This window comes from Pseudomonas sp. GYB4201 (assembly GCF_056312595.1).
The window spans coordinates 1-57671 of the sequence record NZ_JBWGIG010000015.1; the positions used below are offsets into that span (position 1 = coordinate 1).

General features: G+C 61.7%; 50 protein-coding genes and 2 pseudogenes (1 of these 52 running past the window's edge). 25 read left to right on the forward strand and 27 right to left on the reverse strand.

What is annotated here, in order from left to right:
* Positions 1–93: 93 nt before the first annotated feature.
* Positions 94–2556, reverse strand: a complete 2463-nt coding sequence (locus AC0Z2B_RS15780; protein WP_476297860.1) for a UvrD-helicase domain-containing protein — start codon at positions 2554–2556, stop codon at positions 94–96.
* A 264-nt stretch (positions 2557–2820) separates the two neighbouring features.
* Here AC0Z2B_RS15780 and AC0Z2B_RS15785 point away from each other — a divergent pair, with 264 nt between their 5' ends.
* Positions 2821–3519: a pirin family protein gene (locus AC0Z2B_RS15785; RefSeq protein ID WP_416424189.1), complete on the forward strand. Its 699-nt coding sequence runs from the start codon at positions 2821–2823 to the stop codon at positions 3517–3519.
* Positions 3520–3572: 53 nt separating this feature from the next.
* Here the strand turns inward: AC0Z2B_RS15785 and pgm are convergent, their stop codons facing one another.
* The 6 genes from pgm to AC0Z2B_RS15815 all read right to left on the reverse strand — a co-directional run bounded on the left by pgm (position 3573) and on the right by AC0Z2B_RS15815 (position 13676).
* The gene (gene pgm, locus AC0Z2B_RS15790; RefSeq protein ID WP_476297862.1) at positions 3573–5213 is read right to left on the reverse strand and encodes a phosphoglucomutase (alpha-D-glucose-1,6-bisphosphate-dependent); all 1641 of its coding nucleotides are present in this window, start codon (positions 5211–5213) and stop codon (positions 3573–3575) included.
* A gap of 123 nt (positions 5214–5336) precedes the next feature.
* A complete protein-coding gene (locus AC0Z2B_RS15795; protein WP_476297863.1) occupies positions 5337–7592 on the reverse strand; it encodes an ATP-dependent DNA helicase in 2256 nt (751 codons plus the stop codon).
* Positions 7589–9232 (reverse strand): VRR-NUC domain-containing protein, encoded by a 1644-nt coding sequence (locus AC0Z2B_RS15800; RefSeq protein ID WP_476297865.1) that lies wholly within the window; start codon positions 9230–9232, stop codon positions 7589–7591. The genes AC0Z2B_RS15795 and AC0Z2B_RS15800 overlap by 4 nt, the downstream gene beginning before the upstream one ends.
* 85 nt (positions 9233–9317) lie before the next feature.
* Entirely contained in the window at positions 9318–10715 is a 1398-nt protein-coding gene (locus tag AC0Z2B_RS15805; RefSeq protein WP_476297867.1) for a GntR family transcriptional regulator, read from the reverse strand.
* A complete protein-coding gene (locus tag AC0Z2B_RS15810) occupies positions 10715–12220 on the reverse strand; it encodes a hypothetical protein (protein WP_476297869.1) in 1506 nt (501 codons plus the stop codon). The genes AC0Z2B_RS15805 and AC0Z2B_RS15810 overlap by 1 nt, the downstream gene beginning before the upstream one ends.
* 439 nt (positions 12221–12659) lie before the next feature.
* Positions 12660–13676: a zinc-dependent alcohol dehydrogenase family protein gene (locus tag AC0Z2B_RS15815; RefSeq protein ID WP_476297871.1), complete on the reverse strand. Its 1017-nt coding sequence runs from the start codon at positions 13674–13676 to the stop codon at positions 12660–12662.
* Positions 13677–13890: 214 nt separating this feature from the next.
* Between AC0Z2B_RS15815 and AC0Z2B_RS15820 the strand changes: the two genes are divergently transcribed.
* Both AC0Z2B_RS15820 and AC0Z2B_RS15825 read left to right on the forward strand, forming a co-directional pair.
* Entirely contained in the window at positions 13891–14805 is a 915-nt protein-coding gene (locus AC0Z2B_RS15820) for a LysR family transcriptional regulator (protein ID WP_416424182.1), read from the forward strand.
* A gap of 153 nt (positions 14806–14958) precedes the next feature.
* Complete coding sequence (locus AC0Z2B_RS15825) at positions 14959–16227, forward strand: tyrosine-type recombinase/integrase (RefSeq protein ID WP_476297873.1); 1269 nt, start codon at positions 14959–14961, stop codon at positions 16225–16227.
* 762 nt (positions 16228–16989) lie between these two features.
* Here the strand turns inward: AC0Z2B_RS15825 and AC0Z2B_RS15830 are convergent.
* The 4 genes and pseudogenes from AC0Z2B_RS15830 to AC0Z2B_RS15845 form a co-directional block, all read right to left on the reverse strand.
* Positions 16990–17208, reverse strand: a complete 219-nt coding sequence (locus AC0Z2B_RS15830; RefSeq protein ID WP_476297875.1) for a hypothetical protein — start codon at positions 17206–17208, stop codon at positions 16990–16992.
* 128 nt (positions 17209–17336) lie between these two features.
* Positions 17337–17609 (reverse strand): ATP-binding protein, encoded by a 273-nt coding sequence (locus tag AC0Z2B_RS15835; RefSeq protein WP_476298068.1) that lies wholly within the window; start codon positions 17607–17609, stop codon positions 17337–17339.
* Between the two features lie 118 nt (positions 17610–17727).
* A pseudogene (locus tag AC0Z2B_RS15840) lies at positions 17728–18888 on the reverse strand (histidine kinase dimerization/phosphoacceptor domain -containing protein); the annotation flags it as partial.
* Positions 18889–19107: 219 nt separating this feature from the next.
* Complete coding sequence (locus AC0Z2B_RS15845) at positions 19108–19347, reverse strand: response regulator (protein WP_476297877.1); 240 nt, start codon at positions 19345–19347, stop codon at positions 19108–19110.
* Between the two features lie 65 nt (positions 19348–19412).
* On the opposite strand from AC0Z2B_RS15845, the gene AC0Z2B_RS15850 reads away from it, so the two are divergent.
* Together AC0Z2B_RS15850 and AC0Z2B_RS15855 are read left to right on the forward strand one after the other, a co-directional pair.
* Positions 19413–19685: a hypothetical protein gene (locus AC0Z2B_RS15850; RefSeq protein ID WP_476297879.1), complete on the forward strand. Its 273-nt coding sequence runs from the start codon at positions 19413–19415 to the stop codon at positions 19683–19685.
* 471 nt (positions 19686–20156) lie between these two features.
* Entirely contained in the window at positions 20157–20375 is a 219-nt protein-coding gene (locus tag AC0Z2B_RS15855) for a hypothetical protein (protein ID WP_476297881.1), read from the forward strand.
* Between the two features lie 676 nt (positions 20376–21051).
* On the opposite strand, the gene AC0Z2B_RS15860 is transcribed toward AC0Z2B_RS15855, so the two are convergent.
* A complete protein-coding gene (locus tag AC0Z2B_RS15860) occupies positions 21052–21411 on the reverse strand; it encodes a response regulator (protein ID WP_476297883.1) in 360 nt (119 codons plus the stop codon).
* A gap of 157 nt (positions 21412–21568) precedes the next feature.
* Between AC0Z2B_RS15860 and AC0Z2B_RS15865 the strand changes: the two genes are divergently transcribed.
* The gene (locus AC0Z2B_RS15865) at positions 21569–22699 is read left to right on the forward strand and encodes an ATP-binding protein (RefSeq protein WP_476297885.1); all 1131 of its coding nucleotides are present in this window, start codon (positions 21569–21571) and stop codon (positions 22697–22699) included.
* A gap of 49 nt (positions 22700–22748) precedes the next feature.
* Here the strand turns inward: AC0Z2B_RS15865 and AC0Z2B_RS15870 are convergent, their stop codons facing one another.
* The 5 genes from AC0Z2B_RS15870 to AC0Z2B_RS15890 all read right to left on the reverse strand — a co-directional run bounded on the left by AC0Z2B_RS15870 (position 22749) and on the right by AC0Z2B_RS15890 (position 24752).
* Positions 22749–22961 carry a DUF2188 domain-containing protein gene (locus tag AC0Z2B_RS15870; RefSeq protein WP_476297887.1) on the reverse strand — a complete coding sequence of 71 codons (213 nt, stop codon included), beginning with the start codon at positions 22959–22961 and terminating at the stop codon, positions 22749–22751.
* A gap of 379 nt (positions 22962–23340) precedes the next feature.
* Positions 23341–23565: a DUF2188 domain-containing protein gene (locus tag AC0Z2B_RS15875; protein ID WP_476297889.1), complete on the reverse strand. Its 225-nt coding sequence runs from the start codon at positions 23563–23565 to the stop codon at positions 23341–23343.
* A 68-nt stretch (positions 23566–23633) separates the two neighbouring features.
* A complete protein-coding gene (locus AC0Z2B_RS15880) occupies positions 23634–24020 on the reverse strand; it encodes a DUF6555 family protein (protein ID WP_476297890.1) in 387 nt (128 codons plus the stop codon).
* 18 nt (positions 24021–24038) lie between these two features.
* Entirely contained in the window at positions 24039–24338 is a 300-nt protein-coding gene (locus AC0Z2B_RS15885) for a hypothetical protein (RefSeq protein WP_476297892.1), read from the reverse strand.
* 12 nt (positions 24339–24350) lie between these two features.
* Positions 24351–24752, reverse strand: coding sequence for a response regulator (locus tag AC0Z2B_RS15890; protein WP_476297894.1), 402 nt, complete (start codon positions 24750–24752; stop codon positions 24351–24353).
* A gap of 711 nt (positions 24753–25463) precedes the next feature.
* On the opposite strand from AC0Z2B_RS15890, the gene AC0Z2B_RS15895 reads away from it, so the two are divergent.
* The gene (locus AC0Z2B_RS15895; RefSeq protein WP_476297896.1) at positions 25464–26069 is read left to right on the forward strand and encodes a histidine phosphatase family protein; all 606 of its coding nucleotides are present in this window, start codon (positions 25464–25466) and stop codon (positions 26067–26069) included.
* A gap of 142 nt (positions 26070–26211) precedes the next feature.
* On the opposite strand, the gene AC0Z2B_RS15900 is transcribed toward AC0Z2B_RS15895, so the two are convergent.
* Positions 26212–26778 (reverse strand): methyl-accepting chemotaxis protein, encoded by a 567-nt coding sequence (locus AC0Z2B_RS15900; RefSeq protein ID WP_476298069.1) that lies wholly within the window; start codon positions 26776–26778, stop codon positions 26212–26214.
* Positions 26755–27435: pseudogene (locus AC0Z2B_RS15905) on the reverse strand (PAS domain-containing protein); the annotation flags it as partial. The gene AC0Z2B_RS15900 and the pseudogene AC0Z2B_RS15905, both read right to left, overlap by 24 nt.
* Positions 27436–27885: 450 nt before the next feature.
* On the opposite strand from AC0Z2B_RS15905, the gene AC0Z2B_RS15910 reads away from it, so the two are divergent.
* Positions 27886–28077: a hypothetical protein gene (locus AC0Z2B_RS15910; RefSeq protein WP_476297898.1), complete on the forward strand. Its 192-nt coding sequence runs from the start codon at positions 27886–27888 to the stop codon at positions 28075–28077.
* Positions 28078–28195: 118 nt separating this feature from the next.
* On the opposite strand, the gene AC0Z2B_RS15915 is transcribed toward AC0Z2B_RS15910, so the two are convergent.
* Entirely contained in the window at positions 28196–28588 is a 393-nt protein-coding gene (locus AC0Z2B_RS15915; protein WP_475503280.1) for a response regulator, read from the reverse strand.
* Positions 28589–28616: 28 nt separating this feature from the next.
* Complete coding sequence (locus AC0Z2B_RS15920; protein WP_476297900.1) at positions 28617–30050, reverse strand: ATPase domain-containing protein; 1434 nt, start codon at positions 30048–30050, stop codon at positions 28617–28619.
* Positions 30051–30408: 358 nt separating this feature from the next.
* Here AC0Z2B_RS15920 and AC0Z2B_RS15925 point away from each other — a divergent pair, with 358 nt between their 5' ends.
* A complete protein-coding gene (locus AC0Z2B_RS15925; protein ID WP_476297902.1) occupies positions 30409–32619 on the forward strand; it encodes a putative bifunctional diguanylate cyclase/phosphodiesterase in 2211 nt (736 codons plus the stop codon).
* 16 nt (positions 32620–32635) lie between these two features.
* Here AC0Z2B_RS15925 and AC0Z2B_RS15930 read toward each other — a convergent pair whose 3' ends face one another.
* From AC0Z2B_RS15930 to AC0Z2B_RS15950, 5 genes are all read right to left on the reverse strand, one after another.
* Entirely contained in the window at positions 32636–36766 is a 4131-nt protein-coding gene (locus tag AC0Z2B_RS15930; protein WP_476297903.1) for a CheR family methyltransferase, read from the reverse strand.
* 211 nt (positions 36767–36977) lie between these two features.
* Entirely contained in the window at positions 36978–37148 is a 171-nt protein-coding gene (locus tag AC0Z2B_RS15935) for a DUF6021 family protein (protein ID WP_475503284.1), read from the reverse strand.
* Positions 37149–37228: 80 nt separating this feature from the next.
* Positions 37229–39757, reverse strand: a complete 2529-nt coding sequence (locus tag AC0Z2B_RS15940) for an ATP-binding protein (RefSeq protein ID WP_476297905.1) — start codon at positions 39755–39757, stop codon at positions 37229–37231.
* A gap of 130 nt (positions 39758–39887) precedes the next feature.
* Positions 39888–41027, reverse strand: coding sequence for a glutathione-independent formaldehyde dehydrogenase (locus tag AC0Z2B_RS15945; RefSeq protein ID WP_476298071.1), 1140 nt, complete (start codon positions 41025–41027; stop codon positions 39888–39890).
* Positions 41028–41169: 142 nt separating this feature from the next.
* A complete protein-coding gene (locus AC0Z2B_RS15950; protein WP_476298073.1) occupies positions 41170–42756 on the reverse strand; it encodes a sensor domain-containing diguanylate cyclase in 1587 nt (528 codons plus the stop codon).
* A 204-nt stretch (positions 42757–42960) separates the two neighbouring features.
* Here AC0Z2B_RS15950 and AC0Z2B_RS15955 point away from each other — a divergent pair, with 204 nt between their 5' ends.
* The 12 genes from AC0Z2B_RS15955 (at position 42961) to AC0Z2B_RS16010 (ending at position 53198) form a co-directional block, all read left to right on the forward strand.
* On the forward strand, positions 42961–43860 hold the full coding sequence (locus tag AC0Z2B_RS15955; protein WP_476297907.1) for an SDR family oxidoreductase: 900 nt from the start codon (positions 42961–42963) through the stop codon (positions 43858–43860).
* 63 nt (positions 43861–43923) lie between these two features.
* Positions 43924–44721, forward strand: a complete 798-nt coding sequence (locus AC0Z2B_RS15960) for an SDR family NAD(P)-dependent oxidoreductase (RefSeq protein WP_476297909.1) — start codon at positions 43924–43926, stop codon at positions 44719–44721.
* 45 nt (positions 44722–44766) lie between these two features.
* Positions 44767–45306, forward strand: coding sequence for a GAF domain-containing protein (locus AC0Z2B_RS15965; protein ID WP_475503288.1), 540 nt, complete (start codon positions 44767–44769; stop codon positions 45304–45306).
* A gap of 534 nt (positions 45307–45840) precedes the next feature.
* Entirely contained in the window at positions 45841–46656 is an 816-nt protein-coding gene (locus tag AC0Z2B_RS15970; protein WP_476297911.1) for a hypothetical protein, read from the forward strand.
* Positions 46657–46775: 119 nt separating this feature from the next.
* Positions 46776–46988 (forward strand): AlpA family transcriptional regulator, encoded by a 213-nt coding sequence (locus AC0Z2B_RS15975; RefSeq protein WP_476297913.1) that lies wholly within the window; start codon positions 46776–46778, stop codon positions 46986–46988.
* Positions 46989–46992: 4 nt separating this feature from the next.
* The gene (locus AC0Z2B_RS15980; RefSeq protein WP_476297915.1) at positions 46993–47847 is read left to right on the forward strand and encodes a ParA family protein; all 855 of its coding nucleotides are present in this window, start codon (positions 46993–46995) and stop codon (positions 47845–47847) included.
* A gap of 60 nt (positions 47848–47907) precedes the next feature.
* Complete coding sequence (locus AC0Z2B_RS15985; RefSeq protein WP_476297916.1) at positions 47908–49473, forward strand: ParB family protein; 1566 nt, start codon at positions 47908–47910, stop codon at positions 49471–49473.
* Positions 49474–49489: 16 nt separating this feature from the next.
* On the forward strand, positions 49490–50041 hold the full coding sequence (locus AC0Z2B_RS15990; protein ID WP_476297918.1) for a DUF2857 domain-containing protein: 552 nt from the start codon (positions 49490–49492) through the stop codon (positions 50039–50041).
* Positions 50035–51243, forward strand: coding sequence for an STY4528 family pathogenicity island replication protein (locus tag AC0Z2B_RS15995; RefSeq protein WP_476297920.1), 1209 nt, complete (start codon positions 50035–50037; stop codon positions 51241–51243). Before AC0Z2B_RS15990 ends, AC0Z2B_RS15995 begins: the two co-directional genes overlap by 7 nt.
* Positions 51244–51496: 253 nt before the next feature.
* The gene (locus AC0Z2B_RS16000) at positions 51497–52258 is read left to right on the forward strand and encodes a PFL_4669 family integrating conjugative element protein (RefSeq protein WP_475503294.1); all 762 of its coding nucleotides are present in this window, start codon (positions 51497–51499) and stop codon (positions 52256–52258) included.
* Positions 52255–52764 (forward strand): DUF3158 family protein, encoded by a 510-nt coding sequence (locus tag AC0Z2B_RS16005; protein ID WP_475503295.1) that lies wholly within the window; start codon positions 52255–52257, stop codon positions 52762–52764. The genes AC0Z2B_RS16000 and AC0Z2B_RS16005 overlap by 4 nt, the downstream gene beginning before the upstream one ends.
* The gene (locus AC0Z2B_RS16010) at positions 52761–53198 is read left to right on the forward strand and encodes a single-stranded DNA-binding protein (RefSeq protein WP_476297923.1); all 438 of its coding nucleotides are present in this window, start codon (positions 52761–52763) and stop codon (positions 53196–53198) included. The genes AC0Z2B_RS16005 and AC0Z2B_RS16010 overlap by 4 nt, the downstream gene beginning before the upstream one ends.
* Positions 53199–53296: 98 nt before the next feature.
* Here the strand turns inward: AC0Z2B_RS16010 and AC0Z2B_RS16015 are convergent, their stop codons facing one another.
* The gene (locus AC0Z2B_RS16015; protein WP_476297925.1) at positions 53297–53524 is read right to left on the reverse strand and encodes a hypothetical protein; all 228 of its coding nucleotides are present in this window, start codon (positions 53522–53524) and stop codon (positions 53297–53299) included.
* 137 nt (positions 53525–53661) lie between these two features.
* On the opposite strand from AC0Z2B_RS16015, the gene AC0Z2B_RS16020 reads away from it, so the two are divergent.
* The 4 genes from AC0Z2B_RS16020 to AC0Z2B_RS16035 all read left to right on the forward strand — a co-directional run.
* Positions 53662–54003: a helix-turn-helix domain-containing protein gene (locus tag AC0Z2B_RS16020; protein WP_476297927.1), complete on the forward strand. Its 342-nt coding sequence runs from the start codon at positions 53662–53664 to the stop codon at positions 54001–54003.
* An 80-nt stretch (positions 54004–54083) separates the two neighbouring features.
* The gene (locus tag AC0Z2B_RS16025) at positions 54084–56066 is read left to right on the forward strand and encodes a DNA topoisomerase III (RefSeq protein ID WP_476297929.1); all 1983 of its coding nucleotides are present in this window, start codon (positions 54084–54086) and stop codon (positions 56064–56066) included.
* A 759-nt stretch (positions 56067–56825) separates the two neighbouring features.
* On the forward strand, positions 56826–57389 hold the full coding sequence (locus tag AC0Z2B_RS16030) for an STY4534 family ICE replication protein (protein ID WP_476297931.1): 564 nt from the start codon (positions 56826–56828) through the stop codon (positions 57387–57389).
* Positions 57390–57454: 65 nt separating this feature from the next.
* Positions 57455–57671, forward strand: the 5' portion of a protein-coding gene (locus AC0Z2B_RS16035; protein ID WP_476297933.1) for a hypothetical protein. The gene runs 41 nt beyond the window's last position; 217 of the gene's 258 nt are visible here — the first part of the coding sequence; its start codon is at positions 57455–57457; its stop codon lies beyond the right edge, outside the window.

Sequence of the window (57671 nt, forward strand, 5' to 3'; positions counted from 1 at the left end):
CCTGCATCGCGGCCAAGGCCGGCTCCTACCACGAACAGTGTAGGAGCCGACTTTAGTCGCGATGCAGGCGACGCCATTTCAAGACAGTTGCTGCTACGCAAGAGTGCGCAAGTCTTCGAAGAAGGGTTTGTCGCCGGCCACGTTGTCGGAAGCGCGAGGCAGCGCGGCGCTATCCTTGGTGGCCGGTTCCACGTACCAGTAGCAATGGCTGACCGCCCGCGTCACGGCCACGTAGGCCAGGCGCAGGGTTTCGTCCTGCTGGGCCTTGTCGTAGGCCTCCAGCTCGCCGGCCTTGCCCAACCCTGCCGCGCGGTACACCTGGTTCTTGTACGGCGAACGGGTGACGTGCTGGCAGTCGCCTAGCAGGAACACCGCATCTGCCTGCAGGCCCTTGGCGCTGTGGTAGGTCAGCTGCTTGATCTGCCGCTCGCCGGCGGGCCTGGCCTGGTCGCGCTGCAGCAGGGGCAACAGGTGCTCGGCGGCCGCGGCGCGGTCGCTGCCCTTGCGGAACAGCAGCAGTATCGAATCGCCGCGCTGGTAGTGCTCGGCCACGGTCAGGGCCATGGTCTCGTCGTCGCGGTCCAGCACCCGCACCGGCGTCAGCGTCTCGGGCTGCTCGCCAGCGGCGCGGGCCTTCTTGCCGGCGATGGCCGGGGCGTTGCGCACCAGGTGCTCGGCGGCGTCGATGATGTGCTGGTGGCTGCGGAAGTTGTCGGCCAGCATCACCCGGGTGGTGGCCGGCGACGGGAACTGCTTGGCGAACTCCATGAAATACTTCGGCGAGCTGCCACGCCAGCCGTAGATCGACTGCCAGTCATCGCCCACGCACAGCAGCGACGAATGTTGGGCCACACGGCCCACCGACAGCTGCGGGCCGCGGCTGCGGATCTCGCGCAAGGTGGCGCGCAGCCACGAGACGATCTGCGGCGACACGTCCTGGAACTCGTCGATCATCAGGTGCGACAGCGGCCGCAGCATCTCGTCGCCCAGCTGCCGCAGGTTCTCCGGGTTGTTCTCGCCGAACAGGGCGAACATGCGGTTGTAGGTCATCACCGGCGGCGACTGCTTGAGCAGATGCGCCTCGAACGCCTTCCAGTACAGGCTCAGGGCCTCGAAGAACAGCCGGTCGGTGTCGTCGCTGGGGAAGCTCATCTGGTTGACCGCTGCCGTGACGTCCAGCCCCAGGTTCTCGATGAAACCGGCGGCGCCGACGAAGCAGTCCAGCAGCGGCGCGGCCACCAGCTCACCCTTCACTTTATAGTCGAAGCCCGGCCCCGCCACGGCGTCGGCGGCCAGTGAGCCCAGCAGGCGGCGGGCCTGGGCGTAGTTTTCCAGCCAGATCACCGGCTTGGGGCAGAAGGCCTGGAACAGCGTGCGCTTGATCACCCACTCGGCCCACACCGGCAGCTTGGCGCCGGGGCGCTTCATCTGCTGGTCCTGGGACGGGTCGAAGCCCAGCACCACCCAGGCGTCCATCTCGGGAATATAGCCGTGGAAGTGGAAGCGGCTGCCGTTGATGTCCACGGTCTCGCGGCTGGGCTCGATGCCCTTGATTGGCCAGGCGCCGGCGTTGAACCACAGGTCTTCTACCAGGTCGCAGAGTTCTTCGTCGCGGCGCGACGACAGCTCGGTCACCGCCACGCGTTTCTGCACGTCGGGGTGGTCGCGGTCCAGTTCCTTGAGCTGCAGGGCCTGGCGGCGCAGCTGGCCGATCAGCTCGGCGAAGCGCTCGTTGCCCTGCATCAGGTCGCGGTAGGCCAGGTTCATCTGCTGGCGCTGGGCGTCGTTGAGGCGCAGGTCGAAGGGGTTGCTGTCGGCGTCTTCCTCGGCACCCGGCAGCGGCGCCTGGTTGCTGAGGTTCTCGAACGCACGCAGCTGGCCGAAGCCCGGCAGGCTGCGCACCAGCGGCAGGATGCGCGAGTGGAAGGTGCGCACCACCTCGCGCACCTGCTTGCCCGTGAGCTGATAGCCCCACAGGCCAAACACCTGCAGCACTTTATTGATGAAGTCCTTGCGCGACTCGCGGGTGAAGGTCACCACGGTCAGGGCATCCAGCTCCATGCCCAGGTAGTGGTGCAGCACCAGCATGCGCAGCACCAGCGAGGTCGACTTGCCGGCCCCGGCACCGGCGATCACGCAGGTGGACGGGGTGTCGCTGAAGATCAGCTTCCACTGTGCGGCGCTGGGTTGCGCCGCTGCCGGCAGGCGTTCGGCGACGTCGGCCTTGATGCGTTTTTTCAGCTCGGCGGTCAGGCCCAGCTTCCAGGCGTCGAACAAATAGTCGTCCACCCCCGGCACGCCGTGCTCGTCAGGGCGCGTGTCGCGGATCACCAGCACCTGCTGGCCCTCCTCAAAGCCCTCTACCCGCCCGCGCTCGTAGCCTTCGCGCAGGCCTTCGCCGTGGCCGCTGCGCTGGCCGGCGACGTGGCCATGGAACCAGGAGTCGCGGTGCTGCGCGCTGAGGCGGCTGAGGCCGCGGCCCAGCAGGCGCGCCACCAGGCGTTTGAGCAGGGGCAGTTGGGCGGGAGGGACAAGTTCTGCGGGGAGTTCGGACACGCGGGCACCAGCATGGATTCTGTAGCCTCAGACACTGCCAGCCAAACCTAGATGAATCAAGCGTTTACCACATAAACCTACAAACGGCCGCAGGACGCGTTCCGGACGCCGGAGACATATAACAGCTGGACGCAGCCTTTGGCAGCTGCTACGGGGATGCATCTATTTAGTTGATTGGTTTGGCGAATTTTTTACGCTTTTTTTCGATCTATGAAAGAGGGACACTAGCTCCGTGATTCAAATCTTCCACTTAAGGAGTGCACCATGATCCAGCTCAGACCTTTCGCGTCCTTGGGTGGCGCCAACCACGGATGGCTCGACGCCCATCACCATTTCTCGTTCGCCGAATACCATGACCCCAAACGCATGAACTGGGGCAACCTGCGGGTGTGGAACGACGACGTGATCGCCCCCGGCACCGGTTTCCCGCAGCACCCGCACCGCGACATGGAAATCATCACTTACGTGCGTGAAGGGGCCATTACCCACCAGGACAGCCTGGGCAACAAAGGCCGCACCGAAGCCGGTGACGTGCAAGTGATGAGCGCCGGCACCGGCATCGTCCACAGCGAGTACAACCTGGAAAAAGGCGCGACCCGCATCTTCCAGATCTGGATTATCCCGGACAAACGCGGCGAAGCACCGTCGTGGGGCGCCCGGCCGTTCCCCAAAGGCGAGCGTGGCGAAGGCTTCGTGACCCTGGCCAGCGGCCGTGCCGAGGATGATGTCAGCCTGCGCATCCGCGCCGATGGCCGCCTGGTGGCCGCGACGCTGAAAGCCGGCGAAACCGCCGAGTACGTGGTGGACGAAGGCCGCAAGGCCTACCTGGTGCCCGCCACGGGCGTGATCGAAGTCAACGGCGTGCGCGCCGTGGCCCGCGATGGCGTGGCGGTGGAAGACGAGCGTGTGCTGCGGGTAACCGCGGTAGAAGACGCCGAAATCGTGCTGGTGGACGTGGCGTAAACGAAAAAGGGCCTGCATTGCAGGCCCTTTTTTTATGCGGCAAGCGCGGCGTATCAGCTGATGGCGGCGTCTACCAGCACCTGCGCCTCGCCGACCAGGCGCTGCAGGTGCGCCTCGTCGACAAAGCTTTCGGCGTAGATCTTGTAGATGTCCTCGGTGCCCGACGGCCGCGCGGCGAACCAGCCGTTGGCGGTCATCACCTTCAGGCCGCCAATGGCCTGGTCGTTGCCCGGCGCGTGGCTGAGGATCTGCTCGATCTTCTCGCCCGCCAGTTCGGTGGACTTGACCTGCGCAGGCGACAGCTTGCCCAGCGCGGCTTTCTGCGCAGGGCTGGCCTTGGCTTCGACGCGGGTGGCGAACGGCTCGCCCAGGTCGCGGGTCAGTTCCTGGTAGGCCAAGCCCGGGTTGCGACCGGTGCGCGCGGTGATTTCCGCCGCCAGCAAGGCCGGGATCAGGCCGTCCTTGTCGGTGGCCCAGACGCTGCCGTCGCGACGCAGGAACGAAGCACCGGCGCTTTCTTCACCGCCGAAGCCCAGCGAACCGTCGAACAGGCCGTCGGCGAAGTATTTGAAGCCTACCGGCACTTCGTACAGGCGACGGCCCAGGCGCGCGGTGACGCGGTCGATCAGGCCGCTGCTGACCACGGTCTTGCCCACGGCAGCGTCGGCGCGCCACTGCGGACGGTTTTGGAACAGGTAGTCGATGGCCACCGCCAGGTAGTTGTTCGGCGCCAGCAGGCCACCGTTCGGGGTGACGATGCCGTGGCGGTCGTGGTCCGGGTCGCAGGCGAAGGCCACGTCGAAACGGTCCTTGAGGCCGATCAGGCCCTGCATTGCGTAGGGCGAGGACGGGTCCATGCGGATCTGGCCGTCCCAGTCCACGCACATGAAGCGGAACGTAGGGTCGACGTGGGTGTTGACCACGTCGAGGTTGAGCTTGTACTGCTCGGCGATGGCCGACCAGTAGTTGACCCCGGCGCCGCCCAGCGGGTCGACGCCCAGGCGCAGGCCGGCGCCACGGATGGCGTCCAGGTCGATGACGTTGCCCAGGTCCGCCACGTAGGTGTTGAGGTAGTCGTGGCGGTGGGTGGTGCCGGCCTTCAGGGCCTGCTCGTGGCTGATGCGCTTGACGCCCTTGAGGCCGTCGGCCAGCAGTTCGTTGGCCTTGGCCTCGATCCACTTGGTCACGTGGCTGTCAGCCGGGCCGCCGTTGGGCGGGTTGTACTTGAAGCCACCGCTTTGCGGCGGGTTGTGCGACGGGGTGATGACGATGCCGTCGGCCAGGCCCTGGGTGCGGCCCTTGTTGTAGCACAGGATGGCGTGGGACACGGCCGGCGTGGGGGTGTACTCGTCGTTGTGCGAGATCATCACCTGCACGCCGTTGGCGGCCAGTACTTCCAGGGCGCTGGCGGCGGCCGGGGTGGACAGCGCGTGGGTGTCGGCGCCCAGGTACAGCGGACCGTCGATACCCTGGGCCTGGCGGTACAGGCAGATGGCCTGGCTGATAGCCAGCACGTGCCATTCGTTGAAGCTTGCATCAAAGGAACTGCCACGGTGGCCGGAGGTGCCGAACGCTACGCGCTGGGTAGACTCGGCGGCGTCGGGCTGGACCGTGTAGTAGGCGGTCACCAGTCGCGGAATATCGACCAGCACGCTGGCTGGAGCTGGCTTACCCGCCAATGGACTGAGCTTCATGCATAACCTCGGAAAAGGGAAATCGGGGACACGTGGGGTCAGTTTACTGGCAGTTCGACCTCGACGCGACGGGTTCGATCCCCTCCCCGCATGAAAATTGACACATTGGCAGCCCCCACAGGTTCAGTTGACCTGCCACCACCGTGGCAACAACGCCTTCACCCGCCCCTCGCTGAAGCGGTCGTCAATCAACATCACCACCCCGCGATCCTCCTGCCCACGGATCACCCGCCCTGCCGCCTGCACCACTTTGTGCAACCCAGGGTACAGGTAGGTGTAGTCGTAGCCGGCGCCGAAGATCTCGCCCATGCGCGCCTTCAACTGCTCGTTCACCGGGTTGAGCTGGGCCAGCCCCAGGGTGGCGATAAAGGCGCCGATCAGGCGCTTGCCCGGCAGGTCGATGCCTTCGCCAAAGGCGCCGCCCAGCACGGCGAAGCCAACGCCCTGGCTGTGGTCGCTGAACTGGCCGAGAAAATCGCGGCGCTGCGCCTCGTCCATCTTGCGCCCCTGCAACCACAGCGGCACTTGCGGGTGCCGCTCGGCCAGCACCTCGGCCACCTGCTGCAGGTAGTCGAAGCTGCTGAAGAACGCCAGGTAGTTGCCCGGCTGGCGGGCAAACTGCTCGGTGATCAGGTCGGCGATGGGCGCCAGGGACGCCTTGCGGTGGTTGAAGCGCGTGGAGATGCTGTCGACGATGCGCACCTGCAACTGCTCGGCGCTGAACGGCGACTGCACGTCGATCCACGCACAGTCCGCCGGCAGCCCCAGCAGGTCGGCGAAGTAGCGCCGCGGGCTCAAGGTGGCGGAAAACAGCACGGCACTGCGCGCCGCCGCCAGCCGCGGGCCGCTGAGCGGGGCCGGCACCACGTTGCGCAGGTTCAGCTGCGCCTGGCGCCGCCGCCCTGCCCCTTCGCGCTGCTGGATGTCGAACACGTAGTGCTCGCCGTACAGCTCGGCCACGCGGGTGAACTGCAGCGCGTCGAAGTAGAAGTCCAGCCAGGCGCGGTCCAGCCCTTCGGGCTGCTCGTTGAACAGGTCGCCGATGGCGCTGACGCAGTGCAGCAGCGCCATGACGAACTTGTCCGGCAGGTGCGCATAGGCCTGATACGGCCCCTGCTGGTCCTTGTACAGTGCGTTCCACTCGCGGTTGAGGCGCTGCAGCGGGTTTTTCAACGCCGCCGGTGGGTCGCGGCGCAGCGCGCCCAGGTGGTACTGGTCGAGGCTGGCGCTGTACATGCCGCGAGTGCGGTCCACCAGGTTGTGAGCTTCGTCGGCCAGCAGCGCCAGGCGCCACTGGTTGGCCTGGGCCAGGCCGAACAGCAAGGCATTGAGGTCGAAGTAATAGTTGTAGTCGCCGATCACCACGTCGGCCCAGCGCGCCAGTTCCTGGCTCAGGTAATACGGGCACACCTGATGGGCCAGGGCCACCTCGCGCACCGCCTGCTGGTCTTGCAGGCGCACGTTGACCGCGGCGGCGCGGGCGGCGGGCAAGCGGTCGTAGAAGCCTTTCGCCAACGGGCAGGAGTCGCCATGACAGGCCTTGTCCAGGTGCTCGCAGGCCTTGTCCCGCGCCACCAGCTCCAGGCTACGCAGGGGCAGGTTCGGGGCGCTGTCGCCCACCTGCCGCAGCGCCTCCAGGGCCAGCTGGCGGCCTGGGGTTTTCGCGGTGAGGAAGAAGATCTTGTCCAGCTGCTGCGGCACCAGCGCCTTGAGCAGCGGGAACAGCGTGCCCAGGGTCTTGCCGATGCCGGTGGTGGCCTGGGCCATCAGGCAGCGGCCGGTGCTCACGGCCTTGTAGACGGTTTCGGCAAGGTCGCGCTGGCCCAGGCGGAAGTCGCCATGGGGGAACTTCAGCTCGCGCAGCGCCTGGTCACGCTCGGCGGCGCGCAGCATCTCCGCGCGCGCCCAATTGAGGAACAGCGCGCACTGCTGGTGGAAGAACGCCTCCAGCTCTGCCGCCTGCCAGCATTCCTCGATCAGGGTCTGACGGTCGCTGTCGACGTCCAGGTACACCAGCGCCAGGTTGAGCTGCGCCAGCCCGTCGCGCTGGCACAGCAGCCAGCCGTACACCCGGGCCTGGGCCCAGTGCAGGTGGCGGTGGTTGGCGGGCTGGCGCTCCAGGTCGCCGCGGTGGGTCTTGATCTCTTCCAGGCGGTTGCGTGCCGGGTCGTAGCCGTCGGCGCGGCCGCGCACACGCAGCGCCTGGTACTCGCCCTCCAGCGCCACTTCGCTCTGGTAGCCGGCACCGCGCCCGGCCGTGACCCGGCGGTGGCCGGCCATGCCTTCCTGGGCGGTGGGCGACGGCGTGAAGCGCAGGTCCAGATCGCCCAGCTTGGCGGTGAATTCGCACAGGGCGCGCACGGCGATGCGGTAGATCACGGCTGCGCCCACTGCACGTAGCAGACCTGCACCGGCATCTGGTGGCGGGCGCAGAAGTCCAGCCAGCGCAGTTGGTTGTCCTGCAGGCGGTCGCCCGGACCCTTGACCTCGATCATCTGGTAGCGGCCCTCCTCGGGCCAGAACTGGATCAGGTCGGGCATGCCGGCGCGGTTGGCGGCAATGTCCTGCAGCAACCGTTCGAAGCAGTGCTGCAGGTGCGTGGCGGGCAGGCAGCGCAGGGCCAGTTCCAGCAGCTCTTCGGTCAGCGCATGCCAGTACACGAACGGCGACGCCAGCCCCCACTTGTCGCGGTAGCAGGCGCGGATGCTGTGCTGGTAGCGGCCGTCGTGCAGTTGCGCCAGGCAGGCTTCGAACAGCGCCGCGCGGCGCTGGCGGAAGTCGGGCTGGTGCAGGTCGGTGGGGCCGCTTTGGAACGGGTGGAAGAAGGCACCCGGCAACGCCGCGAAGATGGCCGGCCAGCACAGCAGGCCGAACAGCGAGTTGATCAGGCTGTTCTCCACGAAATGCACTGGCGCCCCTGGCTGATGCAGGTGCAGCGCCACCCGCTGCTCGACACTGAGGTCGGGCTGCTGCGGCAACGCCAATTGCCATTCGTTGACCGCCGCCTTCGGCGCCTTGGGCAGCGCCGGCAGCCCCAGCTTGCGCCGCAGGCGCGGCAGCACGCGGGGAATCTGTTGGGCTTCGGCAGCGCTTTCCGGCGCTGCCAGGGCGCTTTCGGCCAACGCCAGGGCCTGTTGGTACTGCTCGCACAGTTCCAGCACCCGCACCCGCCGGGCGCGCGCGCCGGGGTAGGCGCACTGGGTATAGATGGCCAGGGCGTGCTCCATCAGCCCCTGGCGCTCGCACTGCTGGCCCACCGCAAACAGCAGCCGGTCACGACGGCCCTGCAGCCAGGGGTTCGCGCTATTCAGGGCGGCGATGCGCAGCAGCAGCGGTTCCAGCAACCCGCCCTCTTCCAGCGCCTGGCGGCAGCCTTGCAGCTCGAGGCAGAAGTCGATGTCGGCGCGGCTCTGCAGGCCGCGTGAGGCCGGGTCCAGCTCCACCTGTTCATAGCGGTAGATACCCAGGTCGGCCAGCACAAACTCCGACCAGTCCTGGCGCAGGTTGCCGAAGAACAGCAGGCGCAAGCGGTCACACAGCGGCCGCACCGGCAGGGAATAGACCTGGTCGTCCAAATTCGGGCACCAGGCGGCGAACGGCTGGGGCGCTGGCGCTGCGTCCAGCAGTTCCGCGAGCATCTGCTCCTTGCGCAGGGATGCGCGGCTGACCTGCCCCTTGAACAGCGCCAGCAGCTCGGTCTTCTGCAGCACCTCGAACAACTGCGCCAGCGACAATGGCGCGCCACTGTCCACCCAGCCGGCCTGCAGCAGCGGTTGCACCGCCTCCCGGGTCGGACCGATCTCGCCGTACACCAGCTTGCTGGCCCGGTACAGCGGGCCCTTGCGCATCACCATGCGCACCAGCAGCGCCTGGGCGCCGCGCGGCAACTGCACGAAGCCGTCGAGGAAACGCTGCTCCTCGTCGTCCAACAGGTCGGCGTAGCGCCGCCCCAGCCAGTCCAGCACGCGCTGGAAGTTGATGAGGTAGTAGAACGGGTCGTCGAGGTTGCCGGGGGTCACGATCTGTACAAGTGCCGAGGGGAAAGGCACTGGTTATACATACAGACCCACCCTTTTGGCAAAGCCTTTTGGACCGGTGGCCGGTTCAGGGGCTGGCGGTCTCCAGCCGCTTGCGCTCCTCGCCAAACGCCTCGGCCAAGGCCTTCATCAGCGCCTGCAAGCCCTCGTTGTCCAGGCCCAGGGCGTTGATGCGCAGGTAGCGATCATGCAGCCCATGGGCGCTGAACAGCGGCCCCGGCTCCACCACGTGCCCTTGGGCCAGCAGGCGTTCGAACACCCGGCGCATGTCCAGCGGAAAGCGGCTGCGCAACCACAGGCCAGTGCCGCCCGCCGCTTGCACGGCGATCAGGTAGCGCCCCAGGCGGTTTCGCACCTGGCGGTCCAGGCGCCACAGCTGTTGCTGCAGGTGCATGCGCAACGCCGGCAGGTGGTCGTCGAGCACGCCTTGGTCCAGCAGGCGTGCCACGGCTTTCTGGCGCAGCGGCGGCAGGCGCATGGCGCGCCGCTGGAACGCGGTGACCAGGGCCCGCGCCGCCCCAGCGGCCAACAGGTAGGCAAACGGCGCTTCGGCGCCCAGCCAGGGCTCCAGGGAACCGATCACCAGCACCCGCTGGGCCGCCATGGATTCGCGCAGGCTGCGCCCCGGTTCGAAGCCCAGGGCGCCCTGCACGTCGTTCTCCAGCAGCCACACGTCGTAGCGGGTGAGCAGCAGCGCCAGGCTGTCGAGGTCAGCGGCCGGCATTCGCGAGCCCTGCACGCTGCTGAAGCCGGCATCCATCACCAGCAGGCGCACCGGCACGGCATCCAGGTGCTCGCGCACGCAGTTCAGGTCCAGGCGGCCATCGTCGGCCAGCGGCAGCTCGATGATCCGCGCCTTGGCCAGGCGCAGCGCCTGCAGGATCAGCGGGCAACAGGGCGACGCCACCAGCACCGGCTCATCGGCCAGCACCAGCGCCTCGAACAGGATGTCCAGCAACCCGCGCAGGTCGTTGCCCAGGTACACATGGTCACCGTGCCAGGCGTGGCGCGGGCCCTGGGTGTAGCGCGCGGCCAGGGCGCGGCGCAGCTCCGGGTCGCCGCAGGGGTGCCAGGCCGGTGCCGGCAGGTTGCCGTATTGGCGCTGCACCTGGCGCTCCAGGCGCAGCAGCGGCACGTCCAGGGCCAGCAGGGCTGCCTGGCTGCCCACCTGGCGGCGGTGCTCGGCCTGGATGCGCTGCAGCAGGTCACTGCCGTCCTTGGCCGGGATGGCCCGGGCCGGTGGCCGTGCGTAATAGCCGGACTTGGCCAGGGCGTAGACCCGGCCCTCGTTTTCCAGCAACGTGTAGGCGTACTGGATGGTGGACACCGACACGCCCAGGCGTCCGGCCAGCGAGCGCAGCGACGGCAGCTTGAACGGCACCCCCGGCTCGCCGGCATCCACCAGCGCCGACAGGTAGCGATACACCGCCTGGTAGGCAAAACCCTGCAGAGATTTGATGGTCATCAGCGGCCACACACCCGTTCCAGTGAAGTTGTCCCGGTAACCGGGTCCAGCGTCGGCACCCGGGCGCCGTCCGGATCACTCGCCCGCAGGCGCGCAATCAAGGTCTGCGGCCCGGGGCCACAGGCGCTGCGCTGGCCATACAAGCGGCGCAGCGCCACGATCGGCAGGCCACTGGTGTCAGCCAGCCAGCGCGCAAGACGCTCGTCGTTGCGGGTGCCCTGCAGCACCTGATGCAGCGTGGCCAGGCTGTCGACCCGCCGCGGGTGGCACCGCTGCAGGTAGGTCGCCAGGTGCCGGCCGCTGTCGACGAAGGGCGCATGCAGCATGCACACCAGTTGCACGTCCTCCACCTGGTAGGCGGCCCGCCCATGCTCCTCGGCCAGCGCCCGGCGCTCCTGCAGCTTGTGCGGGTCGTCGTAGGCCGACAGCATCAGGTCCACCAGGTGCCCCGGCGAGCCTTTGCGCAGCATCAGCTGGCGCGCCGCCGCGAGGTATTCCGCGACCCCTTCGCCATAGCTGCGCTGCTGCAATTTTTCCGCGCCCAGGCCGCGCAGGTGCGCCATCAGCAGCGGGTTGGCGCACGCCGTCTCGCTGAAGCCCATGGCCAGGGCGGAAAAGCGGAAGCCCAGGAACTCCACCAGCAGGCGCCAGTGCTCGTGGGGCGCGGCGGCGAGCAGTTCGTGCATGTCCACCCGGCACACCAGTGCCTTGCGCCGCGACCGTGGCAGGCGCCGGGTCACCAGTTTTTCCCCATACAACTGCCGGTGGAACGCTTCGCCCACCAAGGCAATGACCTCCAGGGCTGCCTCGCCCTTGTCCCGTGGAGCCTCCGCCGCGCCGAGACCGGCCTGGCGCGCGGCGTGCAGCCCCCAGGCCAGGTAGCGGCGCCGGCGCCCGGGCGGCTGGCCACAGACCAACGCGTGCACGCCGCCGCTCCAGGCCATGACGCGCTGATAGAAGTCGGCACGGCCCAGGTAACAGCCGTGGCACAGGCCGACCCGGCCCTGCCCACCGCCCAGGTGCCCGGCCACCAGGAAATCCGTGCGGTTGCGCAGGCGCGTAGCGGCGGACAGCGGTGCCAGCGGGTCGTAGGGCTGTACCTGCTGGTCATCCACCACCAGCAACTCCACCCGCGGGTCGTCGTGCAACGACAACGCCGCATAGCCGCGCTCGATGTTGGCCATCACCTCGTCGCCCATGCCCGAGTGCCGGTAGGTGGCCACCCGCAGCAGGAAGGTCGCCGGGTAGCGCACCGCCAGGCTCAGTTGCGCCGCGCGCACCATGGCCAGGCACTGGCCGCTGGTGCTGCCGCCGCCGTGGGCCACCAGCACCTTGAACTGCGACAGCCGGTCCAGCCCGCCGGCGGCCACGCCAATGCGTTGCACCAGCAACTGCAACGCGGCCCGCTGGGCGTGGGTAAAGTGCGCCAGCAAGCGCTCCAGCACCTGCTGGTAGATGCCGTTCATGGCTTCGCGATGGATAACGCTGACGTGATGGATTGACACGCATGACACCGATAAGTGGAGTGGTGATTGACCCTCGAGATGGTAGGTGGGGTGGCTGGGGGAAAAACAGTGACAGTAAAAGCGCAAAAACCAGTGCAGATGCCAGGTATGGCAAGGCACCAACGGCAAAAGCGCCAGCCTAGAGGGCTCGCGCAACCGCCAGAGGCAAATTTGTAGGAAATTTCGGAGGAAGTTACGGAAGGATCTGGCGGTTATTTGGGAAGGATTTTCAACCCAACCCCCATCCCCAGACAAACAAACAAGGCTGGCAACGCCTATGGCCCAGGCCATGGCACGGTGCAACAAATGTAGATGCTGCCGCCAGGCTGCGTCGCGCCGTGCGGACGGCGCTCGATCTTGGGCGCGCCCCATAAACCCAAGCCGAGCCCGGGGCGCTCATGACGCGGCCTTCGGCCGCTGCTACGGGTGGAGTAGTTACTCAGGCGAGGCTCAACGCAATCCGCCCGCCGCATGGGCACTCGTCCATCAACTTGTGCGCCTCCACGAACTGCTCGAAGGCGAACACCCGGGTGATCTGCGGCACCAGCACGCGGTCTGCGGTCAGCTGGTTGATCTCGCGCAGCGCACGCTGCAACGCCGCCTGGTCCTGGCTGATGCCCAGTTCGGGCTTGCCGGTGAAGTTGCCCAGGCAGTGCACGTAGAACTGGATGTTCTTCTGGAACGCCGCACACGCCGGGAACGGGGTCTGGTTGCCGCCCTGCAGGCCGTACAGAATCAGGCTGCCGCGCGGCGCCAGCACATCACCCAGGATCGACATCTGCGGGCCGCCCAGGCCGTCCAGCACCATGTCCACGCCGCGGTTGTCGGTGTACTTGTTGATGGCCATCAACAGGTCCTGCTCTTCGGTGACGATGACCTTGCTGGCGCCCAGCGACAGCAGGTAGTCACGCTCATCGGCAGACTTGGTGGCGGCAATCACCTTCAGGCCCAGGGCGTTGCCCAGCTGCACGAAGGACGGGCCGGCGCAGTGGCTGGCATCAGTGACCAGCGCAGTCTGCCCCGGCTTGGCGCGGGCCAGCTCGGTGTAGGCAAACGACGCGATCAGGTACGGCGTGTAGTGCACCGCCGCTTCGACGGGCGTGAGCACATCGGGGTAACGCGTCAGGGCCAGCGCCGGCAGCACGATGACCTCGCCGTACACCGGGTACTGGTTGGGGCTCTCGGCCGGGAAGCTGGCGACCTTGTCGCCCACCGCGAAGCCTTCGACGCCGCTGCCGACCGCTGTCACCACACCGGCCATCTCGTGGCCAAGGCCTGCGGGCAGACGTGCCTGGGACGGGGCCAGGTTCTGGCGCCAGAGCACGTCATACCAGCTGATGCCGATGGCTTCGACGCGCACCTGCACTTCGCCCGGGCCGGGCAAGGCGGCCGCATGCTCTTCGCACTTGAGCACTTCGGCCGGGCCAAACTTGTGAAAACGGATCGTGCGGGACATCGCAAACCTCGCCTTTTTAACCTCTAATGCCATGAACTCTATCCGGGCTTTACCGGTTAGACCACCCGTGGCCATTAATAGTCGACATGCCTGACATTGATTGCGCGATGACTTGCGCGCCAGGCAAAACTGAATTTACCCGTGCAGATTAACAGCCTTTGCCCGTAAGATTCATGCATGAACCATTTGTCACCCTTGCATTGAAGCGAGCCCGATGAATCGAAACGACCTGCGCCGCGTCGACCTCAACCTGCTGATCGTGTTCGAAACGCTGATGCACGAGCGCAGCGTGACCCGCGCCGCCGAAAAACTGTTCCTCGGCCAACCCGCCATCAGCGCCGCGCTGTCGCGCCTGCGCGGGCTGTTCGACGACCCGCTGTTCGTGCGCACCGGGCGCAGCATGGAACCCTCGGCGCGCGCCGTGGAAATCTTCGCCCTGCTGTCGCCGGCCCTGGACTCCATCTCCACCGCCGTCAGCCGCGCCTCGGAATTCGACCCGGCCACCAGCACCGCGGTGTTCCGCATCGGCCTGTCCGACGACGTCGAATTCGCCCTGTTGCCGCCGCTGCTCAAGCGCCTGCGCGCCGAAGCCCCGGGGATCGTCCTGGTGATTCGCCGCGTCAACTACATCCTCGCCCCGCCGCTGCTGGCCTCGGGCGAAATCTCCATCGCCGTCAGCTACACCAGCGACCTGCCGGCCAACGCCAAGCGCAAGGTACTGCGCCGCAGCCGCCCCCGGCTGCTGCGCGCCGACACCATGCCCGGCCCCATCAGCCTCGACGACTTCTGCGCCCGCCCCCACGCACTGGTGTCGTTCGCCGGCGACCTCAGCGGCTTCATCGACACCGAACTGGAAAAACTCGACCGCAAGCGCCACGTAGTACTGGCGGTGCCCCAGTTCAACGGCTTGAGCACCCTGCTGGCCGGGACGGACATTGTCGCCACGGTACCGGACTACACCGCCGAGGCGCTGACCGCGGCCGGTGGGGTGCGGGCTGAAGATATGCCGCTGGAGATGCCGGGGTTCGAGCTGCACATGGCGTGGCGGGGGGCGCAGGATAATGATCCGGGGGAGCGGTGGTTGAGGTCGCGGATTCAGATGTTTTTTGGGGACCCCGATAGTTTGTGACCGAGTTCCACTAACTTCCATTAATTACTTACAAAACAACAATTTAGCGCTAAATCTTGTCCGCTGCCGTCCGTCCAAATCCACTGATTTCCAAGACCTCTGGGGGTATATTTAGGGTAACTGTTCATTTTACGAAAACGGTACCCCCAGCAAATGCCCCCTGACAGCCCCCCCGCTTTTCGGCGCAAACTCAGCGACGCCTTCGTCCGCTCGGTGGACCAATCGGGCAAATACGCCGATGGCGAAGTCCCCGGCCTGTTCCTCCAGGTGAGGACCTCGCTGAAAGCTGGCAAGCCGGCGTCCAAGTACTGGCGGCTCAAGTACCGCCTGCACGGCAAGGAAAACCTGTTTGCCGTCGGCCGCTATCCGGACATTGGCCTCAAGGAAGCACGCGACATCGCCCGCGCGGCGCGACGCGACGTGGCCAACCATATTGCCCCGCTCAAGGCTAAGACGGCCAAGCTCGAGGCCCAGTTGCTCAACGAGGCGCGCACCTTCCGCTACGTCGCCGAGCAGTGGCTGAACTTCAAGTCCGCGGAACTGGTGACCAAGTCCGTCTCCGGGTTCACCGGTGCGCTCAATAATCACGTCCTGCCGCGCATCGGCGACAAGCCGGTCAGCGAGATCAAGCTGGAGCACATCACCGCCATCCTCACCGAGCTGCGCCGCCAGCGCATCATGGCCATGGCACGCCGAGTTCGCACCATCATCCGCGCGGTGCTGGGATTTGCCGAAGGGCGCGGCTGGGTCGAGCGCAACGTGGCGCTGAGCAACATCGAGGAACTGAAGATTCGCCATGTGGTGAGCAGCAACCCGGCGATCGAGCGGCCGGCGGACCTTGGCCGCTTTTTGCTGCGCCTCGACGACCGTAGCACCGGCGCCGTGGCAGCGGCCATGCGCCTGCTGGTGATGCTGCCGGTGCGTCCCGGTGAGCTGGTCAGGATGCGCTGGGAGGACATCGACCTAGTCGGCGCCGACTGGCGCTATGTGGTCAGCAAAACCAAGCACCTGGACCGTAGCAAGCACATCGTCCCCTTGCCCGAGCAGGCCCTGGTGCTGCTGCGCGAGCTGCGCAAGACGCGTGTGGTGGATGATCAGGGCAACGGCTGGGTCTTCGACTCGCCAGTCTATCCCGGCCGGCCGATCAACCCGACCTCCATGCTCAAATCGTTTCAGAAGATCTGGCCGGAGTACGACATCACCGCCCATGGATTCAGGGCCACCTACCGCACCATCGCCCATGAACACCTGGGCATCGATCCTATCGTGCTGGAGCTGTCGCTGTCACACCGCATGCCGGGCGCGCTGGGCGCGGTGTATGCGCGTGCGCAACTGCTGGTGCAGCGCCGGGAAGCCGCCCAGCAGTGGGCTGACTATCTGGACCGGTTGCGCAAAAACGCCGGGGCGGATGTGTCGGATTGACGTCTTAAAGCTGCTTTTAGACCGATTAGTCGAGACGGGCATGTCGCTACCGCCCTTCACGATGGACAGGCGGCGTGGGGTGATCGGTGAATGATGGAATGTTTGCTGTCCGGAACCGACACGATCCTCCCTCATTGCGCTGTCACCAGGCTGCGCGGTCTCGCTAGCGCCTGCCGGTGTCGTTGTCCGTCGATGTACCTGCTGCGACTACACAGGTGAGGGTGAGTGCATGCGGATGGCGTCCAGGGCCAGCGTCCAGCAACCTGCGCTGGCTCAATCACCGCGAGTTGAACGTGTTGCGCATCATCACCCAGATCATGCCTCACCCGTCCCGCCCCCATCTCCAGCTAAGCTCCTCCAATTCCCGGGCGCTAGCAGGCATGCCACTGGCTCCGTTGATTGCCTTCCCGTCGGCAAGGCGCGAAGAAAACAGTCATGAGCACAAGCTAGTGTGGTCTTATGACTCAGGCGTGCCGTTGACGCTTGGCCAGGCGACACACAATGAGAACGCCAGAGGCGTTTGGGCAGACACTTCAGCTGGCAACCGCAGAGCTTCGAGACGTCATCCGGGAAAATGCTCGGCTGGCCTTGGCCGGCGAGACCCGCACCGCCTCAGGGATTACAGCCCAGCATCGGGAGGTCGAGACCTTGCGTCGTCGCCTGCCCTTAGTCAAGACGGTGAAATTCGGAAGCGGCCGCCTCACAAATTAGAACGGCATGACACCGTCAGCTTTACGAAAGCGCCACCCTCCTGCTGCTCTGCTAAAACCAAGCTGAGACAATTGATGAGGCCCAACGACTTTTTAGGATTTGCTCTGCTTTTGAGGTTTTTACCGCAACAACCTTTCCGTCAACGATGGTCACGTTCACGTACCCCTGATCATTCAACTGAAGGAGCAGCGTGAAATCCAGCGGGTTAACGGGGCGCGGATAATCCTCAGCGAGCGAGGACAAAAGCGTTTGAGCTTGGGGTTCGAGCATGAAGGTGTGCCGATTGAGTTCTTAATCGCAATCTACCTCCCCCCACTCTCGGAGTTCATCCAGGACTTGCTCGGCGTGGAGGGTTTAGCTGGCGCTGATGGTAGGCGACACAGAGTGATGACTGATAATCAAAGTTTGAACCGCACCCGAATGGTACTCGTGGCGACTTGACGATCTACCGTGACCGAGTCATTCCCGAAACCCGAATAGCTCTTTACCAGTCGCATTCCCAGTCCGGTACCGGTAGGTTTCGGATAGGACTCCGGAAAGCCGGCGCCTTCGTCTGCAACGGTGATCAGCGCATGATGCTCGGTTTCCTGGACATCCACGATTATGGTGCCTTTGCCATATTTGAGCGCATTCGTTACTAGCTCAGAGATGACCAGCCCTAGAGGTGCCATTCTTTCCGGCGCAAGCAAGAATGGATCAACGTGAAGAATGATTTCGCGATCCCCGAAGGCTTTGCGGATGTCCTCCAACAGTGCCTCCAGATACCCTTGCGCACTGACGCCCTGATCACAAGCGCCCTGGTAAAGCCTCTCATGTACAGAGGCGATGGTCAGCACACGACCCGCAGCGGTTTGAAGCTGTTGCTTTACGGCTTCGTCCCCAGCAAGGTTGGCTTGCAACAAGAGCATGGTATTGACGAGGTGCAGGCTACTCCTAACCCGGTGATGAATCTCTTCCAGATGAAGATCACTTCTCGCCAACTTGTTGTGCTGAAGCTCGATGAGAGAAGCGAGTTCTGCCTGGTGATTGCGCCGCTCGGTGACGTCACGAGAGACCGCGATGATTTTCTCAATTCCGCCATCTGCGCCAAAAATGGGGGCAGTTGTGACGTCCCACCACTTCGGCTGTCCTTTGGCCGTGGGGCAAAACGACTCCAAAACGCACGGACTCGCCGTTCGAAACACGCTGTACTGCGTCAAGGACGGTCTGTTTAGATTCGTCCGGCCATAACTGTACCCATGGTTTCCCGTAAATGCGATCCAAGCTGTCGATTTCCATCTGACAGAGGCCCGTTTCGTTGAAGAATTCAACGTCCCCTTTTAGCGATAGGATCTTCACGCAGTCTGGGCTGGCGTTTAGGATGCTCTCGGAATAGAGCTGATTTCCCTTGGCCTCTTGGTCAGCAATTTTGCGGTCCACTGCCATGGATATCACACTGGCAATGCCCTCCATGAAGACCAAGTCGCTTTCGATGAAATCGTCGCCATCGCTAATGTCGGCTTCCAATACGCCGTAGGGAACAGAGCTGCCCCGGATCGGGACATTGATAGCACGCTCAATCCCGTACTTTTTCAGCAATGATGGGGTTCTGAATCTGTGCTCTTGGCCCAGATGATTGGAAATGACAGGACGATTGGTTGCGAACGCATACCCTGCAGGGCTGGCTTCATCAGCGCCCACCCGGGCATTGCCTATATCCTCCTCATTCCAACCCACCCCGTGGGACAGAACGAAGTCGCCATCCTCGGGGCTCACCCTCAAGATCTTGGCAAAGCGCGTGTTCATTCCCCGAGCAACGGTGGCGCATGCACGCGTTAGCAGGTCATCAAGCGCTGAGCTGTTCAGCGACTTGACGCCAAACTCGACAACCAGCTCATGCTGTTTTCTAAGCCTTGTCTGGCAAATCTGTAACGCCGCACGTACTGTTTCGTCAGCTGACATTTCTTGCATAGGCGTTCCAGAGGAGCGATGTCGTCCCCGTACATCCTTTGTCAGAGGTGTGCACGTGAAATCTGTTTGGAGGAAAAATGTTCGTTCACTCTACACAACCGGTCGAAAATGGGACAGATATCCACCTAGCCGACTGGAACCCAGTGTAGCAGCGAGCGGGAGCCAAATACCTGAGGGAGGCCCATTATCTATGCTTCTCACTATCCCGAAGCCCCACCTCTAGATTTGAGATGAGTTGTCTGGCTGTTTGAACCTTCGATCCAAGCTCCAAGGCTTCTGAAAGAAGGCCACGCCCTCCGGCAGGTCATTCCCGATTTCGGCGCCGAAGCCGGTGGTCACGATCACAGGTACAACTGGCCATCGCTGTCTCACCATAAAGGCCAACTCTCGGCCGCCCAGTTGCCCAGGCAGTGTGAAATCAGCCAACAACAGCTCGCATTTGGTCTTTGGTTGCATCATGTCCATCGTCCGCCGTGAGGAACGCCGCGCACTCCCCAGCCAATTCGTAGAACATACCAACAAGGATGCTTTGCATTAACGCATCGTCCTCCCGGTTGGTGGTGGGCAGCGACGGCAAGAGCTCCTTGGGCCAGCTGGCCCGCCTGGGCCGCCAGGAAAGCGACAACATCGCCAGCGTGATCGAGCAGATCGACCCCAGCCCTCTCGACCCGACCGTGGCCCGCCTGAGTGACGCCAGGCGCGTTCATATCGATGACTTGCGCCAGTTCAGTTCGCTAGCGTTGTTCATGGCCTACGGCCTGGGCATCCTGCGGCCCTACGTCAGCCTGCTCGAGTGAAGCGGGCAAGGGGTGGCCGACGTACTGGCACAGATGGAAGCCGGCGACGTGCTGGTGGTTGCCAGCTGCTTCCCCTATACCCCAAGCGGGTTGGTGACAGGAGCAGTGGCAGCCCGCCGAGGCATTGAGCGGATTACCCTGACGGACGCGGCCAGCTCGCCACTAGATGGCGGTGCACAGTTTCTATGTGCCAACCATACCTGTTTAGCAACAGCATGTGTGTGTTCATGCTGCTGGCCCAAGGGCTGCTCAGTGCTGCGGGCACCGCTATGGGGGACGCGTCGGTTGACACGCTCAAACATCGAAAAGCGCCGATTTCAAAGCTCAACTCATCTATGTGAGGACGTGTGCCCCCCATGATCAGCTAGTGAGGCAAGCTGTGCTTTTTAAAAAAGGATCCAGCTCGACAAGCGGCACTCTCCGCTAGTCACTTGAGGCTAAGATTTCTGGATCGTAATGTAGGTTTCGCCCATGAAGATGCCGACTAATCCAACCGAAATGCGAGCCCTCCTCCTAACGCAGTGCCCGTGGGTCGCCGAGGAACTGGCGAAGGTTTCTGACTTAGAACTGCTGGAGGCCATGATTACTGCGTATCAGTTGATCATCGCCACCAAAGAAACTCAAATTGCCAATACGCGAAGGCGAGTGGACGAGATTGCACGCGCTTTACATCCCCAAGTTCTGCATTAGCCCCGTGGGCCATTGTCACTATCTTCGGCACGCCCATCCCCTCTTTCTCATCCATTTGCCGCCCAGCCACATGGGCTTGAAGTGTTGTACTTGGCTGCAGATCGACAACATATTGAATGCCTACGCCGATTGCACCCTGATACCTATCAGAAATGCCGCCACGCCTAGCCTCCCACCTGTAAATCTTATCGGCCGGCGTCGAACTGCGAGCTAATACTCTGCAATAAAGGCGGTATGTTGACTTGAAAAAAAGCCTTAAAACTCACGCAATAATCTTGCGCACAAATAGTATGCGCAAAACAAAAGCAGTTCGGGAAATAATTAGTTGTTTCTGCCGCAACATCGTCATGCTATAACGCCACCATAGATTTTTTCGCGTTGGTATGGATGCCGCTATTTTGGGAACCGGCATGCTAAGCACCCGTATCGCGGCGTGGAATACAGAGTGGCGTTTAGGAAGCGGTGTCATTTTTTGCCACGACTGCGGCGCTTTCCAGTCAAAAACTCAGCGCCAATTAACCTTTCCCCACATGGCTGAATGCCCTCGTGCAGATAACTCTTCTCGGCCGTGGGACCTTTTGGAAAATATTCTAACCACAGTCTCTTCTTCCAATCCCTATTAGCTCACCAAGAGTTTGGCCAAACCCAAACTAGCCGAAAGACGGTACACATGACATTAGCGCCGCATAAGTTTGCTAACGGTTTGCTCGAGCGCATCTATGGTCCAAGGCTTTTGCAGAAATGACGACCGAGCTGGTAGCTGATCAGTTGGCAGTACGCGATTGCCTGACGTGACGATGACGGGTATCGAGGGCCATCGCGCCCAAATTATTTTGGCTAGTTCGATACCATCCAAACTGCCCGGCATGCAAACGTCAGTGATGACCAAACCAATCTCGCTGCGTGTTTCCAACACCAGCAGCGCCCTGTCGGCGGTCATTGCCGTCACGCAGCCAAGCCCCAGCACGCTGACGACTTCAGCAGTCAGGTGCCGAAGTATTTCGTCATCCTCTACGACGAGCACCGTAGCAGCCATAGCGATTACCTTATTGTTATCCTAATCTTAGGACAGCTTGGGCGGGCAAGGTTTGTCTTTGCCGACCACCGGTTGGAAAGCCTGCAACCCCTTTGCGCGTTGCTCCGGTCGCAATATCGATGCTGTCCCGACAGTAATCACCAGCGGGAGGCTGGCTATGCGGTTGTCCCATTTCATCACTGAGCACCTGGAAACCATCCTGCAGGAATGGGAAGATTTCGCCCGCACGCTCCACACTCCTGTCCCCACCTTGGATGCAAGCGGCTTGCGCAATCACGCGGAACATATCCTGAAGGTCGTGGCAGTGGACCTGCGAACGCCCCAGACCGAGCAGCAACAGATCGTTAAGTCGCAAGGACGTGCGCCGCAGAGCCTGCACGAAACGGCAGCGCAGAAACATGCGGTATTGCGGCTCATGGACGGGTTTACCCTGGAGCAGATGGTCGCCGAATACCGAGCCCTGCGCTCAACCGTTCTACGCCTCTGGCTGACTCACGGTTTCACCGGCTACGATCAGCAACTCGATGACATGATTCGCTTCAACGAGGCCATTGACCAGGCCTTGGTGGAATCGATTGCCTCCTACAGCCAGGCGGTGGAGATAACGCGAAAAACCGTGTTGGGGGTGCTGGGTCATGACCTGCGTTCCCCGTTAAGCGCCGTGTTGATGGGCGCGGATCTTCTGCGGAAAAATCACGGAATGGGTGAGCGTGAGAAGAAAATTGCGGGACAGATCGCGGTCAGTGTTCGGCGAGCTAACCAAATGGTGAACGACTTGCTCGATTTGGCGCGCTGCAACCTCGGAACGGGGCTCCCGGTCAAGCTGGAGTTGGTCGAACTCAATGCAATCTGCAGAGCCGCTGTCGAAGAACTGGATGCCGGCCATCCCCAGGCCAACATCCTGTTCACCGACACCGCCAAGGTCGTGGGGCGCTTTGATCCAGCCCGGATCGCACAAGTCTTTTCCAACCTAATCGGCAATGCCGTGCGCCACGGCGATCTGCAACACCCGGTCCAGGTGACGCTCGGCGCCCAGGATAAAGCGGTCATCTTCACCGTCCAAAACTTCGGCGATCCGATACCGCCAGACGCCTTGCCCTACTTGTTCGACCCGCAGGGACGGTATTCAAGGTTCGCGCGGAAAGAGACCGGCCCTGCCGCCGGGCTAGGCTTAGGGCTGTTCATCGCCGCAGAAATCGTGGCAGGTCACCAGGGCGAGATTAACGCTCGGTCCTCGGCTGAGCGAGGGACTGTTTTCGAGGTGAAGCTGCCGCTGGTGCTGTCGTAGACGATGCGCCATTGCTTTGCCCCCCCGCTCGGGCTACCCAGGGCCAACGTTAGCCGCGATCTAACCCGTGCAGGTAGGAGCGCTTTTCCTGCAACGCCCCATCGGCCCGGTGGATCATCAGTAGCGCCGTTTTCTCCGCCAGAAATGTTGCCGCCAACTGGATGATCTCGTCCTTGGTCGCGGCCCGCTTTGAGGCTCGCGTGGCGCCCTCCTTCTTCAACTCCCAGCCCGCCTGGGTCAAATTAATGTGATACGTACCCATGGGGAACTCCTTGAAGACCTGTGCGAAAAGCCATCGGCAGTGAGCCGGCCTCGACTCCTGCTAGGCTTTTGGCGCCAGCGGGCTTGGCAGGATAGGGTTTTCGTGGCTCCCCGATCGGGGGGCTAACGGGCTAGGTAGCACGGGGTTATCGCACTGGCCGCCCTGTGGCGCTAGCGGGCTAGGGGGTATTGGATCACTAGGCGCGCGCTCTGTTTCTACTACGGCAGAGATGGCGGTGGCTTGAAATTTTTTCTTGGTATTCATAACGCCCTCAGAAGATCCCAGCGCGCCCTGGTATTGTGTGCAGCATGGAACCCTTCGGTTTGTCTCACTGCTGCCAAGTTTTGCTGGACACCCGAGTCGACGCCTGCCCCCCCCATTAGCCCTTCGAGTGCCGAGGATCCGCAGAGCCCGGGTAGGTGCGTTCTTCCTCAAGCGAGCCGTCGGTACGATGAATCTTCACCGATGCTGTTTTGCCAGTGAAAAAGTCAGCCAACTTATTGACCAGTTCTTGTTTGGTCAGCGCTCGTTTTGACGCCCGCTGCGCCCCGGCCATTTTCAGTTCCCAGCCATCGGCGGTTGACGTGACGTGATAGTTATCCATGGTCGTTCTCCTCTCGTGGTTGCCAGGCAAAATGAACGCTTCTACGTTCTGCCAAGGCTTAATGCGGATCAGCGACCGTCGAAAAACGATCGACGTCGATGGGTGGGGACCAAACCCAGGTTCATGTCCAGCAAGGCGAAACGTAACGTCGGCCATACCGTCCGACCAGAGGGGGCGATTCGTTTGGCGTGAGGCTGGCCAACTCTGGGAATCATGGCCACAACGGCATGACGAATGGCCCAGTGCCAAGCCAGGGCGCTATCCACTAGCTCCAGGCGACTGGCGAAGGACTTACGCTCGCCGTGGCGCGCGCACTCAACAACACTGTGAGGTTGCCTGATCACCCCCCCTATTTTCCATGGCCCTTGAACAGTGGACGCCCCGGGAGGTGTAATAATTCCATCGACGTGCAAACGCCTCCGCCTGCCCCCAAAATGCCTGCAGTGAAATGCCACATGGCGAGCCTGCTCGCCCTACAGCAGTCCCTCAATGATCGTAGGGGCGATTGGAAAGGCCTCTCTGGAAAGCTCGTAGAATCTCGGCGTTCCCAGGCTGGGTGGAGAGCACGGTACGGCATCGACAGCTTGGGCGAGCAGGCCATTACCGGGCGGCAGATAAGCCCACGGATCATCCCGGCGAACGTCCAGGACGACGATATACCCTCGGTCTTCTGTCGCGCCGCGATCAATTTCGTAGCGCAGCGTGCGCAGTTCTCGCAGGGAGACGTAGACCTGGGCTCCCTCGCCGAGGTGTTTCCGATGCCATTGATCCATCGCCGCATCCTTTCAAGGCTGATCACTATCGTTCTGATCGAACGCCCCTAACACTTGAACCAGGCGCTCGGCCGACCAAGGCTTGGCCAAGCACACGCAGCCTGCGGGGACGAGAATGTCCTCAAGCGCATAACCGCTCATTAAAACCGTCATGGTTCCCGGCCACTTCTGGGCGACCATCGCGAGGAACTCAGCCCCCTGAAGCTGACCCGGGACATCATGGTCAGCCACTACGGCTGCGCATCCCCCAACTTGAAGCAAATGAATGAGCGCATCATCACACGACTGAAACGAGTGGCAGCTATCGCCTAGGTCGGCAAGGATGTCGCCCATGAGCGAGCGAAGCAGAGGGTCATCCTCCACCACAACGATATCGCCATCGAGCCGAAAATGACTGTGACTGAGGTCGATCATGGCGGGCTCCTTAGGTGCGGTGGGTTGAGTTTCACCACGTCTAGAAAAACCTAGGAGCACAATGGTTGACCTTACAGACCCGTTCTGGTGACTGGCGTTCCCCTGCCTTGAAAGCTTTTGTATCCAAGCCGGGCCCAAGTGGTTGCTGTCAGCGCAGCACAACAGACATCAGCCGGCTGCTCAAGCGTCAACGATGATGAAACCAGGCCATTACCTGTGGTGCTGGCATGTCACCGCGCGTACTCCGGAACGACGAGCATCTGCATCAGGTCCTCCCAGGGACGCTCCCGTCTTGAACCCCTTGGACAATTGGGTAAATGGACGAAGTCTGTGCTGGAAAGTCGGCTCGGTTGGACCGCCATGCACTCATTGCATCGCACATCTTCGCCTCGCATCAACCAAAGTTCTTGCCACTTCTGAAGCGCGTCCGCTGCATCCATTGCTTTTAAATCCTTAGCGCCTGTGCGCTACCAGTGGAAGAGGTGAGGTTTTCGTTGCCGGCGCTTGATCGCTGCTTACCACAGGCGAGTGGCTGTGCGCCTTGCGGTGGAAGGCTCAAGGCCGGGCCATTGATAAAATAGTACTGCTACGCGAAATTTGAAGCCGGAAACTGGATGTAAATGCAGGGGTAGCAATCGGCTGCCCCCAGGACTACATTTTGACGTACTCAGGAGTGAGGCCAACGGCCCGACAGCAAAGGTTTACGCAAGAATGGACAAGGAAATCATACTGATGCGCCACGGACAGCCCGAGACGGGGACGCAAAGCAAACTGCCGGCGAGCGACATGCACGATTGGGTCTCCCGCTATCACACCTCGGCGCTGGTGGAGAAGCCCGTACCGCGATCGGCTCTGAAGATGGCGATGCAGGCGACGATAGTCGCCACAAGCCACATGGCTACGGCCATATCCTCGGTCGATGCGCTTGGCGTGAGGCCAACCGTTGTCGATAGCGTGTTTGCCGAAGCCCAACTTCCCATGCCGAATTGGCGTGGCCTCCGACTACCGCCGTCTACCTGGGTATCCCTCCTTCGTACTTTATGGCTGCTGGGCCATACCGCAGGCTTGGAGCCCATTGCCCAGACTAGGGCGCGCGCCACTCTGGCCAGTATTCGGCTCCAGCTGTTGGCCCGCCAAGGCAATGCACTGCTGATAGGACACCGGTACATGAACCACTTGATCTCGAAAGAGCTACTAGCAGCCGGCTGGCACTGCCGCGAAAAAACCGGAAGGGGCTATTGGGCGTACTGTACCTACCGCCTTTCGAGTAAGCGTTGGGCCCTGGATCATTCAGGACGTTCGTTTCCAAGTCTTTAAAGACAGATGTTCTCGACCAGGTCACGATCCGCAAGGCTGTGACGATTGCATAACACCCTTTTAACCGGCCTGACCCAACGCCCATTCCAGCGGTGCACGTAGTCGACCCAGACTCTGGCTTAGTAATGTTGCGCGCGATCCATCAGGTGTCGCGCCCGGCGAATTGACTGACGGCTTGGACTACATCCTTAGCCGCCTTCTGAATCTGCTGCACTACACGATCTGCCTCGCTCGCCAACTGCAAAGCCTCCTCCGCTCGCTGCTTGCTTGCGCTAACGGTGTTTACCGCGCTCCCCGCCAAATGCTGATTACGCTCCACAACTTCGATGATCTCTCGCGTCGCTGCCGTCGTGCGAGACGCGAGCTGTCTGACCTCATCGGCCACCACTGCAAACCCTCGCCCCTGCTCACCCGCCCTGGCTGCCTCGATTGCCGCATTCAACGCCAGCAAATTCGTCTGATCGGCAATTCCCCCGATGGCTTTCACGATTGCACCGATCATTTGGCTTTGTTGATCCAGGGCGCTGATGCCTTGGGTAGTGTTTTCCATCGAAGTCGCCAGCTGTTGCAACACCTTCACGGTCTGCCGAATGACCTCGCGCCCTGCTTCGGCACTGTCATCCGTCTGCACAGACACGTTGTAGGCAATGTCGGCTGCCTTGGCGACGGCGACCTCTTGGTTGACCTGATCAGTGATCACCGTGGCCATCTTCACGACTTTGAAAAGCTGGCCCGCAGCGTCCGTCACCGGGTTGTACGAGGCTTCCAGCCAGAGATCCTGCCCGTGTTTGCTGACACGCTTGAATCGCTCCACAACAAACTCGCCCCGACGCAGGCGCGCCCAAAACTCGGCATAGGCGTCTGAAGCGGCTTCTTCGTTCGTGCAAAACAGGCGGTGATGTGCGCCTTGAATCTCTTTAAGGCCGTATCCCATCCCGGAAAGAAAGTTCTCATTCGCCGTCAACACATGCCCATCGAGCGAAAACTCGATTACGGCAGTCGAACGCATGAGGGCGTTCACCAAAGCTTCGTTCTTTCGGGAGAGCTCAATCGTGCGGGTCAAATTGTCCGCATAGATCTCAATCTCAGTGACACTGCCAGGTTTATCCTCGATAGGTATGACTATGGCCCGTAACCATACCTGCTCGCCGCTGGCAGACAGCAAACGCAGAGCTCCGCTGAAATGGCCTTTGCTTCTGATGGCCGTAATGGCTTTTTGTTGATGAACGTCGGTAGCCAGATCATCTGGCGAGAGATCCCACAGTTTGGCTCCCTGAACCTGCAAATCGGTGTAGCCGAGTTCGGACTTGAACAGGCTGTTGGTTGATCGAATCGTGCCATCGGCCTCCAGCACCAGGACTATCATTTTTGATTCCAGGGTGTGTTTAACCTGCTCAATGGACGCGAGCTGACGTTCGAGCTTTTGGTTTGTCTGTTTAAGACGGGTGTTGAACAAGATTGCTGGCTCCGGTTGAAGTCTAACCAAGCCATCGACCGGAAAGCCGCAGTCTTGAGGCTCTACCCTGAGATTGGTGAGCGTCTAATAAAACGTCGTGCGGGTAGCCGCTTATTAGGCCCCGTCGGCTAACTCGCAAGGCCTCCTCCGGGGGTAGAGCTGAACAAGCCAAACACATAGGGCAATCGCCACTCGTCGTTCCAGTTTTCGCACCTCAGCGTCGCTCAACTAAACTCAAACGCTGTCTGCAATGCCAATTCGGTATCACCGCCTCGCACGTCCCCAAGCAGTGGCGGGCTCTTTTTGGCTGCGCGCTTAGCTCGGAACTTCAACTCGGTTTGCAACACGAAGGCTTTTGCCATGGACGACTCACTCATCAACTACCGAAGCCTGCTTATCGCTGAGGACCCCGACCTGCGCCATGCCTTGGAGATCATCTCAGATGAGGAACTGAGCGCCCTGAGGGACTGTGGCGACTATGCCCAAAGAGTTGAAAAAAGCGATAGACACCGCGTCAATAACGCGGACGATGTTGACGAGTTGTTCGGGTAGCTGTTTTTAATGGGCACCATCATCGTGCATAGCTGGGACTATCGAGCTGATCCTCTAGTTCGCCCATCGCAAAACCAGCGCACACGATGAAAGCCAGGTGACTGAGCCGGCTGTGGATCTACTCACCCTCAGGCGCGCTCATTGGCCGATCGGAAGCTGGCACTAACGATCTAACCATGGCCACGACATCATCCACTGCAAACGGCTTCTCGAAAATGGCGTGGAAGAACTGTGGATGCGCTGTCCCCTCCTGCACATGCCCGCCACTCATCAGCAGCACCGGAATGCCTGCAAATTCCGCAGAGGCCTTGATGGCCTGAGCGAGCTCTAGGCCATTCATTTGCGGCATCATGAAATCAGTAATGACTAAATCGGGCTGATGGAGCCAAAGGGCTTCGAGCCCTTTCCTACCATTGCTCGCCGTGGCCGTTAAATAGCCCGCCTCCTCCAAAGCAAACCTAAGGATGTCGGCGATCAGATACTCGTCATCGACGATCAAAATGGTCGTCATGTCTAGGGGTCCCGATAGCTCAGAATTGCTAAGTCATTGTGGGAGAGCCCGACAACACCGCAACCGCGCGCTTGAATGTTTTGACCAAATCGATACCACGCTCGCCAATGACCATTTCGGTCATGGAAGCATCGTAGTCGCTGTCCCTCACCTTGAGAATCGTGAGCATCCTTTTTAGTTCAGCTTCATACTCAACGAAGCGCATGACCACAATGTTGTCGACGACGCTGGACAGATCAGGTGCCGGTGACGCTAGCTCCGGCCCGAAAATACCTTGCACTTCCCAAGTGGTGAACACCGTCACGCCGCGGCTGCGCAATTCGCCCATCAAAGCACTGAAGAAATCAGCGAGCCGCGGCGTGTTGGTGGCCGAACGCGCGAGCCCGCCCAGACTATCAATCACCACGCGTTTAATATGGTGCTCGTCCACTTGACGCAACAGATCAGCGCCAAGGGCATCGACCAGCCCCTGGGAGGTGGGATACCAGGCAAGGTGCAATGCACCGGATGAACGCATCGAAGCAAAATCAAAACCCAGTGCTTGAGCTTTCAACGTCAAACGCTGCGGGCTTTCATAGAAACCGACATGAAGGCCTGGCGCTTCTGGACTCGACGCCGCTATAAAGTGGATGCCCAGAGAGGTCTTGCCCGCGCCCGAAGGCCCCATCGCCATGGTAACGGAGGCCCCAGCAAGCCCTGTCCCCATCATCACATCAAGTGCTGGCACCCCGCTGGTGACACGCCTTAGTTCAGCAGCCTCGTCAGGTAGAAACCGGCTGTACAAGGCTTCAAGCCGAGGATAAACGACCAGGCCCTCATCGACGATTTCGCACTCATGCAGCCCTGACAATGCGCCGCTACCTCGGGTTTTGCGCATCTGAATTCGACGCACTGAGCGCGTACCGACCAATTCCTCGCCAATCTCGATCACGCCGTCGACCATCGTGTGTTCTGGACTTCCGTCGTCCAAGCGCGAGCTCGTCAGGAACAGCACCGTGCAGCCGAAAAATGCCGCGTGGCCCTGCAGTTCCGAGATGAACTTCTTGGTGTCGATCTGCGAGCCTGCCTTCGACCGAGCGTTGAGCAATCCGTCAACCACCAATACCGTGGCTTTCTGACGGCTGATTTCTCGGCGCAACAGCTTGACGACTTCCGGCAACCCCTCGTTTTCCAGGGTATCGAATGCACTGACGAACTGAATTTCCTCGCCAACCTTTGAGGCATCAAAAAAACTGAGCGTGGACAAGTACTGGAACAGCCTTTCATGCGACTCCGCGAGCAGCGTGGCGACCAGCGCTCGTCCCCCCTGCTGGGTGTGATTGAACGCCAGCTGGTTCGCCAGGATGGTCTTTCCAGATCCCGGCCGCCCTTGCACGATGTAGGATGAACCGGCAACCAGCCCACCCTTGAGAAGGGCGTCCAGGCCCTTGATACCGCTTTGCAGGCGGGGTAGCTGTTCCATAAGTATTCGCCTTGTCTAATTCGCGACCAAAATCATTAACGCGCGTTTCTGCGGCCAGCGCGAGCGTTATCTGCTTGGGCGAACGCGTCGTCCACGGATTCAACGCCTTCGAGGAGGCGAAATCGCCCCCCCATTTGAGGCGGGGTGAACTACGCCTGGTTCGGAGTAGGGGACGGCGGCAACTACCGTGCAAATACGCTCTTTCTCCGAACCGTCCGTAGGGATTGCGTTGCAAGCGGCTTGCGCATGACGCTAGGCTCTCCACTTAGGCGCGGCCATTGGCCAGCTTGTTCTAGCTTGCGTAGATCGTGGTCAACACCGCTATTCCCCACACAGCGCTAGCAGAGGCCCGTACACCATGGAACCGCCCCACAGAAATCGTGCTTGCGATATGCCCGCCGCGCTCTCAGGCGCCGACAGTGAGCGGCTGGTCCAGGCGTTACAGCTTCACCAGCTTGAACTGCAAATGCAGAACGATGAGTTGCGCACGGCGCACCTGGCTTTGGAAGTCTCACGCGACCTTTATCAAGACCTTTACGAGCAGGCGCCGGTCGGTTTTTTGACCCTGAGCGTGAATGGCACAATTGAGGCCGTCAACCAAACCGGAGAACGCTTGTTCGGCGCACCGCGCGAGCACTTGCTGCACAGACGCTTCAGCGATTTTGTGGCCGTCGAAGATCGGAACAAATGGCACATCACCATGGTCAATGGAGGCGCTACCTCCGAGCCCCAGGAACACGAACTCTCGCTGCTGCGAGTAGGTTGCAGTTCCTGGTTGGCACGTCTCAATTGCGCCGCCCACGGCACAGCGCCCGCGACGATGCGTATCGTATTGACCGACCTATCGGCCCGGCATGCTGTCGAACGGCGCCTGAGCATGGCCGACCGAGTTTTTAGCCACGCCCGTGAAGCCATCATGGTCACAGCTCCAGACGGGACGATCGTCGAAGTTAACGCCGCCTTTAGCGCCATCACCGGCTACTCCCACAATGATGCCCTGGGCATGAACCTGCAGGCCCTGGCAGCCGAGACCGGCGCCAACAGCGCCTACCAGCACCTGTGGCATCGGCTGGAACAGGAGCAACACTGGAAAGGCACGCTGCTGAGCCGTCACCGCGATGGCCATACCTACGTCACCCGCCAAACCATCAGCGCAATCATCGACTCACGCGGTGAGGTACGCAACTTCGTCGCCCTGTTCAGCGACGACACCCAGTTACACGAATACCAGCGACAGCTGGAGTACATTGCTCACTACGATCCCCTGACCCGTCTGCCCAACCGTACGCTGCTTGCCCTGCGACTCCAACAAGCCATGACCGATGCGCTGGCGCACGGGCGCAAGCTGGCCGTGGCCTACCTGGACCTGGATGGTTTCAAGGCGATCAACGACCTGCACGGCCACGAAATCGGCGACAAGGTACTGAGCATCGTCGCCCGACGGATGAGCAAGACCCTCCGTGAAGCCTGCACTCTGGCGCGCTTGGGCGGCGATGAATTTGTGGCGCTGATTGTCGACCTCGACCATTTCAGTGACAGCGGCGCCATGCTCGATCGCCTGCTGGCGGCCGCCAGCACGGTCATCCACACCGAGCAGTTACAGCTGCGTCTGTCGGCCAGCATTGGCGTCAGCTATTTCCCACAGGAGAGCGAAGTCAGCGCCGACCAATTGCTGCGTCAGACCGACCAGGCGATGTATCAAGCCAAGTTGGCCGGCAAGAACCGCCTGCACGTGTTCGATGCGCAAAACGATCTGGACGTGCGCGGCCATCATGCTTTCCTGGACAGAATCGAGCGCGCCGTTCGCAACCATGAGCTGCGCGTGTTCTACCAACCCAAGGTCAATCTGCGTACCGGCTCGGTCGTCGGTGCCGAAGCCCTGGTGCGCTGGCTGCACCCGGAGCGTGGCTTGCTGATGCCCGAAAGCTTCCTACCGTTGGTGGAAAACAATGCCCTGGCGCACACCGTGGGCCTGTGGGTACTGGATCATGTGCTACAGCAACTGCGCAGTTGGAAGGGCATGGGGCTGGACCTGCCGGTCAGCATCAACGTCAGTGCGCGGCAACTGCAGCATCCGGATTTTGTGACAACCCTTGCCCAGCGCTTGGCGGCGTTCCCAGACCTTGAGCGCGATCGCTTGATGATGGAAATATTGGAAACCAGTGCGCTGGAGGACCTGGAAGAAGTCTCGCGTACACTGCGCGCGTGCATGAGCATGGGCATTCGGTTTGCGCTGGATGACTTCGGTACAGGTTACTCGTCGCTCAATTATCTCAAGCGCCTGCCGGTGGCCCAGGTCAAGATCGACCAGACGTTCATCAAGGACATGCTCGATTCCAGCCGGGACATTCCCATCCTGCGCGCTATCCTCGACCTGGCGGCAGCCTTTGGCCATGAGATCATCGCCGAAGGCGTCGACAGCGCCGCCCAGGGCGCGCGCTTGCTGGAACTGGGGTGCGAACTGGCGCAAGGCTTCGGGATTGCCGAGCCCATGCCGCCCGAGGCGTTTGCTCAATGGGTCATGGCGTGGGAGCGATCGCCCTGCTGGCGTTCTCCCTCAGCCTCCTGAGTGAGGTGCCGAGACCTCAAACGCGCGGTGGACAGACCTCGACGATCACTTCGATGAACTGATCGAAGTTTACGGGTTTGCCCACGTGACGGGTAAAGCCTGATGCCTCGCTGCGCGTCAGGTCGGTGGAGGCCCCGTAACCCGTCAGGGCGATACTTGGGGTGTGCGCCATTGCCGGCAGTCCGCGCAACGCCTGCATCAACTCATGGCCATTCATCCCAGGCATGCCGATGTCGGAGATGATCAGGTCGTAGCTATCTTGTGTGGCGGCCTCCAGGGCTTTGTGCGGATCAGCAAAAGCGTGAACATTGGCGGCCTCCATCTCCAACAGCAGGGTCAGCGCGTCCAAGACCTCGGGCGAGTCATCCACCAGCAGTATCTTGAGCCCCACCAGCTGGCCACCGGTGACGCCGTCGTCCGCTGGATCGACAGGCTCCGGCGCTTGGAAACTCAGCGGTAACAGCACGGTGAAGTGGCTGCCCTGGCCCAACCCAGCCGAATGCACCCGGACGCTGCCACCGTGGGCTTCCACCAGCTGGCGCACCAGTGACAGGCCGATCCCCAGGCCTTCGCGATGCCGTCGGGAATGGGCGGTATCGGCCTGGGTGAACAAGTCGAAGATGGTGTCCAGTTGCTCTGGCGCGATACCCGGGCCGGTGTCGACAATGTCCACCTTGACCTCATCACCGAAGCGGCAGGCGCTGAGGCGAACCTGTCCCTCGGCCGGGGTGAACTTCTGCGCATTGCTGAGCAGGTTCCACAGCACCTGTTCGATGCGCGTGGGATCGGCGTCCACCATCAGGGGCTCCTCGGCCGGATCGGGCAAGTCGATCAACAACTGCGGGCCACGACGGTCGTCCAAAGCGCGACTCACTTCCCGGATCAGCGCGCTGAGGCTGACCGTGACACGCTGCAATTGCAGCTTGCCGGTGCGCACCCGAGCCACGTCCAGTAGGTCGTCGATGATCCGAACCTGGCTGGTCACCGCATCGCGAATGGTGTCCACTGCCTTGGCCGCAGTGCTGTTGCGGCTCATCATCGGCAGGCGCCGAAGCATTTCGGCGTTGAGCTGAATCAGGTTCAACGGGTGCTTGAGCTCATGGGACATGACCGCGAAAAATTCATCTTTCAGTTGGCTGGTGCTCTGGGTTTCGGCCAGGCGCAGGGACTGTTCGCGCTGCAGTTCGACATGGCTGGTCAGATCGCGGGCGATCTTGACGAACCCCTTGAAGTTGTCGCCCCGCAGGAAGCTCAGCTCGCTGGCGCAATAGAACCGGCTGCCATCGCGTCGCAGGTGCCAACGCTCGGCCTCGGTGCGCCCCTGGTGCCGCGCAGCCTCCAATTCCGCCTCTGGCACGCCGGCGGCTCGGTCGTCAGGGCAGTAGATGAAATCGAAATAGCGGCCTTCGGCCTCCGCCTTGGTGTGACCGAATATCAGCTCGGCGCCGGTGTTCCAGCTGGTCACCAGTCCCTGCTCGTCCTGGACGATGATCGCGTAATCACGGGTGTTCTCGGCCACCAGGCGCATGCGTTCCTCGCCCAGGCGCAGTTCTTCCTCGGCTTCACGGCGCATGGTGATGTCGATGAAGGTCAATACCATGCCGTCGATGTAGTTCTCGGACGAGCGATAGGGCAGCAGCCTGGCGATGTACCAACGCCCATCCGTGCTGCACACTTCGCGCTCGATGGTACTGAGCGTGTCGAACACCGTCCTGGCGTCACTGACCATTTCCTCGTAGGACAGCCGGTGCGTGATGTCCAGCAGGGAGCGCCCGGTATCCATCGGTAGCATGCTGAAGAGATCCGTGGCACGCGGGGTGAACCATTTGATGCGCATTGTACGGTCGAGGAACACCGTGGCAATGTCGGTGGAGGCGATCAGGTTGGTCAGGTAATCATTGACCTTGTCGGTCTCCTCCACCTTGGACTTCAGTTCGGTGTTGACCGTCAGCAGTTCTTCGTTGATGGACTGCAGCTCCTCCTTGCTGGTTTCCAGCTCTTCGGTAGCCGAGCGCAGTTCTTCGTTGACCGCCTGCATCTCCTCGTTGGACGCCTTGAGCTCTTCGCTGGAAATTTCCGATTGCTCGATGGTGTCCTGCAGCTGCAGTTTGGTGCGCTGTAGATCGCGCTCCAGGTTGGCCAACACCTGATTCTCGGCCAGCGCGGTGAGCCCGGCGTCCAAATCGGTGTCCTCGACCTTGCGCTCGTCAAAAATCAGTAGTACGCACTCATTCTCGGTTTCCTTGTCCGCGTAGGGGTGAGCGGTTATCTCTACCTGCACTTGAACGTCGTCTCGGTGCAGCTCCACCGGGCGCGCCCGGACCGCCTCGCCAGTTTGCTGCACCTGGAACAAGGTCGTACGCAGCTCCAGGCGCAACGGCGGGATGATCAGGTTGAGCAGGTTACGCGTGACCTCGCCGCTGCCATGGCGCAAAAATCGGCCTGCGCCGTCACTCAGGTGCATGATGTCGGCATTGTGATCGACGATCATGCTGGGGGGCGTCATGCGGGCCAGTGCGCGGGCATGAATGTCGGCAAACGAGAGTTTGCGTTGGGGGGCGGCCGAAGGGGGTGTCAGCTCCCCGAATGGACGCGAGTAACCGCCGCGCGGCATGCTCAGCAGGCGCCGCTCGGTCGGCGCACCGGTCTTGGCGCGGAAGATGCGATTTTTCTTGTCCAGGGCAATGAACAACTCCGGGCACAGGTCCACCGACTCCGAGGAACCCAAGAACAGGTAGCCACCCGGGTTCAGGGCAAAATGGAACATCTGCAGGATCTCACGTTGTACATCGCGTTCCAGGTAGATCAGCAGGTTGCGACAAACAATCAGGTCAATCTGAGAAAAAGGTGGGTCTACCAGCAAGCTATGCCGGGCGAAGAGCACCTTCTCACGAATCTCCTTGCGCACCTTATAGCAGGATTCTTCGCGGATGAAATATTTGCGTAGGCGTGCCGGCGGGACATCGGCAGCAATGGCCAACGGATAAGTACCGGTGCGGCCAGAGGCCACGGCACGCTCATCGATATCGGTGGCAAATACTTGCAGCTTGGCCATGGAACCACTGGCCATCTGCTGATCACTGAGCATCATCGCCAGCGTGTAGGCCTCCTCGCCGGTCGATGCACCCGCCGACCAGGCACGCACCTCTGCCTGCGGCCGGCCGCGCGCATCCAGGCTGCTGAACAGCTGTGGCAGCACATCTTGTTCCAGGGCCTCAAAGGCCTCGGGATCACGGAAGAAATTTGTAACCCCGATCAGCATGTCCCCCAGCAACGCCTTGGTCTCCGAGGGATGTTCAACCAGGTACTGGTAGTAGCCGCGCAGGTCTGACTGCGCGGTCACCTGCATGCGCCGCTCGATGCGACGCAGCACCGTGGCGCGCTTGTAGTGCTTGAAGTCATGGCCGGTGCCGAGGCGAAGCTGAATCAGAATCTCCTGCACGGATTGCTCGGCAAGCGCCGCCTCGTGCTCGCTACGGGGGGCGTGGGCCACGCCCGCATCGGCAGGCAACACGATCTGCTGGGCGTTGTGCCAGAGTTCGATGAGCTTGGCCGGCATCTGCGCCACCGGCAGCACAAAATCCACCATCTGCGTGGCAATTGCCGACTGCGGCATACCGTCGAATTCCGCGTCCTCGGGCGTCTGCACCAAGGTCACACCACCTTGTTCTTTGATCCGCGACAGCCCCACAGCGCCGTCCGCCCCGGTACCCGACAGTACTAGGCAAAACGCCCGCTCGCGGTGGGTTTCGGCCAGGTCGCGAAAGAACAAGTCGATAGCCACATGAGTGGCCCGCCGCGTGATCTGCGGAGTCACACCCAAATGGCCATCAACCATGGACAAGTCATGAGACGGGGATATCACGTAGACATGATCGGGTTCGATGCGCACGCGGCCGCTGACCTGTATTACCGGCATGGCAGTGACACCTTGCAGCAGCTGGTCGGCGAAGCTCTGATGATCGGGCGACAAATGGAAAATCACCACGAACGCCATTCCGCTATCGGCCGGCATGTGCTCCAGAAAGCGCTTTACTGCTTGCAGCCCACCCGCTGATGCCCCGATACCCACGATCGCAAAAGGCAAATCACTGCGGCGGTCTGCTTCATCGGAAGAGAACGTTGTGCGCTCGCGGGGGCTGCTCATGAATATCCTTAAGGACAATGGCTGACGGGTAAGGAAAATGCTCCTGTGACAGACCATCATAAAGCCACGCAGGTTAACGTGGCGACCAATTTTGGGCCGAGGGGCCCTGGTCTCTACAACCGCTGCCGATGCACCGCAAGCGCCCCTGATGGCACGCCAAGCGGCAGCAGCCCGCTCCGGGCTTATGTAGCCTCTCGACGGCGCAAAGATTCTATTTGCGCCGTGGTGAGTCCTTGGGCGCTATCGCCGGGCCTTGCGGATCCACTTCAGGATCTTCCAGATCGGGGGAGTCGGGATCGAACCCCAGATCCGGCTTGGGTTTGGCCTGATCTGAAGAGTGCGGGCCCTGCGGGGTATTTGGCTGTTGGTCTGGCTTGGTCATGACAGGATCTCCAAAGGTGTCTACAGCAGAAAGCCCCCAGCCCTGTAAGTTTGATTTTTCTGCCTGCTGTTTGCCTGAGTTCAGCACGCATCCATCAGGCTTTTGATCCGCACGGCCAGCGCCTCCACCGAAAACGGCTTGGTCATGATGTGCATATTTGCGTCCAGATCGCCGCTACCAATCACGGCTTGCTCGGCGTATCCAGTAATGAACAGCACCTTGAGCTGCGGCCGGATCACTCGGCCAGCGTCCGCCATTTGCCGGCCGTTCATGTTACCCGGCAAGCCGACATCAGACACCAGCAGATCGATCCGGGCACTGGACTCAAGCACCCGCAGCCCGGAGGGCCCGTCGGCAGCCTCAATCGCGTGATATCCCAGTTCCTCCAGTATTTCCATCACCAACACGCGGACACTGGGTTCATCATCGACCACCAGCACCGTCTCGCCCTCCCCGGCCTTGGGCATCGCGGGAACTCGTGAAGGTTCGACGGCAGCGTCCTCTCCCCTATGCCGCGGCAGGTACAAGCTTACGGTCGAGCCCTGACCTACCTGCGAATCGATTTTCGCCTGGCCACCCGATTGACGAATAAAGCCATAAATCATCGACAGGCCAAGGCCGGTGCCCATGCCGATAGGCTTTGTGGTGTAGAACGGCTCGAATGCCTTGGCGACCACGTCTGGCGGCATGCCGGTGCCCGTGTCGCACACCGACAACGACACGTAATCGCCCTGAGGCAGGTCCAAGGCCGCTGCGCAGCGGGCGTCTAGCGTGCACGTACCCGCATCAACGGTCAGCCTGCCGCCATCGGGCATGGCATCCCGGGCGTTGATGCACAGGTTCAACAGAGCGTTTTCAAGCTGGTTGGCGTCCACGTATACCGGCCAGACATCATTGGCCGTCCGCATCCGGGTTTCGATGGACGGCCCGACCGTTCTGGCGATGAGTTCCTTCATGCCGTCCACCAAACGCCCCACATGGGTCGCCTTGGGGTCAAGCGTCTGGCGGCGCGAAAAAGCCAGGAGCCGATGGGTCAGGGACGCAGCCCTACGCGCAGCGCCCTGGGCGGCCGACAGATACTTGTCCAGCTCGGTGATGCGACCCTGGGCGATACGGTTCTGCATCATCTCCAGGCTGCCGGATATGCCTGTGAGCAGGTTGTTGAAGTCGTGAGCGATGCCGCCCGTCAACTGGCCGACCGCCTCCATTTTTTGCGCCTGGCGCAACTGCGCTTCTGAATGCAGCAGCGCCTCTGTTCGATGCAAGACAGTCTGCTCAAGCGAAGCATTGAGATTGCGCAACTCCTCCTCGGCCCGTTTACGCGCGACCGCGCTGTTGGTGCGTTCCAAAATATCGCGGGCAAACCGCGATTCCGACTCGCTCCACGTATGCTCTGCGCGCGTGAAAATCAGCAGCGAGGCAATCGCGCGGCCTTTCTCCAGAATCGGGATATTCATCACCGCCAAGGGCGCATCGCCCTTCCAGGCTCGGGTCCTGGGGTCTCGTCCAAGGTCGTCAACGGCGAACCATTGCGTGCAAGGCAGCATCGCGATGAGCGCGGGCTCGAGCAGTTCGGTGCCCGACGCCGCGACCCGCGAAGCGCTACCGCGGTCATCCAACGCCAGGTAATACGCCCCCTCGACATTCAGCGCCCTGACCACTGCGGTGGTGGCGGCGTTCGCCATGGCCGCGTCGGTACTGAGCTCGCGCAGATGATCCCCTAACTCCAGCAGCGCACTGCGGCGCGCCGTCGAGATGTAGAACTCGGTGACGTCCTGCAGAATGATCGTGAACCTGTCACCACTCAGCGGGTGGATCCGACCCTCGTACCAGCGACGGACATTGCCCACCTGGTGGTTGAACGCGATAGACTCACCGAGCGCGACGGCCTCTGCCGGCCCACTGATCCAGAAGGTCTCCACGGATGGAAATACCTGCCGGACTGTTTTTCCCTTGGTGCTCGCAGGATCGATGCCCACCTTGTCGCCCCAGGCGCGATTGACATCGAGGTAGCGCCAGTCCACGGCCCGGCCTTCGGCGTCGCGGATCAACTCGCCCAGCACCAAGCCATCATTGAGGTTCTCGAATATGCCTCGCCAGTATGCCTCGCTTTTCCGCAAAGCCTCTTGGGCCTGACGCTGGGCGCTGATGTCACTGAACAGCAGGGCAACCAGTTCGCCATCGTTGCCCACGGCCGAGGCCCGCACGTCGTACCAGCGATTCAGGGCTTCGGCACGCTGTTCGAAACGGGCGGCCTTGCCGCTTTTGGCAATCTCGCCGTAGATATCGAACCAGTGCTGCTCATGATCAGGCGCCAGTTCACGCATCCACTTGCCGCAGGCGTCTTGCAGGCCCGTATGCGATTGGAAAGCGCGATTGGTCTCGATGAATTGGTAATCTGCAGGCGTTCCGTTTTCGTCGAAGCGCATACGGATGATACAGAACCCTTCATCAATGGAGTCCAGCAGGCGCTGATAGCGACGCTGGCTGGCCTTTAGCGCCTGCGCGCCGGGTTGCTGATCGGTAGCAAGCCGATGCTCAGCTTCAGCCAATTGCTGCGTGAGCCTGGCAATCTCGGCTTGAAGACGGTGGATCTCGCTGGTACTCATGAAGCGCCCCGGACTGCAATGCTGAAAGGCACCACGATGGTGGCACCTTGGCATAGGAACGCAGGCCAGTGGGCAAGTTCGACTCTCCAGGACCTCATTCACCTGACTGCAACCGGTCAGCCCGGGATCGTTACGCCCCAGGTTTGAGCACCACCTTAGTCCAGCCTTCGTCACGCGCATCAAAATGCTGGTAAGCATCAGGGCCATCGGTAAGCTTTAGCCGATGAGAGATGATCTGCGAAGGGGTGGCCCGTCCGTGGTGGATAAGGGCCGCGAGTCGGCGGTTGTAGGCTTTGACGTTGGCCTGCCCGGTACGAATCTGCTGCCCTTTGAACCAGAAGGCGCCAAAGTCAAAGGCCATCTTGCCTTCTTTAGCCAACTCGTTTTTCGCCCCCGGGTCCTGTGGCACGAATACCCCGACCACACCGATACCGCCCGTGGCCTTGGTCGATGCCACCAGGTTGTTCATGGTCAGGTGGTTGGCCTCGTGGCCGTGCCGATCGCAACACTGGTAACCCACACACTCGCACCCGCGATCCGTGCCTCTGCCATCGGTCAGGTGGAGAATCTGGTCCACGGCCTCTTGTTCGAGGGAATGAATGGGCGTGGCACCCAATTGTGCCGCAAGCCGCAAACGGTCCGGGTGATTGTCGACCACAAACACTTGGGACGCGCCTTTGATCATTGCCGAATGAGCCGCCATCAAGCCCACCGGCCCGGCGCCGTAAATGGCGATGCTTTCACCAGGTTGCAAGCCGGCCAGTTCGGTAGCATGCCAACCGGTGGGGAAGATGTCCGACAGCATCACGTAATCGTCTTCACGCTCCTGGGCGTCCTCCGGCAGTACCAGGCAATTGAAGTCTGCGAAGGGCACACGGAGCAATTCCGCCTGCCCGCCCTGGTAGGGTCCCATCTCGGCGAAGCCATAAGCGGCGCCTGCGCTGCCCGGGTTGGCGGTCAAACAGAAGCCGGTCAGGCCCTTCTCGCAATTTTCACAGAATCCACAGCCGATGTTGAAGGGCAGACAGACCCTGTCACCCACCTTGATTCGCTCTACCGCAGCACCGACTTCGATGACCTCCCCCAGGTTCTCATGCCCAAATACTCGCCCGGATTCGAACGAGGTACGCCCTTCGTACATATGCAAGTCGGAACCACAAATATTGGTAGTGGTCACGCGAACCAGCACGTCGGTGGCCTTCTCAATCCTGGCGTCGGGCACGGTTTGAATGCTCACATCGCGCGGTCCGTTATAGACGATTGCTTTCATGGTGATCTCCGGTGCTTGGCTGGCGAGTTCGCTGACCATGCAGTATCAGTCCCGGCACACCTCACCATCGTTCAAGTAATCAGCACCAGCGCAGACGAGTGGTGCCAACCCCGCACATCCCCGGACTCCCTGAGGTGATCACCTACACCTTTGAAGGCGTCAGTGCCTCATGGCCGACTTCGCAGCACCATTGATCCCTGCCTTGACGCTTGGCCATGTACAGGCAGGCATCAGCGGCAGCGATCATACTGGCGGGGCTCGCGAACTCAAGCGCCGGCCTGCGGCAGCAAACACCGGCGCTGGCAGTGACCTGTTGTTGCGGGTGATCCAAGTGTTCTATCCCCAGCGTGCGGATGGCCTGAAGGATCTGCTCGGCGATCGCGCAGGCGCCTGCCAGGTCGGTGTCAGGCAGTAACACCGTGAACTCTTCACCGCCAAAACGAGCAGCCATATCGACCGGTCGTTTCAGTGTCGCCTGGATGGTTGCAGCCACCTGCCGCAAGCACGCGTCTCCGGCAGGATGACCATAGCGGTCATTGAATCGCTTGAAGTAATCGACATCCAACATCACCAGGGCGATAGGGGTCTGCTCACGCCTGGCACGCTCGACTTCGCGGGTCAGCGTCAAGTCCAGCTTGCCTCGATTGCCCAGGCCGGTCAGGCTATCGGTCAACGCCATGTCGCGAATCGCCTGATGGGCCAGCCTGATTTCTTTCTCCAAGGCCATGCGGCCGCGTAGCTGATTCAGAACGATGACGCCGAAACCACTTAACCCGGCCAGCAGGATCAACAGCACTGCCGCTGATTTGAACAAATCGTGGCGCCAAGGCCCCACGATGGACTCCAACGACAAACCTGCTTCCACCACCAACGGGTAGGAGGCGAGCGCTCTGTAGGCGTATAGCCGCGGCGTGTTGTCGATTACGGCCATCACCTCGGCAACGCCTTTGTTAGATATGGGCAGGTAACGCTTGAAAATCTCACTTTCCGCCAGACTCAGGTCTGCCGCCGGGGACATGAACGGACGGCGCACCAACACCTCGCCACTGCGCAGTGCCAGCACCAAAGCGCCTTTGTCGTCCAATTGGAAATCACCGTAGTAATCCAGAAAATAGCTGAGCTTGAGCGTACCCAGCAGCACGCCCCCGAACGAGCCATCGGGGTTGTCCAGGCGACGAGATACCGGTATGACCAGCTCGCGAGAGGTCCGGCTTTTCACCAGCTTGCCAATCAAAATATCGCGGCTGGCGTGGGTGCGATGGTAATTGAAGTAATCACGATCCGCGTTGTTAGCGGTTTCGGGGGTAATGTACTGGCTGGTGGCAATCCAATTGCCGGACGGGCCGTAGATGAACAACCCTTGCAGTTGGGGCATCAGCAGCGTTTGCTCCCTTAGCAGGCCTTGGATACGTGGCGTATCGATGCTGCCCAGTCCATCGCCTTCCAAACGCTCACGCAGTCCCGCCGTCACCACATCGACTTCGCGGACGGCGTCCTCGGCATGCTGGGCGGTAGCGCGCGCAAGGTTGCTGACCGAGTCCTGCGCCACAGCATACGCACGGTGATAGTCACGTTCCGCGCGCCAGCCCTCGACACCGATGAAGGTCACGACCACCAGCGCCATGAACGCCATGGTCAAACGAAAGACTTTCGAGTTGCTAGGTCCGCGTGGCAATGCGCCGTCGCCGAGCAGACTTTGCGAAGACTCCATCAGTTTGCGTCCAAGCATGGTCTGTTTTCCTACCGCAGTTCGACGTTTATCCGACAAAAGCATGGGGTGGTCGTTCAGCGCACCTTTCGCCCGCAGACCTCCTGTGCCCACAGCATTGCCGGCCAGAAAAAATGAACGATCCCCTCTCCAGCGCTCTCCACCCTCATGACACGCCCACTGTCACAGGCTAGCAGCCTTGACCATCCACTTGAGGGAAACTCCGTGACCACTGAAAACCAGTACCGCATGCAGGATCCGCTGACCCAGTACCCGGCCCCGCCGTTTCCACAACAACCCCAACCGGCACCGGGCAGTGTGCACGCTCTGCAGCCCAAGGCCGATCATGGTGAAACCAGCTACAAGGGGTTTGGCCGGCTGGCCGGTCGCAAGGCGTTGATTACCGGCGCCGATTCGGGCATCGGACGCGCCACAGCCATTGCCTTTGCGCGTGAGGGCGCCGACATCGTGCTCAGCTACCTGCCGGAAGAGGAGTCAGATGCGCAGGAGGTGGTGGAGCTGATCCAGGCGGAGGGGCGCAAGGCGGTAACGCTGCCCGGCGACCTCAAGGATGAGGCTTTTTGCACCACGCTGATCAGCCAGGCAGTCCAAGCCTTGGGCGGGCTTGATATCCTGGTGAATGTCGCTGGCAAGCAAACCGCCCAAAAAGACATTGCCCAGCTCACCACCGAGCAGTTCGACGCCACCTTCAAGACCAACGTCTACGCATTGTTCTGGCTATGCAAGGCGGCATTGCCTCACTTGCCAGCCGGCGCAACCATCATCAACACCGCGTCGATCCAAGCCCACCAGCCTTCGGAAACGTTGCTAGATTACGCGCCCACCAAATCGTCCATCGTGGCCTTCACCAAAGCCTTGGCCAAGCAGGTCATCAGCAAAGGCATTCGTGTAAACGCCGTAGCCCCCGGGCCGTTCTGGACCCCATTGCAACCCTCCGGCGGCCAACCTCAGGAAAAAATCCGCGAGTTCGGCACGGAAACACCGATGGGGCGACCTGGCCAACCTGCTGAGTGCGCGCCCCTCTATGTGCTGCTGGCGAGCCAAGAGTCAAGCTACATCACCGGCGAGGTGTTCGGCGTCACAGGCGGCAATCCACTGCCCTAACCTGACGCGGCAGGCGTTGCGCCGCGACGCGCTGCCGTCTTTCGAGACAACAGAGAGGTGACTATGGATCTTGGAATCAAGGGGCGCGTCGCGCTGGTCACCGGCGCCGGCGGTGGCATTGGCCGAGCCACTGCCCGACTGCTGAGCGAGGAAGGTGCGCTGCTGGTGCTCACCGATCGCGATAAGCAGGCAGTGCAGTTGCTCTCTGCCGACTTACGAGCAGAAAACCTCGTGGTACCTGCCGATATCACCGACCAGCGAGCCATCGAGCGCGTGGTGGCCCTGGGGGAAGAGCGTTTTGGCAAGATTGATATCGTCGTGCATACCGCAGGCGTCACCGGCGCCAAGGGCGATCCACTGGAGCTCAGCGATGCTGATTACGAGGAAGCCTGGCAGACCGACTTTTTCTCCTCGGTGCGCGTCGCCCGCGCCACTATTCCACGCATGCGCCCGCGCGGATGGGGAAGATTTGTGTGCATCACTTCGGAGAACGCCGCACAACCGTACCATGAGGAGGCGGTGTACAACGTCGCCAAGGCCGCCCTCGCCGCCTTCGTGAAAAACCTGTCCTACCAGGAAGCTAAACACGGTGTATTGTGCAATACGGTAGCCCCGGCTTTCATCGAGACGGGCATGACCAATGCCATGATGCGCCAGCGTGCGCAGGAGCTGGGTGTCTCATTCGAACAGGCCATCGAGAGTTTCCTGCGTCAAGAGCGCCCCGGCATCGTGCAGCAGCGCAGAGGACAGCCCGAAGAGGTGGCGGCCGTCATCGCCTTGCTGGTATCGCAGCGGGCTTCCTTCATCAATGGCAGCAACGTGCGTGTCGATGGCGGTTCGGTACAAGCCGTGCAGCAATGACAACGCCTCTTAAACAGGGGGCCTCTCCAGGGACAGGAACCAGCCATGAGCAATACCCCGTTATCTGTGAGCAACCTGCTGACTGCAGCAGAACGCGCTGCCATTGCGGAAATTGAGGCGACCACCAACATCCTGCGGCTGGTGACCCGCCTGACGACGCTGCGTTTCGCCGGCATCGCCAAGTTCACCGACCGCGAATGGGTGGTGTGTTCGGTCTATGACCCCACCCAGTTCGGCATCGAAGCAGGGGATGCGGTGGATATCGAGACCACTGTGTGCAGCGAGTTCAGAAATAACCCGCATGCGCTGTTCTTGCCGAAGGTGAGTGATGACGAACAGCTCCGCGAACGGCCCATCGTCAAACGCTACGCCATCGAGAGCTACGCGGGAGTGCCGATCATGCTTCCAGACGGCACGCTATTCGGCGCACTGTGCGCCCTGGACACGCGCGCGGCGTTGTTTGACGACCCGGACCTGGTCGAGACGTTGACGCTTTTCGCTCGTCTGGTGGGCTGCATTTTCTACGCCAGCATAGAAAATTTTCAAGAGAGCACTCCAGCGCAGAGAGCTAAGAAGAACGCGTGAATATCCGTTATGGCGATGTTGGTGTCATTCCACCATCCCCTGCCCAGGCACTTCCTATCGTTCAGCAGGTGAAAGCATGCTGGGCACTTCTCATTCCTCCTCCGCGGTTACGTCACTTAGGTGGCGATGGAGGGTGCTGATCGAAGCTTTCATTGACTCAGTCACACACGATCTGTAGCCATCGCGCTGATCAAAATGGACATTTTTCATCAGCGTGCCTGATTGGCGATGTACCGAGTTAACAGTAGGAAGGCGCCACCTCACTCAGTCAATTCAAACGGCCATTTTGTAACGGGATGTTACAAAGCACGATGACAAGCATGCTCACCAGAAGCAAACCAAGCCATTGATAATCCGAAGATTTGGCTGTCTGTCAGCGGTTAGCGTACGAAATCCCCAACCGTAAACCCCTGCATGTATCCACACGGTTACAAAGCGCGCAGAACGAGGATCCAATTTTTTAGTCCAGTGAAGTGAACTCAATGCCAGGGCCCCTTGGATCAGCTCGGGCGAGCTCTCAAGAACCACCCTCATATGCAGTATGCGCGCGAGCCAGGAATGGCGCTTTTTTTCGTTCGCATCAGGGATGACAGCAACAACAATTTGAGGGACGTAACCATGCCCTTTGCCAGAAACTATTACACTCCGGTAGACGTTGCAATCCGGTGGGGCCACTTCACCGTATACGAAAAAGAAATTCTCCATACTGCTTTCGAGCATCCGGAGAAACTACTGTATTACTCGGAGCATTGGCCCACCTTACATGTTTACCTAGAACGTTTATGCGATGCGATCGACTGTCACGAACTTCCCGCCTGGTATCTAGGCCACCCGATTACATTTCCAGCACGGAGTGGCGCATGTACCGTGCAATTAAGGCACTCCGATCTCCGATTTTGGGCTTTGCGATTCTCACCCGAGGACAAACCCGACTTTCTGTTCGATGCAAGCAATGACCACAGCCAATGCATCAGTCTTGGTACCTATTTGGCCCAACAGGCAGCGTTCGATACCTTGAAGCGCGAATTCGACCAGCTCCATGCTGAACACTCAACGCTGCTCGCCGAACTGAGGGCCCAAGGTATAGAGCGCGACATGCTGTCCACCCAGATGGAAACCTTCAAGATGCCCTCCGAATCGACCCTCTATGTGCTGCAAGTGATCATTGGTTCGATGCTTGAGTTGATCGTGGGAAAATCGCCTTCTGGCCAATCGCTGTCGGTGTACAAAACCCAAACGGCATTCGTAGACGCCATAGTCGAACATTACTCGCACCTTCCAGGCATAAGCAAACGTACCCTTGATCGGAAATTTGCGGCTGCCCGACAGCGCTTGGCCCAGGCAGGTTGAGGCTTTCACGTTATTGCCAGGCAATAGGCTCCATTGCCTGGCAATGACATCCATCCGTTCTGGTTATTGAATGAGTGTCACATCCCACCACGCGCCAAACGACGCTAAGGAGTGACATCATGCAATCTACCGTCATCATCGCCTCCGCCGATCGCCACATCATGCGCCGTGACGAGGTCGAACAAAAAACTGGCTTCAAGCGCTCGCACATCTACAACCTGATGAAAGCGGGGATGTTTCCGCAGTGCCGGCGCATTGGCACCCGCGCGGTGGGTTGGGACTCGTTGGAAATCGAGCAGTGGGTGCAAGATCGCCTGTCGATCCGGGACTGAGGCCATGGACGTTCTCTCGCTGATCTCAACCAAGGGCGGCGCGGGCAAGACGACCGTGGCCGCCAACCTGGGTGGTTTGCTGGCCGACGCCGGTCTGCGCGTTCTGCTGTTGGACCTGGACAACCAGCCGACGCTGTCCAGTTACTATGCGCTGCCCCATCCCCGCCCCGCCGGCAGCTACGAGTTGATCGCGCAGAACCTCACCGTGGCCGACCAGATCATCAGCGCCACGGTGATCCCCGGCCTTGATCTGATTGTTTCCAATGATCGTGCTGCTCACCTCAATACTTTGTTGCTGCACGCCGCCGATGGGCGTCTGCGCCTGCGTAACCTGCTGCCAGCCTTTGCCGATAAGTACGACGTGCTGGTCGTGGACACCCAAGGCGCGCGCAGCGTCGTCGTCGAGATGGCCATCCTCGCCTCGGGCTGCGCGTTGTGCCCCTTGCCACCCGAGATGCTCGCGGCGCGAGAGCTGCGCCGCGGCACCTTGGGGCTGTTCGAGGAATTGGAGCCCTATCGGCACCTGGGGGTGTCGCTGCCGCCGGTGAAACTGCTGCTCAACCAGGTCGATTTCAAGCGCCGGGACACGCGCCTGATCATGCAGAGTCTGCAGGCGACCTTCGCGGACGATGTGCACGTCAGCCTCTGCGACACGGTTATTCCCGATCGCGTGGCCTACCTGAATGCCGCCACCTTGGGAATGCCAGTACACCGTGTCGAGCCACATCACGTGCGAGGTAGCCGCGGGTGTCCTGCCGCCCAGGTGATGCACGAACTGGCCTTGGAATTGTTTCCGCAATGGCGCCGTCAACTGATCAGGACTGCAACCGGCTCGGACAGGCGCAAGACTGCTTCCTGAGTACTCTTCAACCACCATGCCGCGTCCGTCCACGGTCGTGGCTTGACCCGGGCTGCCCTCATGAAGACACCGACCTCCGAGGAAATCACCCGCAAGCTGCAGCAGTCCCACTTTCCCAGCACGCCGAGCCTGGAGCAACCGGCAGATCCTGCCTGTGATACACCGATGGTGGTGACACTGGAGCAACTGCGCCCGTATGACCACAATCCTCGGTTCATCCGCAACCCGCTGTACGAGGAGCTTAAAGCGTCCATCAGCGAACGCGGCTTGGACCAGCCGCCGTCGATTACCCGCCGGCCGCACGAACGCCACTTCATCATCAGCAATGGCGGTAACACGCGCTTGAGCATTCTGGGCGAACTGTGGCAGGAAACGCGGGACGAGCGTTTTTTCCGCATTTCCTGCCTGTTCCGGCCGTGGCGATCAGAGACCCATGCCTTGCTGGGCCACCTGGCGGAAAGCGACCTGCATGGCCCGCTGACTTTCATTGAAAGGGCTATGGCAGTGGCAAAGGCCAAGGATATGCTGCAGGAGGGAGGAACAACATTGAGCCAGCGTGAACTGGCGAGCCGCTTACGTAAGGACGGCTACCCGATCACTCAGCCGCACATCAGTCGCATGTTCGACACCTTGGTTCATCTGCTGCCAGCCATTCCCCAAAGGCTGTATGCAGGCCTCGGCAAGCACGCCATCGAACGCGTCATCTCCTTGCGCAGTCGTGCACAGGCCACCTGGAATCGTTTGGCAGCGGACGTGAGTGGCTTTGGACCGCTGTGGTTTGACGTCCTGACCGGATTTGACGAGGCGATTGGGGAACTGGACGTCAGCGAGGTGCAAGACGCCCTCCTCGACAAGATGGCGACCGCGCTGGAGCGCTCACCTCGGCTGTTGGCGCTTGAACTGTTGCAGGACCCGCCGTATGGGGTGAGCGTTCCACAGTTGTCAACATCGCTGCTATCGCCAGAGCCTCTCCCTCAGTCGCTGTCATCATCGGGGTGTCCCGACCTGGAACCTGATCACTCGGCGCAGCACGCTGAACGCAAGGTTGTCACGACACTGGACGGCAATGAAACAACCTTTACCTCGGCAGCTGCCAGGGGGCAACCTGACGTCGATTCGGGAGAGGCCCTTCCCTCTACTACCGCATCCGCGCTACCAGCTCCCCAACACCTTCCGGCCAACAGGCTGGGCTCAGTGAACGCCTTGGCAGAGTTGCCCAACGAACTCACTGACGTCGATCAATTGCGCAACAACTCCTTCGGGCTGGCGGCAGAGCTCGCCGGTTACGCCGACGCTAGGCATTTGGTCGAAGCCTCGGAGACCGGGCTGGGCTTTATTCTCTGTGCTCAACCAGCAGCGTCGCTAAACACCCGGGGCATCGGTATCCAACTGATTTTGGCGGCCTTGCTGCGCCTGCACGATGACGTCAACCAGGAGCAACGCCAGCAGTTACCCGCGGCGCTGTTTGGCCAACTACTGACGGGCGTGTATGACCTGCCCCTTCAGGGGCTCCCGGCTTTGACACAGAAGCTTGAGCGTCTGCCCGATATCCAGTTCGAACAAGCCCTCTTGCTGGTTCGCGCGTCACGACGCTTGATCGAACTAATGCTGTCGCCCGCTCGCTGATAACCGGAGGTGCCCGATGAGTACGACCTTCAATCTGTTGAACCACGCCATGCTCAACCAGGTACTGCATGAGCTGCACCATGGCCGCTTGCAACGCTGCAAGGCATTGGGCCTGGACGACGAGGACATCAAGATACTGCAGTCCTTGCCGCCCACCACCCTCTCCCACCTTGCACATTCGAGCATCTCCTGGGTGGAGATCAAGGTCGATCTCACGGTTCTGCGTCGGCTGATCATCCAGGCCGAACGCGATGAGCAGAACGAACGCCTGATCAACCGCGCCCTTAAGCTGGGTGCCAGTTCCAGCATCATGTACCGCTGTTTTGGCCTGGATCATTCGGAAACCGCATTGCGTCGCCGGGTGCTGCAGATCGAGACGCACCGAGGCCGACCGATTCAGCTTAGCGAAGCTCAGGAGCACGCCCTCTGGAACCGCTGGAGCCAGTTGCGGGCAGACGACCCGGACAATGACCCACTCGATGCGATGATGATGCTGGCTGAGGAGCAGCAAATCAGCCTGACGTTGGTGTGGCAGCAGATCGAGTTGTATGGAGGTACGCCATGCTAAAGTTCTACAGCGTCGACTGGCGTGATGTCGTGCGCCAGTCCAATGAGGTTCTGGAGCGGTTGCAGCATGAGCAGGCGCGGCAGGCCGGCGAGCAGGCGTCCATGCCGGCGGCTGAAGCTGGCGAGCCGGGCTTTGTTTACCACGGCACTGACCCGATGCCACTGGCTTTGTTGCTGGATCGGCGCCTAACCCCGCTGGAGCGCAATACCTGGCAGGTGCTGCGCTGGCTGGTCGGCGAACAGAACCTGCGAGCGCCGCGCTACGAGGACCTGCAGCCCTATCTGGCCACCAGCCCGTGCGGCGCCCAAGCTTCGCGTGAGACCATCGCCCGGGCCTTGAACGTACTGCGGGTCACGCGCTGGCTCACCCTGGTCGAACGGGCGCGGGACGAGCGTGGTTGCCTGCGGGGTTGCGTCTACGAGCTGCACGATGCCCCGCTGGCGCCCGCAGAAGCGATCGGCCGCGATACCGAGTACGTGGCGCTCATCAAGCAAGACCTTGGCCACGCCACCAAAGGCGTGCGCGACGTCGCCCACCATGTGCTCAAGGAACTGCGCGCAGACCCTGCTGTGTCCGATGATGCTCTGCAGGATCTTGAGGTGGCGTGGCCCACCTCACCGCAGCGGGTTCTGGCGCTGGAACCCGGCGCGCCGAAGGATTCCGAACGGACCAGTCCGGACCCCGTTCGGGCCGCGGCGGTCGTGGCTGAGCATCCCGAACCCAGTGGCATCACCCAGGATTCTTTAGTCGTTCGGAATCCAGGCGCGGTGCGTACAGTACAAAAAGAACAAAGCAAAAAAAGTACGGTACTGCCCCCAAGCGCCGGATCGTCGCAATGGCCGGACGGCCTGCAATTGAGCCTGGGGGAGCAGCGCATGGCGGCACAGGCGTTGCACCAGCTCGATCCCAAACAGCGCCAAGCGGTCATCAATGAGGCGTCGGTGCGCTGCGCCCGTGGTGAGATCCGAAAACCCATCGCCTACCTGATGGGATTGATCAAACGCGCCTGTCGGGGTGAGTTCACCCTGTGGGCAGCCCGAGGCGAAGTCACTGGGCCAACGCCGGCCGTGGCGCCTGCTCGAGCTTCGGTGCCTGCGACCGACGCAGCAAAGGCAATGAGCAATCGCAATGCCTCCCCCCTGGCGCTGGCATGCCTGGAAGAGCTGAAGCTGCGTTGTCGGCTCACCAGTGGAACACCTTAGATTCGATGCACATCAAATCGCGTCCAGCCTGTGCTACTGCGGGTGAAGTCGATCTTTGAATTCAGGGCCATGGAAATAGCGGCTCGATGCCCACGACCAACTGCCTGGTACTCACTGGACACCATGCTCACGAAATCGATTCCAGGTAGTTCCGTAGGCTCTCCCAATGTGAGCCCAGCACCTTCGCATTGATGGCTGTCGACCGTTGCCAGACCAACCAAGGTAGGGCCATCTCCACGGCGAGGAACCGGCGATGGTCGACCACTACCAACTCAACCTGGGCTCATTGCGCAGCAGCATCACCCTCACGCTGCACACCCATCACGCCGCCCGCCTGTGGCAGGGGCGTCTGGCCCGCGAAGGTGTGCATGCGATCATGGGCATGGCCGGCTACATCAGCGTCACCAACCTGCTCAAGCAGGCCAGCGGCCAGGATGACCCCTTCGCTGACTGGTTCATGCTGCAGTTGGAAGAAAAACTGCTGCTGGCCAAGACCGACATGCTCGCCCTGAGCGAACAGGTGGAGCGCCTGGAGCGTGACCTGCCGAGCCAAGTCGACATCGGCGATAACCTCAACATCCATCCGGTGACCTTGCCGCTGTTTATCGGCAGCCAGCTTGGGTTTCTTGCGGTCTACCTGCTCACTGATTACGACACCCTGGTGCGGCGGGTGCTCTTGGCCCATCACACGGCACTGATCGGCCGCAGCGACATGGAAATCTGGATAGACCGCGGTGCGCACCTGCTCCGCAGCCTGTTTGGCCTGGCGCAGCGCTACCGTCTGGCCGGCGTCAGCCGCGATGACATGGCGGCGAACAATGCCCGCGCCCGCGATGCCGTGGATAAATTTGGCCTGCCGCCGCAGGACATCCTCGAAGGCCTGCGGCGTTCGCAGTTCGCCCCGCCGACCGTGCGTCATCCCGCTGTCCGTCAGGAGGAGGATCTCGGGGATGAGCCGGCAAGCGAGCCGTTGGTGCCTGAACCAACCGTCCAATCTGAAGGCGGTGCGGCATGACCCTGGCCGAGGCAATCGCCCGTCGCCTGTCAACGGATGCCTATCGGCAGTTCGAACAGGCTGCCTCCCTAAAAGGCCTTTTAAAGCCTTTTAAGGGTAAGGGGGAGCTGCAGAAACTGGCCGATACTGCGCTGCGCCTGGAAACCCAGGTCGCCGAGCTGATGGGCGTGTTGCTGGCGATCGTGGCGCAGCCACCCTTCTCGCTGCTGGACCTGCGGCTGGTGGTGCAGCGCAGCGCGGCCGGCACGAACTTCCTACGCTGGCGCAGCCGTGATTTCAATCGCATGGGCGCGCTGGTGTGGGAGCGGGCGATGGCACAGCCGCACCTGGCGCAGTCGGTGCGCGAGGCGCTGCTGCAGCTTGAGGTCAACCGCATCACCCTGAACCTGCAAATGAGCAGCCTGCATTCGCTGCACCGGCACGCCACGGCGAGCGCGATCAAGCTGGAGGCTGCCGAGACCCTCTTCGATCACTCCCCTCCCCCCACCGTGGAGCAGCAACCATGAGCACTCTGTTTGTCGGCGAAGGCAACATCGGCAGCGCCCCCGAATTCCAAGAGTTCAACACCAACCCCGATGAGCCGCGGCGCCTGCTGCGGCTGAACGTGTATTTCGACAACCCGGTACCGCGCGAAGGCGGCTACGAGGATCGCGGCGGCTACTGGGCGCCGGTTGAACTCTGGCACCGTGATGCCGAGCACTGGAGCACGCTGTTTCAGAAGGGTATGCGCATCCTGGTCGAGGGCCGCACGGTCAAGGACGAGTGGGAGGACAGCGAGGACAACGCGCGGGTGACGTTCAAGGTGGAAGCGCGGCGCATCGGTATCCTGCCACACCGCCTGGCGTCGGTGACTATGCGCGAGAAAGCCAGCGAGCCGGCCAAGGGCGACGGCTCGGCGCGCAAGACTGGCGGCAAGAAAGGCGCGCGCAAAACCGATTGAAGGTGGACGTCAGTTGAGTCGCGCCGGCTCAGCGTGAGGCCCACGCTGGGCCGGCCACCTGTCCGGCGTGCAGCCACCGCGGCTCCTGCAATCCTTGATTACTGCTGGCGGGCGAGCTCGTGCTGGGCATGCGCCAGCAGCAGGGCCACCTCGTACAGGTGCTGGTCCAGGGCACGGAACGCCCGCCAATGCGCCGGGCTCTGCTTGACCCAACTGGCCAACGCCTCCCTCGCCTGCAGGCTGTCCGGCTCCACGTGAGTCGCTAGGAACAGCTCGTAGGCCTTGATCTCCAGCGCCGTCATGTCGGCGTCATTGGAACGGTCCATGTTGCCTCCTTGTGCTGACAGGTCGTACCGCACTTTCTCAGCTAAATACGCCCCGATAGGTTGTTAGTCAACCTTTCAGGGCGTTCATATGCGCGAGTTGATGGTCAACCATATGGGTCGAATTGGAGATCGTCCCGTTGCCCGCCAAACAGCCTAGCCTACGTTACATCGGTCGCCAGTTGGCCCAGCTGCGCCGCGCCCGCCAACTGACCCAGGAAGACGTCGGCGAGCGCCTGGAGATTGGCGCCGAAGCGGTCTCGCGCCTGGAGCGCGGTCTGGTCGATCTGTCGGTGACCAAGCTGCTGCAGCTGGCGGACATTTTCCAGTGCTCGGCCGGCGAGCTGCTGGTGGCCATCAGCCCCCGCGCGCAGGATCAAGCCCAGACGTTCGCGGCGTTGCTCGACAAGCTCAGCGCCGAGGACCGGCAGTTTGCCCTCGACCAAGTCGAGCGCCTGGCCGCGCACATGGCGCGCAAATAAGGGCACGCCGTTTCAGCTTTCCGCTGGATCTTTCCCACCCCATCCGCACCCTGGCGCTATCTGATCAGGGGAGCCTAGCCATGCGCCTGTACATCTGCGAAAAACCCTCCCAGGCCCGCGATATCGCCCGCGTGCTGCAGGCCAACCGCCGCGGTGATGGCTGCCTGCAGGGCAATGCAGTGACCGTGACCTGGTGCGTGGGCCATCTGCTGGAGACCGCGCCACCGGAGACCTACGGTGCGCAATACAAGCGCTGGACCTTGGAGGACCTGCCGATCATCCCAAGCCGCTGGCAAGTGGTTGCCAAGCCCAAGGTCGCGGCGCAGTTGAAGGTCATCGAACAGCTGCTGCGCACCTGCAACGAAGTCGTGGTGGCCACCGACGCCGATCGCGAGGGCGAGATGATCGCCCGCGAGATCCTCGAGCGCTGCCGCTTCCAGGGGCCGATCTTGCGTCTGTGGCTCTCGGCCCTGGACGAGGCGTCGATCCGTAAGGCACTGGCCGCCCTGCGCCCGGGCGAGCAGACGCTGTCCCTGTATCACTGTGCGCTGGCGCGCTCCCGCGCCGATTGGCTGGTGGGCATCAACCTCAGCCGGCTGTTCACCCTGCTCGGCCGCCGCGCCGGCTTCGATGGCCTGCTGCCGGTGGGCCGGGTGCAGACGCCGACCTTGCGCCTGGTGGTGGAGCGCGATCGAGCCATCGCCAGCTTCGTGCCCCGCCCGTTCTGGACGGTCGATGCGCAGCTGCAGGCCGAGGGCATGGTGTTTTTGGCGCGCTGGCAGCCGCCTGCCGGCAGTTGCGACAACAGCGGGCGCTGCATCGAGGAGGCCGTCGGGCAACGGGCGGCGCGGCGGCTGGTGCAACGCGCCCAGGCGCGGGTGTCGAGCGTCGACGTGGAGCGAGTGTGTGAAGGACCGCCGCTGCCCTTCGACCTGGGGACCTTGCAGGAGATCTGCTCGGCCAAGCTTGGCCTCGGCGCCCAGGACACCTTGAACACGGCGCAGGCGCTGTACGAGACCCACAAGGCCACGACCTACCCGCGCACTGACTGTGGTTTCCTGCCCGAGCGCATGCTCGATGAGGTGCCGCGCGTCCTCCACGCCCTGGCAGCCAGCGCGCCGTCGCTGGGGCAATGGCTGAAGCAGGCCGACCCGAGCCGACGCTCACGGGCCTGGAACAGCAGTAAGGTCACCGCGCACCACGGCATCATTCCCACGGCCGTGGCCCTCGACCTGAAGCAACTGTCCGAGCGCGAGCAGGCGGTCTACGCGCTGATTCGCGCGCGTTATCTGGCGCAGTTCCTGCCCGACCATGAGTACTTGAAAACTTTGGTGTTGCTGCAGAGCGACGAGGACCAGCTGCAGGCACGCGGCAAGCAGATCCAGGTGCGCGGCTGGAAGGCGGTGATCGATGAGGCCGACGGCAGCGAACCGGGCGAGTCGAGCCAGCGACTGCCGACCCTGCGCGAGGGCGCATCACTGCCGTTGCTTGATACCGTGGTCAACGCGCACCGCACCCAGCCGCCTAAAGCCTACACGGAAGGTACCCTGGTGAAGGCGATGAAGACCATTGCCAACCAGGTCGCCGACCCGCGCCTGAAGCAGAAGCTCAAGGACAGCATCGGCATCGGCACCGAGGCCACCCGCGCGGCGATCATCCAAGGGTTAATCGATCACGGCTACCTGGCGAAGAAGAAACGCAGCCTCGCGGCCTCAGCGGCCGCGCACACTGTGATTGAGGCGGTGCCGCCGGAGGTCGCCGATCCAGTGATGACCGCTCTCTGGGAGCAGGCGCTGGATCGCATCGAATCGGGGCAACTGGACGTCGAGACCTTTCTGGCCAAGCAGGCCGCCTGGCTCACGCAATTGGTGCAGAGCCACGCCTCGCAGACCCTGCGCGTGCCAGTCGCCGCCAAAGGCCCCGCGTGCCCGGTGTGCCGCAGCGCCATGCGCCAGCGCAAGGGTCGCACCGGAAACTTCTGGTCGTGCTCGCGTTATCCGGACTGCAAGGGCACCAAGCCGGTGGCCACACCCAAGCGCACCCGCAAGCCCCGCTCCTCCTAAGCAGTACACGGCACCTTGACGCTCCTTGCCGAGGCTGTTGTAGTGAAGGCGCCCCATCGCCACCTGGCGAACCAAGACCGATACGCTCCGGGCAGTTCGGTCGAACCGTCGTGTTCGGAGCCATGCCACACCTCTCCCCGTGATTGCTTTTCGGCGTTATAGATCCTCCAGGCGGATGACCCGTGCGGCTTGCAGCAGGCCCCAGGGGTCATCCGCCTCGGCGATGATGCTCAGCACCGGTGCCCGCCGGCGAAAGACTGGGCGCCTTTTGTGCGCGGATGCGTGCCAGCAGTTTCCGATCCAGGCCACGACAAGGGTCGGTTGAACCAGGTGAATGACCGGCGACAGTTTTGCGATGGACTTCGCGGTCAGGGTACCGGGTCAAAGGTGGTCCTCTTCATCCTAGCCTGATGACCGTCGGGCTATTTTTTCGTCAGCAACTTTCCACTGAAGACCATCGGTTTCCGGCCGCCGAAGACGAGCTCAAGCCCCTGTTGACGCGGGATTCGCCTCGATCTATAGATGAACTGCACCTCGCTGTCGATGACAGCACCCTGGTAGCCAGAACCTTGAAGGCTACGCCCGTTGCGGGTGGTTCACCCCCAGTGCGATCAGCGCTCGGCAGCTCGCACGGTCACCGATCCCTCGGTGATGAGCGCTCCTCGACCGGTCCTGGGACCACCCTTGCCTCCCCTTGCGGAACTCACCTCCCGCCAGGGCTGGTGGATATCCGCGTTTCTAGCAAACAGGAGATTCACCATGACTACTGCAAACAACGCTGCACCCACCAGCTACTTCAACCTGCACACCCAAGGCATTGGCTACCTGAACCGTATTCGCGAAGTCCCGGTACGTCGCGGGCAACCGTTCATGGCCTGCGACATTGCCGCTCTGCACGGTGCGTCAGATGACGTCGAGTACACTCGCTTCGACTGCAAGGTCGCCGGCGGTGAAGCGGAGCGTTTGATCCGCGAGCACCTGGAAGACGTCAAGGCCGATCGCAAGGTGCTGCTGGCCTTTCGCATCGGCGATCTGTGGGTCGACGCCTTCACCTATGAAAAAGGTGAGCGCAAAGGCCTGCCGGGCGCCAGCCTCAAGGGTCGGCTGATCTTCATCGAGTGGATCAAGGTCGATGGCCAACTGACCTATAAGGCAGCCCCCCGAGCTGAAGCCCCTGCTCCAACTGAACCGGATCAGCAGGCCGATGAGGCCGACGCCGAACCTGAAGCTCCCGCCGACACCTCCCGCGCCAGCACCGGCCGCCGTCAAGCCCCGGCTGCCAACGGCCGTCGCACCTCCACTCCGGCGCGTCAGTCTGCCTAAGACGATTGACCCACCCACCAGGCGCTCGCACGAGCGCCTTTTTTTCACCTGAGTCGGAGGTTGCCATGGAGAGCTACTGGCTCTGCCAGGACTGCCTGCAGGCGGTGGCCTATGACGACTTCAGCGCGCTGTCGCTGTATTACAGCGAGGCTGAGGTCGACAAGCGCACCGCCCAGATGCGCGCCGCCCTGCAAGTCCTACTGCCCTTGAGTGCCGACTTCGATCCTGAGACCGGCATCGGCATCGAGGACTTTTCAACCGCGCCCTGCGAAGTCTGCTGCA

Bases quoted from the DNA above. Each gene is read 5' to 3' on its own strand.
- AC0Z2B_RS15785 (WP_416424189.1), top strand. From the start codon at position 2,821: ATGATCCAGCTCAGACCTTTCGCGTCCTTGGGTGGCGCCAACCACGGA.
- pgm (WP_476297862.1), bottom strand. From the start codon at position 5,213: ATGAAGCTCAGTCCATTGGCGGGTAAGCCAGCTCCAGCCAGCGTGCTG.
- AC0Z2B_RS15805 (WP_476297867.1), bottom strand. From the start codon at position 10,715: ATGACCATCAAATCTCTGCAGGGTTTTGCCTACCAGGCGGTGTATCGC.
- AC0Z2B_RS15815 (WP_476297871.1), bottom strand. From the start codon at position 13,676: ATGTCCCGCACGATCCGTTTTCACAAGTTTGGCCCGGCCGAAGTGCTC.
- AC0Z2B_RS15820 (WP_416424182.1), top strand. From the start codon at position 13,891: ATGAATCGAAACGACCTGCGCCGCGTCGACCTCAACCTGCTGATCGTG.
- AC0Z2B_RS15825 (WP_476297873.1), top strand. From the start codon at position 14,959: ATGCCCCCTGACAGCCCCCCCGCTTTTCGGCGCAAACTCAGCGACGCC.
- AC0Z2B_RS15830 (WP_476297875.1), bottom strand. From the start codon at position 17,208: ATGCTCGAACCCCAAGCTCAAACGCTTTTGTCCTCGCTCGCTGAGGAT.
- AC0Z2B_RS15835 (WP_476298068.1), bottom strand. From the start codon at position 17,609: ATGGCACCTCTAGGGCTGGTCATCTCTGAGCTAGTAACGAATGCGCTC.
- AC0Z2B_RS15845 (WP_476297877.1), bottom strand. From the start codon at position 19,347: ATGATGCAACCAAAGACCAAATGCGAGCTGTTGTTGGCTGATTTCACA.
- AC0Z2B_RS15850 (WP_476297879.1), top strand. From the start codon at position 19,413: ATGCTTTGCATTAACGCATCGTCCTCCCGGTTGGTGGTGGGCAGCGAC.
- AC0Z2B_RS15855 (WP_476297881.1), top strand. From the start codon at position 20,157: ATGAAGATGCCGACTAATCCAACCGAAATGCGAGCCCTCCTCCTAACG.
- AC0Z2B_RS15860 (WP_476297883.1), bottom strand. From the start codon at position 21,411: ATGGCTGCTACGGTGCTCGTCGTAGAGGATGACGAAATACTTCGGCAC.
- AC0Z2B_RS15865 (WP_476297885.1), top strand. From the start codon at position 21,569: ATGCGGTTGTCCCATTTCATCACTGAGCACCTGGAAACCATCCTGCAG.
- AC0Z2B_RS15870 (WP_476297887.1), bottom strand. From the start codon at position 22,961: ATGGGTACGTATCACATTAATTTGACCCAGGCGGGCTGGGAGTTGAAG.
- AC0Z2B_RS15875 (WP_476297889.1), bottom strand. From the start codon at position 23,565: ATGGATAACTATCACGTCACGTCAACCGCCGATGGCTGGGAACTGAAA.
- AC0Z2B_RS15885 (WP_476297892.1), bottom strand. From the start codon at position 24,338: ATGGATCAATGGCATCGGAAACACCTCGGCGAGGGAGCCCAGGTCTAC.
- AC0Z2B_RS15890 (WP_476297894.1), bottom strand. From the start codon at position 24,752: ATGATCGACCTCAGTCACAGTCATTTTCGGCTCGATGGCGATATCGTT.
- AC0Z2B_RS15895 (WP_476297896.1), top strand. From the start codon at position 25,464: ATGGACAAGGAAATCATACTGATGCGCCACGGACAGCCCGAGACGGGG.
- AC0Z2B_RS15900 (WP_476298069.1), bottom strand. From the start codon at position 26,778: ATGGCCACGGTGATCACTGATCAGGTCAACCAAGAGGTCGCCGTCGCC.
- AC0Z2B_RS15910 (WP_476297898.1), top strand. From the start codon at position 27,886: ATGGACGACTCACTCATCAACTACCGAAGCCTGCTTATCGCTGAGGAC.
- AC0Z2B_RS15915 (WP_475503280.1), bottom strand. From the start codon at position 28,588: ATGACGACCATTTTGATCGTCGATGACGAGTATCTGATCGCCGACATC.
- AC0Z2B_RS15920 (WP_476297900.1), bottom strand. From the start codon at position 30,050: ATGGAACAGCTACCCCGCCTGCAAAGCGGTATCAAGGGCCTGGACGCC.
- AC0Z2B_RS15925 (WP_476297902.1), top strand. From the start codon at position 30,409: ATGGAACCGCCCCACAGAAATCGTGCTTGCGATATGCCCGCCGCGCTC.
- AC0Z2B_RS15930 (WP_476297903.1), bottom strand. From the start codon at position 36,766: ATGAGCAGCCCCCGCGAGCGCACAACGTTCTCTTCCGATGAAGCAGAC.
- AC0Z2B_RS15935 (WP_475503284.1), bottom strand. From the start codon at position 37,148: ATGACCAAGCCAGACCAACAGCCAAATACCCCGCAGGGCCCGCACTCT.
- AC0Z2B_RS15940 (WP_476297905.1), bottom strand. From the start codon at position 39,757: ATGAGTACCAGCGAGATCCACCGTCTTCAAGCCGAGATTGCCAGGCTC.
- AC0Z2B_RS15945 (WP_476298071.1), bottom strand. From the start codon at position 41,027: ATGAAAGCAATCGTCTATAACGGACCGCGCGATGTGAGCATTCAAACC.
- AC0Z2B_RS15950 (WP_476298073.1), bottom strand. From the start codon at position 42,756: ATGCTTGGACGCAAACTGATGGAGTCTTCGCAAAGTCTGCTCGGCGAC.
- AC0Z2B_RS15960 (WP_476297909.1), top strand. From the start codon at position 43,924: ATGGATCTTGGAATCAAGGGGCGCGTCGCGCTGGTCACCGGCGCCGGC.
- AC0Z2B_RS15965 (WP_475503288.1), top strand. From the start codon at position 44,767: ATGAGCAATACCCCGTTATCTGTGAGCAACCTGCTGACTGCAGCAGAA.
- AC0Z2B_RS15970 (WP_476297911.1), top strand. From the start codon at position 45,841: ATGCAGTATGCGCGCGAGCCAGGAATGGCGCTTTTTTTCGTTCGCATC.
- AC0Z2B_RS15975 (WP_476297913.1), top strand. From the start codon at position 46,776: ATGCAATCTACCGTCATCATCGCCTCCGCCGATCGCCACATCATGCGC.
- AC0Z2B_RS15980 (WP_476297915.1), top strand. From the start codon at position 46,993: ATGGACGTTCTCTCGCTGATCTCAACCAAGGGCGGCGCGGGCAAGACG.
- AC0Z2B_RS15985 (WP_476297916.1), top strand. From the start codon at position 47,908: ATGAAGACACCGACCTCCGAGGAAATCACCCGCAAGCTGCAGCAGTCC.
- AC0Z2B_RS15990 (WP_476297918.1), top strand. From the start codon at position 49,490: ATGAGTACGACCTTCAATCTGTTGAACCACGCCATGCTCAACCAGGTA.
- AC0Z2B_RS15995 (WP_476297920.1), top strand. From the start codon at position 50,035: ATGCTAAAGTTCTACAGCGTCGACTGGCGTGATGTCGTGCGCCAGTCC.
- AC0Z2B_RS16000 (WP_475503294.1), top strand. From the start codon at position 51,497: ATGGTCGACCACTACCAACTCAACCTGGGCTCATTGCGCAGCAGCATC.
- AC0Z2B_RS16005 (WP_475503295.1), top strand. From the start codon at position 52,255: ATGACCCTGGCCGAGGCAATCGCCCGTCGCCTGTCAACGGATGCCTAT.
- AC0Z2B_RS16010 (WP_476297923.1), top strand. From the start codon at position 52,761: ATGAGCACTCTGTTTGTCGGCGAAGGCAACATCGGCAGCGCCCCCGAA.
- AC0Z2B_RS16015 (WP_476297925.1), bottom strand. From the start codon at position 53,524: ATGGACCGTTCCAATGACGCCGACATGACGGCGCTGGAGATCAAGGCC.
- AC0Z2B_RS16025 (WP_476297929.1), top strand. From the start codon at position 54,084: ATGCGCCTGTACATCTGCGAAAAACCCTCCCAGGCCCGCGATATCGCC.
- AC0Z2B_RS16030 (WP_476297931.1), top strand. From the start codon at position 56,826: ATGACTACTGCAAACAACGCTGCACCCACCAGCTACTTCAACCTGCAC.